Genomic DNA, 48,394 nt, shown 5'->3' on the forward strand with positions numbered 1-48,394 from the left:
CTTCTGTCGTACATGGAGTTTTCAAATGAAGCAAAAACCGTTCAAGCAAAAACTGTTGGCCGTGATGGTCGGTGCAATCAGCAGCCAGGCATTGGCCGTTGAAGTGGATCTGGGTCAAGGCAAAACCTCGTGGAAGGGCGAGACGTTTAACGAGTCACTGACCTTCACCGGGAGGCTGACCCAAGCAACCAATCAAACCCCCACCCCTGAATCTGGCACCACTGCTTTGATGGGGGTCGGTGTTTCCGAAACCCACATTCAAGGTTCGCTGATTAATCGTGCCGATATTGTGATGACGTCGGACGGGCGCTCCATCCGAGCGTTTGCCGTGGACCCATTCGGTTTCAGAGATGGAACTTCAACCCCAAGCACAATTACGGGCGATCTGATTCAGGCCGGTAACATCACCATGAACAATGGGGGTTATGAAGGTTTTGAGATCGGTGAAGCCGTGATTGGTGGCAGCGTAATCAACTCCGGCACCATTAAAACAACTCCCGTTGTATCGGGCACTTCTGCTTTTGGTGGCACGGTTGGCGGCGAGGGTATGTTCCTGCATAACACGCAAGTGGCAGGCGACGTTGCTAACACGGGCGTGATCGAGGTGGTCGGCGATGAAGTAGTGGCGCTGGCAGTGGATGGCCCGAGTGATTTCCCGATCAATATCGGCGGCAAAATCATCAACTCCGGGACTATCACTGCAACGGGCCAGCGCGCCTGGGGCATAGAAGTTGAAACCACCACGAGTCCACTGCGCATCGAAAACAGTGGCCTGCTGTCTGTGAACGGCGCAGATGCTTCCGGTATTGTTTTTTATGCAGGTACCGTCGACTCCATCCTCAACACCGGCACCCTCCAAGCCCAAGGTACAAACGCCAAAGCCTTCGACCTCCTGGGCGCCACCTTCATCCAAAACACCCCCACCGGCTCCCGCGGCATCATCAACCGCGGCACGATCATCGCCGATGGCACGGCCATCTCTGTCGACGCAGCTGAGCAAACCTCCACCTTCGAAATCAACCAACAAGCCGGTGAAATCCGCAGCAATTCCGGAATCGCTATCGACGCAGCCAACCGCGCCACCCTCAACTGGACCGGCGGCAAAATCGTCGGCGATGTGCTCAACGTCAGCGCGGTGAACATCGCCGGCCAGGCTGACTTTTCGGGCAGCCGCATCATCGCGCCAGTGTCGATCAACTCGGGCTCTCTGAACCTGTCGGCCCCGGGCACGGTGCTCACCGGTGACCTCAACATCGCCAGCGGTGCAGGCATTGATATGCGCCTGGCCAATAGCGTAGTGCCAACCACGCCATACCTGACGGTCAACGGTGCGGCGAATTTCGCCCAGGCATCGAAAGTGACCTTGAGCGCCAACCCAGGCGATTTCACCGCCGTGCCAAGTGGCACCGAGTACACCTTGCTGCAAGCCAGCAGTGTGCAGAACAACGGCCTGTCGGTTGCCAGCACTTCGTCGTTGCTGGATGTGCTCAGTTATTCGGCCGACGCGCAAACGGTCAAGGCCGTGGTGGGCTTGAAGAGCAATCAGCAAGTGCAAGAGGAGCTGACCGGCGCGGGCGCCACTGAGCCGGTTGTCACTGTGGTCAACGAAGCAAAAAATGACGTGCTCGGGCAGTTGGCAACGGATGATCCGGTGTTCCAGGCCCTGGCCAACGCGGGCACGGCGCAGCAGTTGGCGCAGGTGGGCGAGCAACTCAAGCCGGACGTCAACCGTGGCGCGCTGGACGTGGCCTTGTCGGGCCAGACGGTGATCAATGGCGCGATCCTCAATCGCCTCTCGGGCCAGCGTGATAATCGCGAAGCCGTGGGTGTGTGGTTGCAAGGCTTGAGCAGCAACATGGATCAGGATGGACGCAGCGGCGACAACGGTTATTCGGCCAACAGCAGCGGCATGGCGGTGGGTGTGGATGGTCGGTTGAACGACAGCACCACGGTGGGTGTGGCTTACAGCTACCTCAACTCCAACATCCATTCGGACCTGGGCACCAAGACCGACGTGCAGGGCCATGCGCTGTCGTTGTACGGCAACTGGTCGCTGCAGAACTGGTTCGTCGACGGCAGCCTGAGCTACGGCCATAACGACAATGACAGCAAGCGTCGTGTAGCGGGCACAACCGCCAAGGGCAGCTACGACAGCAATGTGTTGTCGGCCAGCGTACAGGGCGGCTACAGCTTCAAGCTGTCGGATGCTGCCGTGATTGAACCGCGAGTGGCGGCACGTTATTCCAACGTGCGCATGGACAGCTTCACCGAGAAGGGCTCCTCAGCGGCGCTGAGTACCGGCTCGCAACGCTATGAAGTGGGCGAGTTGGGCGCGGGTGTGCGCTTGGCCGGCAACTTCCCGTTGGCCACTGGCAGCCTGCAACCGGAAGCCACATTGATGGCCTACCACGACCTGATGGGTGACCGCGTGGCGCAAACCTCCAGCTTTGTGCTGGGTGGTTCGGCTTTTACCGTCACGGGCGCTTCGGTCGCACGTGACAGTTACGAAGCCAGCCTGGGCCTGAATTATCAGGTGTCGGCGCTGACCGTGGGCGCCAGCTATACCCGCCAGGCGCGTAGCGGGTTTGATGCTGATGGGGTGATGGTCAAGGCGCGTTACGCGTTTTAGGGTTAAGCCCGAACAGGGGCTCTTTGCGAGCCCCTGTTATCCCCAAAAGCAATAATCTTTTTTTCTTGAAATCTACTCGCCGATATTTTGGTTTTTTTAATTTTTACTCGACGTTTTTTCACAGTCCCCACCCTAATACGCAATTCCCCGCCCCCTTTCTTTGTTTAGTATTGGATCCAGTGGCCACTGAGGCTCAATGGGTCACTCTGTTCAAAAAAGGAGACGCGACATGATGCCCAAGGATCCTTCCAACAGTGGCCGGCCTGACCTGCTCGCGGCTTGCTGAAATGAACGCGCATACCTCTTTGGCAGCCCTCGCCGGTAACTACGTGCACGGCGACATAGTGGCTGCTCATCGACATGACGAGGGCCAACTGGTCTATGCCATCAACGGTGTAATGCTGGTGTCGGTGCAGCAGGCAACCTGGGTGCTGCCTTCCGGGCACGCCCTATGGGTGCCCCCGGTGATGGAGCATCAGATCCGCATGACCGGCGAGGTGCGTATGCGCACTTTGCTGATCTCGCCGGGGGCGCACGGTCGGTTGGCGCAGGAGTGCGAGGTCATCAGGGTTTCACCCTTGCTGCGCGAGCTGATTGTGGCTGCGGGCGATGAGCCTGACAGCCAGCCGGCGTCGTTGCGTCATGTGCAGATTGTCGAGCTGATTTTCTCGGAGCTTGACCGCGCGCAGCGGGTACTGGCGCATGTGCCGATCCCGCATGAGCCGAGGCTCAAATCACTGTGTGCCGACTTTATCGACAACCCTTCCCAGGAATCGAAACTGGAGTGTTGGGCGGTGCAGCTCAATATGAGTTCACGCACCCTCGCTCGGCTGTTCCAGAAAGAACTGGGCATGAGTTACGGCGAATGGCGCAAGCGCACGCGGTTGCTGCTCAGCATGCAGCGGCTGGCCAGTGGCGCCTCCATTTTGGAGGTGGCTTTGGAGCACGGTTACCAAAGCCCTAGTGCATTTACCGCGATGTTCAAGCGCACCCTGGGTTACACCCCGAGTCACTGCCGCCTGGTCTGAATCACAGCGGTAGCCGTGACTGGCACTTTGGCGAGGGGCGACGAAGGTCCAATGTGGGAGCTGGCTTGCCTGCGAAAGCTTTAGTGCAGCAACAGATGCACCGACTGACACACCGCCTTCGCGGGCAAGCCCGCTCCCACATTTCTGAACGAGTTCGACGCGCGATTCAGAAGCGCCGTCCCACCTTGTCCCAATCGAAACGATGGTTGTCCAGAACTCGGGAGATGCGCACCCCGTTGCGCTTTTACCCTGCGTCTCTACTTGGCCTTCTGGATTTCTTTGATGGGTTCGCCTTCTTTTTTCCCACGACATGGCCGTCTCTCGCTGCTCGGTGTGGCAGTGGCGTTGTTGGCGGGTTGTTCATCCTGGGTCGCACATAAGCCGGCACAGCCACATCCTGAACGCATCAATGCCTTGAGCCATCTGCCGCAGGGTGTGTCCGCCCAGGCATTGCCCGAGCGTTGGTGGCAGTTGTACAACGATCCGCAACTCGATGCGCTGGTGCAACAGGCGCTGCTGCACAACCGCGACCTGGCGGCGGCCCAGGCCCATGTGCAGGCGATGCTGGCGGGGATCATGCAGGCCGATGCCGAGCGCTGGCCGTCCACCCAGGCGTCACTGGGTGCCGCTTACGGCAAGACGGCCGATGACCAGACGCTGGCCAAGGCCACCGATAGCCACGCGCCGTCAGAGTGGGCATTCAACCCAGGCTTGGAGCTGGCTTATCAAGTGGATGTGTGGGGCCAGGTTCAGCGCACCATTGAACGGGCTCAGGTGCAAGCCGCGGCGGCGCAGGATGCCGAAGACCTGCTGCGCATCACGGTCGTGGCGCAAACCACTCGCGCTTATGTGAATGCCTGCGCTTTGGGCGCGCGTGCCAAGGTCCAGCGCCATTCGTTGGACGTGGTCGGGCGCAGCCTGGCGTTGATTGATCGCCAGCGCGAGGCCGGTGTGGTGACAGACCTTGAATACAGCCGCATGCAAGCCCTGCAAGGCGAAACCCAGGCGTTGCTGCCGATGCTGCAGGCGCGCCGACAAGCCGCGCTCTACGAATTGGCCATGCTGACCGGCGTCGCTGATCTTGAAGAAGGCTCTGGCGCCGCAACGTGTGAAGTGGTGCCCCGACTCAATGCCGAGTTGCCGGTGGGCGATGGCTGGCAATTATTGGCGCGCCGCCCCGATATCCGGCAGGCCGAGCGCGCGTTGCAGGCGGCCACGCTGCAAGTGGATATCGTCCAGGCCGACCTGTACCCCAAGGTCACCTTCGGCGCTTCAGTGTCTTCCTCAGCCAACAAATTCCATGAGCTGGGCGATAGCAGTGCGGTGATGTTCGGCATCGGCCCACTGATCACCTGGCAGTTCCCTAATTGGCAGGCCAACCGCGCACGGGTCAACCAGGCGCAAGCGCTTGAGCGGGTAGAGGTGGCGCAATTCGAGGCCAGCGTGCTCAAGGCCCTCAAGGAGGTGCGCCAGGCCCTGGCGTTGTACGACGGCGAACGCCAGCGCCACGCGGCCCTGAGCCAGGCGCTGGAGAGCAGCCGCCAGGCCTACACCTTGGCCCAATTCAACTACGACGCAGGTTCTATCGACTTTCTCGACGTGCTGGACAGTGAGCGTGAGCTGATCCGTTTGCAGGCCACGCGGGCCGACGCCGATGGTCAATTGCTGCAACGCCAGATCAGCCTGTTCCGTGCCCTTGGCGGTGGTTGGCAGTCATCAGCGCCCACCCACGCTTACACCACTCTTTCCGGTACCCAGCCATGAATATCGCCGTTGATGAAACAACTGCTGCCCAGGATGAACAGGCGCCTACTCGCAACCCACGCCGCAAAAGGCATCTGCTCCTGCTGGGCGTCGCCGCGTTGTTGATCGCGGCGGTGGTGTTCGGCCTGTACTGGATGACGGTCGGCCACTACCTGGAGCAGACCGATGATGCCTATGTGCGGGCTGACTGGATTCCCATCAGCCCGAAGGTCTCAGGCTATGTGGCCGAGGTCATGGTAGAGGATGATCAGCCGGTCAAGGCAGGGGACGTGCTGGTGCGCATCGAGGCCCGTGACTACCAGGCCCGCTTGGCACAGGCCCGCGCACAACTGGCCGAAAGCCAAGCCTCGGTGGCGGCGCAAGAGGCCAACCTGCACGTCACCGACAGCCTGATCGCCCAGCAAAAGGCCGGCGTTGCCCAGGCCGAGGCTCACGCCCGCAGCGTGGCCGCCGAATTGCGCCGTGCGAGCTTGGACCAGCGCCGCTACGAAGGTTTGGTGCGCGATCACGCCGCCAGCACCCAGCGACTGGAAACGGCCGCCGCCAGTTACACCCAGGCCAATGCTGCGGTGGAGATTGCCAAGGCCATGCAACTTCAGCAGGAAACCCGCTTGACCGTGGCCGTCACCCGCCGTCAATTGGCCCAGGCCTCGCTCCAGCAGCAGATAGCCCGGCGCAGCCAGGCCGAGGCGCGGTTGAACCTGGCGACGCATGCGTTGGAGGACACCTTGATCCGCTCGCCCATCGACGGCGTAGTGGGGCAGCGCAAAGTGCGAACCCACCAATACGTCGCCCCAGGGTTGCCGCTGCTGGCGGTGGTGCCTGTGCAGCAGGCTTACGTCGTGGCCAACTACAAAGAAACCCAATTACGCCATATGCGTGCCGGCCAACCGGTGGATATCAGCGTCGACAGTTATTCGGGGCGCAAGCTCAAAGGCCATGTGGTGAGCTTCTCGCCAGGCTCCGGGGCGGTGTTCGCACTGTTGCCGTCGGATAACGCCACCGGCAATTTCACCAAGATCGTGCAACGCTTTCCCGTGAAGATCGTCATTGATGAGCATGACGAAGGCGGGCCAATCCTGCCGGGCATGTCGGTCATCACCACGGTGGACACCCGCCCAGATAAGCAGGGCGCTGCACATGACTGAATCGGCTGAAAAGAGCGTCTCCTTTCGCGCCTGGGTGGCGGTGATCGGTGGGCTGTTCGGCTGTTTCATGGCCGGCATGAACGTGCACGTGACCAGCGCCGCGCTGCCGGAGATCGAAGGCTCCCTGGGGGCGACGTTCGAAGAAGGCTCGTGGATTTCCACCGCCTACCTGGTCGCGGAAATCGTGATGATCCCGCTGACCGCCTGGTTGGTGCAGGTGTTCTCTCTGCGGCGTGTGATGCTCGTGGGCTCGTTTGTGTTTCTGGTGGCGTCCATAGCCTGCTCATGGGCGCCTAACCTGGAAGTGATGATCATCATTCGGGTGATCCAGGGCGCTGCCGGCGCAGTGCTGATTCCCTTGTCATTCCAACTGATCATCACTGAACTGCCGCCCAGCAAGATCGCGATGGGCATGGCCTTGTTCGCGCTCTCCAACAGCGTCGCCCAGGCCGCCGGGCCGTCCATTGGCGGCTGGCTGACCGATGCCTATTCCTGGCGCTGGATCTTTTACCTGCAACTGGCCCCTGGCATTCTCTTGCTGTTGGCGGTGGCATGGTCGATCGATGCCAAACCCATGCAGTTGAGCCTGCTCAAGCGCGGCGACTGGGGCGGGATCATCGCCATGATCGTCGGCCTGGGTGGCTTGCAGATCGTGCTGGAAGAAGGCGGCCGCAAGGACTGGTTCGGCTCCGTTTTCATTGTGTGGATGTCGCTGATCGCCGGCGTTGCCCTGGTGTACTTCGTGCTGTCGCAGTTGTATGGCAGCCGCGCCTTCATCAACCTGCGCCTGCTCAAGAGCTACAACTTCGGCGTGGCCAGCGCAGCGATGTTCATCTTCGGCGGGGCCACTTTCGGCCTGGTGTTCCTGGTGCCCAATTACTTGTCCCAACTGCAGGGCTACAACGCCCGGGAGATTGGCATCAGCCTGATCGCCTACGGCATGGTGCAGCTGGTACTGGCGCCGTTCATGCCGCGCCTGATGAAGTGGCTCAACCCGAAACTGATGGTTGCCAGTGGCTTTTTCATCATGGCCCTGGGGTGCTACCTCGGTGCGCACCTGGACGTGGACAGCGCCGCCAACGTGATTATTCCGTCCACCGTGGTGCGGGGCATCGGGCAGCCGCTGATCATGGTGGCGCTTTCCGTACTGGCGGTGTCTGGCCTGGCCAAGGATGAAGCCGGCTCGGCCTCGGCCTTGTTCTCCATGCTGCGTAACCTGGGTGGTGCCGTGGGCACGGCGGGCCTGACGCAGATCGTGGCCATGCGCGAGCGCTTTCACTCTGAGCGGGTAGGGGAGTCGATTACGCTGTTTTCCCCGGCCTTTCAGGAGCGCCTGCGCGCCAGCCTGGCTGACAGCGAGGCCTTCATCTTCAACCCGCTGTTACCCACTCAACAGCAGGTGATCGAGGGCTTGATCCACACCGTGCGGCGCGAGGCGTACCTGATGGCCTACAGCGATGCGTTCTACGTGGCCTGTATCGCGTTGATCGTGTGTGGTGTAGCGGCCTTGGCGTTACGGCAGTCAGCCAAAAACGCATAACCACGCCAAGCAGGTGTTGAATGTGTACAGCTCACTGCGTTGGGTAGGAGCCCACTATCGGCCTCCCGGAAAAGAGGAGCTCTCTTATGCAACAACCCGATACCCTGGTCCGTAACCCGGTGGGTAACCCTGTCGTCGCCAGTGTCAGCGTGAACGGCGATGCTCGCAGTGTGTGGAATGTGGTCGGCGATTTCGCCGGTTTCGCGAAGTTTATTCCGGCGTTGTCCCATATCGAAATGACCGGCGAGGGCGTGCGTTCGGTCCGCAAGAAGTTGTTCAAGGACGGCAATGTGGTGATGGAGCAACTCAACAGCCATGACGACCACGCCATGACCATGACCTGGTCACTGATTTACACCTCACTGAACATTGGTAACCTGTGGGCGCTGATGGAAGTTGTGCCACAAGGCCCGACCCAGAGCCTGGCGACCTGGACCATCATTGGCCAGCCGTACACGGGCGGCCAGGAAGACGTACCGGCGTTTGAAGCCTTCCTGCAAGGCTTTGCCGATGACGCGATGAAGAACCTACAGGCACTCTTCAACTGATGTGTAGGAGCGAGCTTGCTCGCGAAAAACCTGAGGACGCCGCGTACTCCAAGCATGCCAGCGTCATCGTTGACGTTCTTCGCGAGCAAGCTCGCTCCTACAGTGGGGTGGGCATTACCCTTTAGTTGGTGGCCTGATCAATCCCCGCCTGCAAGGCCTGGCTTTCACTGTGCCCACCCGCGCGCAGCGGGCCCAGGTTGAAGGCTTGATCCTTGCGCGTGGCGTCGTCGTGTTTCTGGGTCAGTTCGTCCTTGGCACCCAGGGCCAGGTTGACCGGTGACTTCGAAACGTTCAGCCCGACATCGGCACGGTAGTCGCTGCCGGCCAGGGTGGTTGCGGTCACCTTGGAGCCACCCAGCTCGACCTTGCCATTGGGCGCACTGATCCGCGCGCCCGTGAGCTGCGTATCACCCTTCACCTGCAGGTTGACGCCCTGGCTTGCGCGAATGCCTGACGCCTGAGTGACGCTGTCCTTGGCCACATGGCTGACATCCAGATACAGGGTCGGGGTGTAGCTGGTATTGCCGCTCTTGTCACCGAACAACACGCTTTCAGCGGTATTGGCCACCTTGCTGCCGGTGGTGTCTTTGCCACTGACGGTGTAGCTGTCGCTGGTTTTTGGCCAGACCTTATCCTTGAAGCCAGACAGGCGCGTGCCCAGGGCATCGGTCTTGTCTGCCAGGTAAGCCTTGGCCTTGTCCACGCGGGTGCCGAAGGCGCCACGGGGTTGCGGGTTCACGTCATAGCTGCCACTGCGGGTGAGTTTTTCGCCCAGGCGTTCCTTGGCGTTAACCACGCCGTTGACCACGCTGTCCTTGGCCGACGCCAGGTGCCCGGTGCCCTTGTCGACGACGTTCTCCAGCTTGTCGCGATGCTTGTCGAACGCGCCTTCAGCCTTGGCTTGTACCTTGTCCTTCAGTGGGCCGCTGGCTTTGGCCAGCTTATCCACCACCCCCGGCTGGTTTTTTTCGACATCCAGCCTGGCGTCGACATTTACCTGGGTGCTGTTGACGTGGTCCTTGCGGCTTTCGACGACGAGGTTGCCGCCCACCGTGCCGATCACCTTGTCGGCGTCGATACGCGCGCCGGCCAGATGGGTATCACCGGCACTGTTGAGGGTGACGTCACCCGCCGTGATCAGGCTGTTGTGCTGGGTGGTGCCTTGCAGGTGATCCACATCGACCGTGGCCCGCGCATTGATGCCGCGCTGGGTCTTGGGTGTCGCATGTTCACCGGCATTGGCCAAGGTGGTTTTACCAACGCTGCCGCCCGCCCCCAGGGTAACGCCCCAGTTGTTATGGGCCTGGGTCGATTGCGCAGACTCTTGCACGATGCCGCCGTTTTGCGCATCCAGGCTAACGCTGGCTGCGCTGATCTGAGTGCCCTGCAAGTGGATGGCATTGGTTGCCTCAGCGCCACTGGCGAGGCTGACCTTGCCGCTGCTGTGAAACTGCCCGACGACGGCGCTCTGGTCGTTTTCCGCCACTTTGCCGATGTTGAAGTTGGCGCTGAGGCTGCCGGTCTTGCTGCTGCTTTCGGCGCTGCTGGTCTTGCCGGCGCCGAGGGTCAGGCCACCGCCCAGGTTGCTGCCGTTGCTGACGTGGCTGTCGGTGGCGGCTTGCAGGTTTAGCTTGCCGCCGGCATTGAGGCTGATATCGCCAGCCTTCGCGCCCGTGCTGCCGATCTGCGTGCCTTGCAGGGTCATGTCAGCGCCGCTGCTGAGCTGGATGGGGCCGCTGCCTTGAAGGGTCGCGACCTGGGCCTGGCTGTCCTGGGTGTCCAGGCGCTTGTTATCCAACTGCACGCCGGCACCGAGGTTGATGTTGCTGCCATTCGCACCGGGCGCGGTGCCCACCGTCAGTGAGCCGTTGCCGCGCAGCGTGCTGCTGTTTTTGCTCTGGGTGTTGGTGGCCTGGTTGAGCGCCAGCTCACCGCCGGTCTTGAGGTTAACCCCAGCCTGGCCGCCGTCGAACTGGCTGCCTTCATAACGGGCATCGCCCTTGGCCTCGATGCTCACGCCTTGGCTGGCCACATAGCTACCGACCACTGCTGTGCGGGTGGATTCGCGCACATCGCTGCTGCCACCCAGGCCGCTGCCGCGCACATTCACGTCTTCGCCGGTGGTGGTATAGACCCGTACGCCAGCCTTGGCGTCCACGCCTTGCTCGCTGCTGCTGTGGGTGTTGGCCGCTGCCGTGGCAAGGTGCTCGCCCGCCTTGATGTTCAGCCCGCCGTCGGTGGCGCGGTACTGGGTGCCCTCATCCTGCAACGTGCCGGCTGCATTGACCTGCACCGTGGCGCCACTGAACTGGCTGACCGCGGCGGTGCTGTCCTGCGTTGTGCCGGTTTTGTTCGTGTGGCCGACTTCCACATCCAGGCCGACATTGGGTTGCTCGAATGCGTCCAGCAAACCGGGCTGATGGAATTTGGCCTGGGCCACACCCTCGACGGCTTTTTCAATCGGGCGGGTAATGCCTTTGTATTCCACATTGGCGCCGACGTCGGCGGTCCAGCCGTTTTCCTTGTGGGTGCTGGTCTCGGTGGAATGGGCGGCCTGGTTGTTAATCTGGTCAGCGTTGACCTGCAGCTCGGCGCCGGCCTTGGCCTGTGCACCCTCGCTGGTGAAGGTGTTGCCAGCGTTGATGGTCAGCTTGCCGGTCGCGGCCACGGCGCTGGTTTGTGCGGTGGTTTTTTCAGCGGTGTCTTGGCTGCTTTGGTGGCTGAACTGCGCGCCACTGCCTGCCCGATCAATGCCGCCGGTGTAGTAGAAACTGCCGCCGGTGGTGGTTTTGTCGACGGCTTCGGTGTGCTTGTCGTGGGCAGCCAACAGCTCGACGTTCTTGCCGCTGACGGTGGCATCGCCTGCGGTTGCCTTGAGGTCCGAACCCTGGATGCTCACATCGCCACCGGCCTTCACCACGACACTGCCGCCCTTGAGGCTGGAACCTTGCTGTTCGGTGGTGTCGGTCTTGCGGGTTTGCTGCTGGTCTTCATAGCTCAACCCCGCACGGTACTGGCGGCTGACACCCTCGGTTTCCTTGGCGTAGCCATCGAAGCCGCGCGTATGGGTGCCGGTGGTGTCGTGAGTGGTGTTCTCGGCGGCAACGACCTTGATATCGCCTTTGGCATCCGCCTGCAGTTCACCGCCAGCCGACACCTGGGAGCCGCTGACGCGGATGTCCTGGGCGCTTTGCAGCTTGAGGTTGCTGTCCGAGCGCAGGTCGCTGGCAACCACGGTGCTGTCCTTGAGGTTCTTGCGGCTTTCATCCTTGGAGATGCCGAAGAACTTGCTGTCGTTGCTGTAGCGGTTGTCGTGGGAGGTGTCCTGCACGCCGTCGATCACCAGCGAACCTTTGTCGCTGATGACACTGGCCTGCTTGCCACCACGGGCCTGGCTGCCGCTGATGCGCACGTCGTCGGCCTTGACGATCAGCTTGCCGTCGGCGTTGACCTTGCTAGCGGTGTTCGACGTCTTGCCTTGGTTGCCGTCGCCGTTCTTGCCGAAGAAGCTGCCACCGGTGAGGTCGCCGGAGTAGGCGTTGTCGCGGCTGCTCTGGGTGCGGCTGGCGCTGGTGATTTCCACGTGCCGGGCGGCCAGTTGAATATCGCCGGGGGTTTTCAGCTCGGCGCCTTGCAATTGCAGCTTCTGTTGGCTGGTCAGCTCCAGTGTTTTTCCGGCCTTGAGGCTGCTGGTGATGCTGCGTTGTTCGCTGCTGGATTTATCCCAGTTGGCTTTCCACAGGTGCTTGCGATGGTTGCCCTGGTCGCGGGTTTCATGGGTTTCGGTGGCGGCGTTCACCTGAAGGTCTGCGCCGCTGTTGACGCGCAGAGTTTTGCCCGCTTCCACATGGCTGGCTTTGATCTCGGTGTTGGCGCCGGAAGACAGCGCCGCATCCTGTTGCGCCACGACCTTGTTACCGTGCTGGCGCGAGTCTTTGTCGGTGGTGGTGCGGTCGTAGGTTTCGTAGGTGAACAGGAAGTTGCTGTTGTTCCACTGCTCACGCTTTTCCTGGAGCTTGCGGCTTTCCAGGCTGCTGAGGGTCAGGTTGCGGCTGGCGTCAAGTTTGACGTTGCGCCCGCTGACGTCGGTGGCGGCCAGGCTCAGGTCCTTGGCACTGTGCAAGTCGATATCGCCCTGGCGGCTGTGCACGCCAGCGCGAGTGGCGTCGAGGCTGTCGGCACGCACCTGGCCGCTGATGTCGAGGTCGCCGGCCGAACTGATCTTCACCCCGTCAGTGCCTTGCACCTGCACGCCGCCTACACGCACACCGGCGCCTTCGGCGGTGCTGATGATGTTGATGCGCCCGGCCTGCATTGCGCCGAACAGGCGCGCGTCGATGCGTTGGTCCTGGGTCTTGCTGGCCGGGTCCACCTGGCGCACTTGCCCGCTGGCGAAGTCGACCTGGTTACGGCCAACGGTGAGGTTCAATTGATCGCGGGCACTGAGGCGCCCGTCACTGTCGATGCGCGGCGCGATCAGGTTGATGGAGCCTTCACGGTTTTGCAGGCCCTGGCCTTGCACTGTCAGTTGGCCGTTGGCATCGCGGGTGCTCAAGGCTTGCAGCTTGCCGTCGTTGAGTTCGGGGCGACCCACCACCAGGTTGGCGTTGGGCGTATTGATGAAGCTGCCGCCATTCACCGAAATGCCGTTAGGGTTGGCCAGCACGTAATCGGCCGCCTGGCCGAAAATCTCCTGAGCACCGTTGAGGGTCGAGGCGTTGCGGCTGATCACTTCGTTGAGGATCACGCTCGCCGCCTGGCCCTGGAACTGCGGGTTGGCGGCCAGTTGCCCGGCGAGTTGGGACTGGCCGGCCTGCAAGGCGTTGTTCAACACCAGACCCTGGCGGTCGACGTTGTAATCCAGAAACTGGTTATGGGACAGGCCGCCCGCATTCGGCGCGACGATGTTGACGATGGGTACACCGCCCTGGTTTTGCAGTTGCGGCGTGCCGCCAGGCCCTTCGACGACGGTCAAGCCTGCGGCGAGCGCGAGCTGCGGCAGCAGGAACAGGCTGGCAATGGCCCAGCGCAGTTTGCCCTGGGGTGAAAGGTGGAAGCTGTGTGGAGTAGTCGGCATAAATAATCTCGCTCTGTGTTGGCTGATCCACGACGCGCGTTGTGCGTTGCAACGCTGCTGGGGTGGTCAGGTACGGCGGTGACTCAGGCTAAAAACGGGTGTGGGCTCATATCTGCACGCTAAGGCGCGTCAGCCAGACCTCCGGCTCCTGGCGAAAACCTGTGGGGGTGTTGAGGTTGCGTTGGTAATCGACGTCGAGCTGCACGTTCTTCCAGCTCAGGTTGAGCCCCGCGCTGGCGCCGCTCAGGCGTTGGCTCTGGGCACCGTGTTCGTGTTTGACCCAGCCGTTGTCCAGGCCCAGGCGCGGGGTGAGTTTCACCGGCAAGTCAGTGTTGAGTGGCAGGCGCAAGGTGTTGCGCCATACCGCGCCAATAGCACCGGAGCTGCTGTTTTCGCGATAGCCGCGCACGGCCGAGTCATCGGTAATCAGCAGTTGTTCGATGGCGGGCAATGCATCCGGGCTGTACTGCACCGACAACTGGCTTTGCCACTGCCATGGCTGCGCTGACCATTGGCCGTTGCGCCATTGGGTGAGGTTGGCGCGGTACTTGTGGAACTGCGCCTTTGGCCGGTTTTTCTGCACCTGGTCGGCATCCCGATCGGCGCCGAACCAGGTCAGGCCCTGGGCGTAGTTGACGTCCAGGTTCCACACCGCGCTGTTGAGCCAGAACAGGTTCAGGCCCGCTTCGGCCACGGTCAGGGTGGGGCTCTGGATGTCCAGGTGTACCTTCTGCAGGTAGCTGTCGACGTCTTTGTAGGCCAGTTGTAGGTTGGCGCTCAGTTGGTGGCCCTGGTCGCGCCACAGCACACGGTCGCTGCGCAGGCTGACCTGATCGGTGCGGCCACTGTTGTAAAACGTGGTGTGGCTGAGCTTGAACGGCGAGCGGTATTCGGCATGGCTGGCGAACAGGCTGTAGGTCCAGTAGCCGTAGGGGATGGAATAGAACAGGCTGTGGCTGCGGCTGTAGCGCGGCCCATGGTTGAGCGTGTCGCTGAAGCTCAGGTTGAGCGAGTCGTTGATTTGCAGGGGGCTGTCCAGGCTCAAGTTGATGGCATTGCGATCACGCCCGGTGCTGGCGCTGCCGAGGTTATCCACGCCCAGGCCCAAGGCCCAGCGCGAGGCACTGCTGCGTGAGCGCAGGATGATGCGCGACGCGCCCGCTGTGCTGCCTGGGGCGATGTCGGCGGTGAGGTCCACCGAGCGCAGGCGGTTGAGCTGGTCCAGGCCCTGTTCCAGGTCTCGCAGGTTCAGTGGTTTGCCGAGCATTCCGGGGAATGCCCCGCCTAATGAAACCGGCAGGCTCTGGTCGGCCAGTTCGATGGCTTCCAGGTAACCTTCTTCGACGTGAATATCCAGCGGTTTCCCGGCGGCGGGCGCACTGATCAGGTAGGGGCGGCTGGCGATATAACCGGCCTCGACATACAGCCGGGTGATCTCGGCCAGCAGGCGGTTGATCTGCGGGACGCCCATGCAAGGCGCCACGTAGGGCTCGATATGTTTATTCAACTGGGCACGGCTGAACAGCGTGACCCCGGCCAGGCGCGTACCGCTCAAGGGCCAGCAGTGTTCATCCTTGGCGATGTCTGTTGGCAAGGCCGGTGTGACCGCTGGTGTACCGAAGCTGCCACGTTGCATCTGGCGTTGGCGCTGCTCCAGTTGTAATTGCTGCAGGTCGCGTTGCTGTTGCTGCTGCAAGCGCAGGGCTTCCTGGCCTGGCTGCGGCGCCTCGGCGCCAGCCACGGGCAGCGCCCACAAGCAGAGCAGGGCGATGCCCAGGTTCCGGGTACAACACAAGTGTCCGGTTGAGAGCAGGTTTGGCACTCGACATCCTTAACGTAGAAATACACACGATCCATACCGTCTGAGCCAGCGTTGAACTCAGCGGTAATTGCCCTACTTGAGTGAGTGGTCGACGGTTTGTTACATCTCTGTAGGATTTATTACACAAGACGTAAGAAAAATCGCGTAATTCAGTGCATAAATGCACAAATTTAGTGCGCGCCGGGGTAAGGGGACCTGATATTCCTGATTTTTAAGAGGCGGGGGAGGGGAAGGGGCGGTTTTGATTGTTGTGCGGACGCCGCCTAATCGGCGTGTCACGGCCAGGGATTAAGCACTTTGCCTGATCACCAGATTAGGCTTTTGAATCCATTGGATATTCTGTAGCCTTGCGCAGCTTTAGCTTTACCCGTGCTTGATGAACAAAAACACTTCGTCCGGCGGCGCCCGAAGGGCTCCGGAGCCGGTGGTACACTCGACTTTCGCGCTACTGCGCCTGCAGGTCTTGCGAACATGACGCACATTTCCGAACGCCTACTGGTTCAAGCCCACCTCGACGCCAAGCAGCCCAAGGTGCTCAGCGCTGCCGAAGAGGCGAGCCTGCGAACCGCCATTGCCGCCGAGCTCAAGGCTCAGGACGCAGTGCTGGTTGCCCACTTTTATTGCGACCCGGTGATTCAGGCCCTGGCCGAAGAAACCGGTGGCTGTGTTTCCGACTCCCTGGAGATGGCGCGCTTCGGCGCCGCCCACCCAGCCAAGACCGTACTGGTGGCTGGCGTGCGCTTCATGGGCGAGACCGCCAAGATCCTCACGCCGGAAAAACGCATCCTGATGCCGACCCTGGAAGCCACCTGCTCCCTGGACCTGGGTTGCCCGGTGGATGAGTTTTCTGCGTTCTGCGATCAACACCCCGAGCGCACGGTGGTGGTGTATGCCAACACCTCGGCGGCGGTCAAAGCCCGGGCGGATTGGGTGGTGACTTCCAGCTGCGCGCTGGAAATCGTCGAGAGCCTGATGGACAACGGCGAGACCATTATCTGGGGCCCGGACAAACACCTGGGTACCTACATCCAGCGTCAGACCGGTGCCGACATGCTGCTGTGGGACGGTGCCTGCATCGTCCACGAAGAGTTCAAGTCCAAGCAGCTTGAAGACATGAAGGCGCTGTACCCGGATGCGGCGATCCTGGTGCACCCGGAGTCACCGACTTCGGTGATCGAACTGGCGGACGCGGTGGGTTCCACCAGCCAACTGATCGCTGCGGCGCAACGCTTGCCGAACAAGACCTTTATCGTGGCGACTGATCGCGGCATCTTCTACAAGATGCAGCAGTTGTGCCCGGACAAAGTCTTCGTCGAAGCGCCCACTGCCGGTAACGGCGCAGCCTGCCGCAGTTGCGCGCACTGCCCCTGGATGGCAATGAATACGCTGGAGCGTACGCTGCAGTGTTTGCGTGAGGGCAGTAATGAGATCTTCGTGGAACCGGCGGTGATTCCGCAGGCGGTACGGCCGCTCAAGCGTATGTTGGACTTTACCCAGGCTGCACGGTTGAAACTGGCCGGCAACGCCTGATCCTCAGGCTGAGCAAAAATCAAAATGTGGGAGCTGGCTTGCCTGCGATAGCGGTGTAACAGTCACAGGTGTTTTGACTGCAAGACCGCTATCGCAGGCAAGCCAGCTCCCACATCTGAGTTATTTCTTTGGCTTCGGGATCCGCACCAGTTGCGTATCCGAATAGATGTCATGCCAGCTGCGTTTGTGTTTATCGAACAACGACCAGATAAACCCCAGTCCCACACACAGCCATGACGCAATCGACACCACAAAACGCAACAATGCCTGCCACAGGCTGATCCGCGAGCCGTCAGCGTTCTGCACGCGCACGCCCCACACCTGCATGCCCAGGGTTTGCCCCGAATGGGTCCAGAACTTGGCGAAGAACCCGAACAGCACAAACAACAGGATCGTCGACAGCAACGGGTCACCGTCCAGCGCGCCGGACTCGGTGAGTGTGCGCATCTTCGCTTCGCCCACGAAGGCGATCCACACCAGCTTGTAGATAAACGCGGTGACGATCAGCAAGGCGGTGCACAACAGGAAGTCGTAGAACATCGCTGCCAGGCGACGGCCCAGGCCAACGGCGGGGAATTCGCCCTGGGGGCTCAACAGGGGTTTGGACATGGCAGGGCTCTCTGGAGAAAGCACGCAGTTTACGCAATGGCGCCCATAAAAAAGCCCCTGATGTCATATCAGGGGCTTTTTGTCGCAGCAAGGATCAGCCTTCTGCTTGGACTTCGTCAGCCTGCAGGCCTTTCTGGCCTTGAACTGAAACGAAGGTGACCTTCTGGCCTTCCTTCAGGCTTTTGAAGCCGTTGCCCTGAATAGCGCGGAAATGCACGAACAGATCCGGGCCGCTTTCAGGAGTGATAAAACCAAACCCTTTCTCGTCGTTGAACCACTTGACGGTACCGCTCTGACGTTTGCTATCCGACATTTTCTTCTTTCCTTTGACGCTAAAAATTAATGACAGCCCCTTTCACACGAAAGAGTACTGGGCTGGGTTGCAGGAAAGTTAAGAGACGTCGAACGGGTTGTAGCAACTACTTCAGCTACTGCCCAGGTCCAGGTTCCAAGCGACCCATGCAAACACAGTGGGCAAACTCTACGCCAACTAAGATGAAAAAAACAAGCCCTGCGGCAGACCCTGATTTTGCTGGGTCTCATGACACTTTGTTGAATGTTCTGATACCGACTTATTCGATAGAGTTATTCACTTGTTATAGGGCGTTAGCTATAAAAATGCCTATCGTCAATGCACTGTTTTATGGCGGTTGCGTTACAGTTTAGTGCGCGTCAACGCAACCGCGTTACTTATAGAAACAGTCAATCAACCGCGGTAGTAACGTTGCGGGACGAATGGCATTTTACTTACACGTAGTGGCACCTTTTTCCCACGTACCATTGCGCAAACTTCGGTATCCAATGCGACAAATGCGCTGTCCAGGTAACCCATCGCCAGCGGGCCGCCCAAGGTGGGGCCGAAGCCGCCGCTGCAGACGCTGCCGATCACGGTGCCCTGGGCATCGACGATTTCTGCGCCTTCACGCACCGGGGTACGCTCCTGCGGCAGCAGGCCTATTCGTTTGCGGGCCACACCGGTTTGCTGCTGGGTGAAGATGCGGTCGGCGCCGGGGAAGCCGCCAGCCCGCGCGCCATCGGCACGCCGGGCCTTGGAGATCGCCCACAGCAGGCTGGCTTCAATTGGCGTGGTGTCGGTGTTCATGTCGTGGCCGTACAGGCATAGGCCGGCTTCCAGGCGCAGCGAATCGCGGGCGCCCAGGCCGATGGCCTGCACTTCGGTTTCGGCCAGCAGGCTGCGGGCCAGGCTCTCGGCATTGGCCGCCGGCACGGAGATTTCAAAGCCGTCTTCGCCGGTGTAGCCGGAGCGGCTGACGTAGCAGTCCACGCCCAGCAAACGCAGGGTGGCAAATTGCATGAAGGTCATCTGGGTGACTTCAGGGGCCAGGCGCGCCAATACTTTCACTGCCGCCGGGCCTTGCAGGGCCAGCAGGGCGCGTTCTTCGAACAGCGGTTCGATGGTGCATTGGTCGCCGATATGTGTGCGCAGGTGCGCCAGGTCCTGGTCCTTGCAGGCGGCGTTGACCACCAGGAACAACTCGTCGTTGCCCAGGTTGGCGACCATCAGGTCGTCGAGGATGCCGCCTTGCTCGTTGGTGAACATCGCATAGCGCTGCATGCCCACCGGCAGGTCGATGATATCGACGGGCACCAGGGTTTCCAGGGCCTTGGCCGCATTCGCGCCGGTGAGGCGGATCTGGCCCATGTGTGAAACGTCGAACAACCCGGCCTGTTCACGGGTGTGCAGGTGTTCTTTCATCACGCCCAAGGGGTACTGCACCGGCATGTCGTAGCCGGCGAAGGGCACCATGCGTGCGCCCAGTTCCAGGTGCAGGGCGTGCAGAGGAGTTTTCAACAGGGTTTCGGTGGACATATTCAGCTCCTGAAAAACGTGCCGACGCGCTTGTGGGCGTCAGCACTCGATAATGTTGACCGCCAAACCGCCACGGGCGGTTTCCTTGTATTTGCTTTTCATGTCGGCGCCGGTCTGGCGCATGGTGCGGATGACCTTGTCGAGGGACACAAAGTGTTGCCCGTCGCCACGCAGGGCCATGCGCACCGCATTGATCGCCTTCACCGAGCCCATGGCATTGCGCTCGATGCACGGCACCTGCACCAGCCCGCCAATCGGGTCGCAGGTCAGGCCGAGGTTGTGTTCCATGCCGATCTCGGCGGCGTTTTCCACTTGGGACACGCTGCCGCCCAACACTTCGCAGAGTGCGCCTGCGGCCATGGAACAGGCCACGCCGACTTCGCCCTGGCACCCGACTTCGGCGCCTGAGATCGAAGCGTTTTCCTTGTACAAAATGCCGATGGCGGCGGCGGTGAGCAAAAAGCGCACCACGCCGTCTTCGTTCGCGCCGGGGATAAAACGCATGTAGTAATGCAGCACGGCGGGAATGATCCCGGCCGCACCGTTGGTGGGCGCGGTGACCACGCGCCCGCCATTGGCGTTTTCTTCGTTGACCGCCAGCGCATACAGGTTGACCCAGTCCAGCACTGAGAGCGGGTCGCGCAGCGCCGACTCGGGGTTCTTGCACAACTGCCGGTGCAAGGCCGCTGCCCGGCGCTTGACCTTCAAGCCTCCGGGCAAGATGCCTTCGTTGCGGCAGCCGGCATCGACGCAGTCCTGCATCACCTGCCAGATCTTCAACAACCCGCTGCGAGTTTCCGCTTCCGGGCGCCAGGCGCTTTCATTGGTCAGCATCACCTGGCTGATAGACAGGCCATAGGTGGTGCAATGGCCGAGCAAGTCCTTGGCGTGTTTGAACGGGAAGGTCAGGGGTGTGGCGTCTTCGACGATACGGTCGGCGCCCGCCGCGTCTTCATCCACCACGAAACCGCCACCGACCGAGTAGTACTCGCGGCTACGGGTCTGAATGCCGGCGGCGTCAAAGGCACGAAAAATCATGCCATTGGGATGGTAGGCAAGGGGCTTGCGAATCATCGCCAGGTGTTCTTTCTCGTTGAACGCAATGCTGTGTTCGCCGAGCAGGTTGAGGCGCCCGTCACTGCGCATCTGCGCCAGGCGTGCAGCCACGGTTTCGGTGTTCACGGTGTCCGGGTGTTCGCCTTCCAGCCCCAGCAACACGGCCTTGTCGCTGCCGTGGCCTTTGCCGGTGGCGCCCAGCGACCCGTAGAGTTCCACCTTGATGCCGGTGGTAGCCTCCAACAGGTTGTCACGCTTGAGCCCCTCGACGAATCGAGCGGCGGCACGCATCGGGCCGACGGTGTGGGAACTGGAGGGGCCGATGCCAATCTTGAACAGGTCGAACACGCTAAGGGACATGGTTGTTCTCCGGTTTCTTATTATTTTCTGAGGTGGACTCGGCCAATGTGGGAGCCGGGCTTGCCCGCGATAGCGGTGGGTCAGACAACATCACTGTCGGCTGATACACCGCTATCGCAGGCAAGCCAGCTCCCACACTGGCCGCGTATCTCCCGTCAGATCAGGCGTAGCTCTCGATAGAAGGGCACGCACACACCAGGTTGCGATCGCCAAACACGTTGTCGACCCGGCCAACCGGCGGCCAGTACTTGCCTTCGATCAACGACGCCACCGGGTACACCGCTTGTTCACGGCTGTAAGGATGGCTCCATTCGCCCACCAGTTCAGCGGCGGTGTGCGGCGCGTTCTTGAGGGGGTTGTCGTCTTTGTCGAGGGTGCCGTTTTCTACCGCGCGGATTTCTTCGCGGATGGCGATCATGGCGTCGCAGAAGCGGTCCAGTTCTTCCTTGGATTCACTTTCGGTCGGCTCGATCATCAAGGTGCCGGCCACCGGGAACGACATGGTCGGCGCGTGGAAACCAAAATCGATCAGGCGCTTGGCCACGTCGTCCACGCTGATGCCGCTGCTGTCTTTCAACGGGCGCAAATCCAGGATGCATTCGTGGGCTACCAGGCCATTGCTGCCGGTGTACAGCACCGGGTAGTGCTCTTCCAGGCGACGGGAAATGTAGTTGGCATTCAGGATCGCCAACTGCGACGCACGCTTGAGGCCGGCGCCGCCCATCATGCTGATGTACATCCAGGTGATCGGCAAAATGCTCGCGCTGCCGAACGGCGCTGCGCACACCGCGCCCTCTTTGCGCTCCATGGCCGCGTGGCCGGGCAGGAATGGCGTGAGGTGCGACTTGACGCCAATCGGGCCAACGCCTGGGCCGCCACCGCCGTGGGGAATGCAGAAGGTCTTGTGCAGGTTCAGGTGGGACACGTCGCCGCCGAACTTGCCCGGTGCGCACAGGCCGACCATCGCGTTCATGTTGGCGCCGTCGATGTACACCTGGCCGCCGTTGTCATGAATGATCCCGCAGATTTCGCGGATACCTTCCTCAAACACACCGTGGGTGGACGGGTAGGTGATCATCAGCGCGGCAAGGTGTTCGCGGTGCTCGATGGCCTTGGCGCGCAGGTCTTCGATATCGACGTTGCCGCGTGCATCGCAAGCGGTCACCACTACGCGCATGCCGGCCATGTTGGCGGTCGCAGGGTTGGTGCCGTGGGCTGATGACGGGATCAGACAGATGTCGCGACGTGCTTCGCCACGGCTCTGGTGATAGGCGCGGATGGCCAACAGGCCCGCGTACTCACCTTGGGAGCCGGCGTTCGGCTGCAGGGAGATCGCGTCATAACCGGTGGCCGCGCAGAGCATGGCTTCCAGTTCGCTGGTCAGTTGCTGGTAGCCGGCGCTTTGCGCAGCGGGGGCGAATGGGTGCAGGGCACCGAATTCGGCCCAGGTCACCGGGATCATTTCGCTGGCGGCGTTGAGCTTCATGGTGCACGAGCCCAGCGGGATCATGGTGCGGTCCAGGGCCAGGTCTTTGTCGGCCAGCTTGCGCAGGTAGCGCATCAGCTCGGTTTCCGAGTGGTAGCGATTGAAGACCGGGTGGCTGAGGATCGGCGATTGGCGCAGCAATGCGCTCGGCAGGGTGCTGTCGGTGGCGGCAAAGGCTGGCAGGGTTTTGCCGTCGGCGAAGATCGCCCACAAGGCCTCAATATCGGCCTGGGTGGTGGTTTCGTCGACCGACAAGCCAACGCGCTCGCCGTCTACTACACGCAGGTTGATGCGCTGGGCGCGGGCCTTGTCGTGCAGGGCGGCAGTGTGAGCGCCGGTGTGGATTGTCAGGGTGTCGAAGAAGTGTGCCTGCTCGACGTTCTGGCCCAGGGCCGTCAAGCCCTTGGCCAGGATCGCGGTCAGCTGGTGAATGCGCTGGGCGATCTGGGTCAGGCCTTTGGGGCCGTGGTACACGGCGTACATGCTGGCGATGTTGGCCAGCAGCACTTGGGCGGTGCAGATGTTGCTGGTGGCTTTCTCGCGGCGGATATGTTGCTCGCGGGTCTGCATGGCCAGGCGCAGGGCCGGCTTGCCGAAGCGGTCTACCGACACACCGACCAGACGGCCTGGCATGTCGCGCTTGAACGCATCCTTGGTGGAGAAGTACGCGGCGTGTGGGCCACCGAAGCCCAGTGGCACGCCAAAGCGTTGTGCGCTGCCAATGGCCACGTCGGCGCCGAATTCGCCCGGCGGCGTCAGCAGGGTCAGGGCCATCAGGTCGGCGGCCACGGCGACCAGTGCGTTGGCGGCGTGGAAGCGTTCGGTCAGTTCGCGATAGTCGAACACGTCGCCGTTGCTGGCCGGGTATTGCAGCAGCGCGCCGAAGAACGGGCTGACGTCGGTCAGTTCACGCTCATCGCCGACCACCACATCGATGCCCAAAGGTTCAGCACGGGTGCGCAATACGTCGAGGGTTTGCGGGTGGCTGTGCACCGACGCGAAGAACGCGTGGCTGCCTTTGTTCTTGCTCAGGCGCTTGCAGAAGGTCATGGCTTCAGCAGCGGCGGTGGCTTCGTCAAGCAGGGAGGCGTTGGCAATCGGCAGGCCGGTGAGGTCGCTGATCAGGGTCTGGAAGTTCAGCAGGGCTTCCAGGCGGCCTTGGGAAATCTCGGGTTGATACGGCGTGTAGGCGGTGTACCAGGCCGGGTTTTCCAGCAGGTTGCGCAGGATCGGCGACGGCGTGTGGCAGTTGTAATAGCCCTGGCCGATGTAGGTCTTGAACAGTTGGTTCTGGCTGGCGATGGCCTTGATCTTGGCCAGGGCCTGGGCTTCGCTCAGGCCGTCTTCCAGGCCGAGTACGCTGGTGCCCTTGATGCTTTCCGGGATCACGCTGGCGCTTAGCGCTTCGAGGGAATCAAACCCCAGGCTGGCGAGCATCTGCTGCTCATCTTCCTGGCGCGGGCCGATGTGGCGGGCGATGAATTCGTTGGCGGTGGTCAGATTAACGGTCATGGCGCGCTCCTCAGGCTTCAGCGTTGGCTTTGATCAGGCGGTCGTACGCATCCTGATCCAACAGCTTAGCCACTGCATCGGCATCGGCGGGTTTAAAGCGGAAGAACCAGCCTTCGCCCATCGGGTCTTCGTTGACCAGTTCCGGGCTGGCATCGAGCTTGTCGTTGACTTCCAGGACTTCACCGTCCAACGGCATGTACACACCGCTGGCGGCTTTTACCGACTCAACGGTGGAGGCTTCGGCGCCCTTTTCGTAAGCCTGCAACTCCGGCAGTTGCACGAAAACCACATCACCCAGCGCGTTCTGCGCAAACGCGGTGATACCCACGGTGACGCTGCCATCGGCTTCGGCGCGCAGCCATTCGTGATCTTCAGTGAAACGCAACTCGCTCATGGAAACTCCTCAGGGCCAGAATCGTCTGGTGGACGGGATTGGAATAATGAGGAGTTGCTTAGCAATATCGCGGCCAACGTTATTAAATCGTTATAGATCAATGGGTTAATAAATTCGGCGAAAAGGTTGGCTGAGGACGCTGTAGCGATTTCGCTACAGTCCGGTGGGTGAAAAAAAGCCTATGTGGATCAAAGCCTTGCATGGCGCGCAAAAAACAGGGTTGTAGCGATATCGTTACGCTGTAGCGCTTTCAGTACACTGAATGTCGTTCCCAGACCAAATCTGGATTGCGCCTTTGTGGGAGCTGGCTTGCCTGCGATGGCGGTCTACCCGTCACTAAGGAGCTGGATGACCCACCGCTATCGCAGGCAAGCCAGCTCCCACAGTTGAACCGCGTTTATTCCGTCAGGGCTTGTTGGGAATGCCGTACTTGCGCAGGCGGTGGGCGATAGCCGTGTGGGAGGTTTGCAAGCGGCTGGCCAGTTGGCGGGTCGAGGGGTAGCGACTGTAGAGGCTTTCCAGCAGGCTGCGCTCGAAATCTTCCACGGCCTGTTCCAGGCTGTCGACTTCACCATCGCTCTGGCGCGCCACGGAGGTGCCGGCGATGTCCAGGTCGCCGATGTCCACCAGGCTGCTTTCGCAGATGGCGGCAGCGCGGAAGATCACGTTTTGCAACTGCCGCACGTTGCCCGGCCAGTGGTTTCCGAGCAGGGCAGGATAGGTACCCGGCGCCAGGCGGCAGACCGGGCGCTGGATCTGCGCGCAGGCTTGCTGCATGAAGTAGCGCGCCAGCAGCAGGATGTCCTGGCCGCGTTCACGCAAGGGCGGCACGGCGACGTTGAGCACGTTGAGGCGGTAGAACAGGTCTTCGCGAAAGGTGCCTTCGCTGACCATCTTTTCCAGGTCGCGGTGGGTGGCGCTGAGGATGCGCACATTGACCTTCACCTCGCGGTCGCCGCCCACGCGGCGAAAGCTGCCGTCATTGAGAAAGCGCAGCAGTTTGGCTTGCAGGTACGGCGACATTTCACCGATCTCATCGAGGAACACCGTGCCCTGGTTGGCCAGCTCCATCAGCCCCGGTTTGCCACCGCGTTGCGCGCCGGTAAAGGCGCCAGGCGCATAGCCGAACAATTCGCTTTCGGCGAGGTTTTCCGGCAGTGCCGCGCAGTTCAGTGCCAGGAACGGCGCACTGTGACGCGTGCTGATGGCGTGGCAGGCGCGGGCCACCAGCTCTTTGCCGGTGCCGGTTTCGCCCTGGATCAGCAGCGGTGCATCCAGCGCCGCCACCCGTTGCGCCCGTGCCTTGAGCGTGCGGATCGCTGGCGACTCGCCCAGCAGCGCATCAAACCCTTCGGCATGGTCATGGTGCAGCGCAGACAGTTGTTCGCCGATGCGGTTGGGTTGGTAAAGGGTGAGCAGGGCGCCGGCGTCGGTGATCGGCGTGGCGCCCAGTAGCAAGGTCTGGCCGTTCACGCTGATCTCGCGCAGCGGCAATCGAAAGCCCTGCTCCAGCAGGGTCTCCAGCAAGGCCGCGTCATCGAACAGCTCGGTGATGCTTTCGCCGGCTGGTTCACGGCCGTACAAGGCGATCAATGCCGGGTTGGCCAGCAGGATCTTGCCGGCGCTGTCCAGGGCCAGTACCGGGTCGGTCATGGCCGCCAGCAGGGCGTCGAGTTGCAAGTGGCGGCGCTGGCCCGGAAGAATGTCGACGACCTTTACCGCTTGCACGCCGTGCACGCTGAACAACGCGTCGCGCAGCTCTTCGAGCACGTCGGCGCTGAGGGTTGGCGCGTCGATATAGACGTTGGGCGGCACCATCTCCACCGCATCCAGATTGAGATTGCGCCCACCGAGCAAGGCCAGGACTTCCTGGGTGATGCCGACGCGGTCGATGAAGCTGACGTGGATACGCATGGGGCGGATCTTGATTCTGGAGTGCCGAGGGTGGCCAGTATGCCTTGGAGCCGGTGGAGATCAAAATGTGGGAGCTGGCTTGCCTGCGATGGCGGTGGGTCAGTTACCGAGAATATCGTCTGACAGGTCGCTATCGCAGGCAAGCCAGCTCCCACATTCGATTGGGGGCAGGTTATTCCAGATGTTCGGGTTTGACCGGGTCGCCGGATTTCATACCCAACTGCTGGCGCACATCCTCAAACATCAGATCGTAATGCTTGTGTTGTGAACCAACGCTGCTATGGGTCTTGGGAATGCCGTACTTTTCAACAATCTTAGTCACATTGCTGGCGAAGTTGTAGGCCTGGTCCTTGGGCAGGAAAAAGGTCTCTTTCATGGCCTTGCCCTGGATGCTGCCATGCAGGGTGAACTGCATGCCTTTGCCTTCGCGCTCATGCGTGAAGACTTCGTAGTCCAGGCACAGGTCGTAGCTGACATCGTCCTTGTTCAGCGCGTGTCGCTCGATATGCAGGTGGCCGGGTTCAAAGATAGCCATAGGCGTTTCTCCTCAACTTCACAGGTAGGTGATGCCAGGTTTGGCCGTGCTGATGCGCGTGCCGGCGCTGCCCTGGACGATGGCTTCGATGTCCGAGAGTGAACCGATCACCGCGGTTTTGCCAGTCTGGCGGGCGAACTCGCAGGCGGCTTGGACCTTGGGGCCCATGGAGCCGGCGGCGAAGCCGAGTTTTTCCATATCGTCGGGGTGGGCCTGGCTGATGGCCTTCTGGGTTGGCTTGCCGAAGTCGATAAAGGCGGCGTTGACGTCGGTGGCGATGACCAGCAAATCGGCCTCCAGTTGCGTGGCCAGCAAGGAGGAGCACAGGTCTTTGTCGATCACCGCCTCGATGCCCTTGAGCTTGCCGTCTTCGCCATACATCGTTGGGATGCCGCCGCCACCGGCGCAGATCACGATGGCTTTTTTCTCCAGCAGCCATTTGATCGGGCGGATTTCAAAGATGCGTTTGGGGCGCGGGCTGGCGACCACGCGGCGGTATTTGTCGCCGTCGGGCGCGATGGCCCAGCCTTTCTCGGTGGCGAGTTTCTCGGCTTCGGCTTTGGCGTACACCGGGCCGATGGGCTTGGTGGGGTTCTGGAAGGCCGGGTCCTTGGCGTCCACTTCCACTTGGGTGAGCAGGGTGGCGAACGGCACTTCAAAGTCCAGCAGGTTGCCCAGTTCCTGTTCGATGATGTAGCCGATCATGCCTTCGGTCTCGGCGCCCAGCACGTCCAGCGGGTAAGGCGAGACGCTGGTGTAGGCCGCTGCCTGCAATGACAGCAGGCCCACTTGCGGGCCATTGCCGTGGGCGATCACCAGCTCGTTGCCGGGGTGGATCTTGGCGATCTGTTCGGTGGCGATACGGATATTGGCCCGTTGATTGTCTGCGGTCATGGGTTCACCACGACGCAGGAGGGCGTTGCCGCCCAGGGCTACGACGATGCGCATACAGAATGTCCTTCTAGAATGATCGTTCCCACGCTCTGCGTGGGAATGCCTCACCGGACGCTCTGCGTCCGCTCTTGTGGCGCAGAGCGCCACTGGCTGCATTCCCACGCGGAGCGTGGGAACGATCAGAGTGGGGTTAGATGTCTGCCAACGCCGACACCAGAATCGCCTTGATGGTATGCATGCGGTTTTCCGCCTGCTCGAAGGCGATATTGGCCGGCGACTCAAACACCTCTTCGGTCACTTCCACGCCATTGGCCAGGTGCGGATAGCGCGCTGCGATGTCCTTGCCGACCTTGGTTTCACTGTTGTGGAACGCCGGCAGGCAATGCATGAATTTCACCCGAGGGTTGCCCGAGGCTTTCATCATCTTGGCGTTGACCTGGTACGGCAGCAGTTGCTCGATGCGCTCGTCCCACGCTTCCACCGGTTCGCCCATGGACACCCAGATATCGGTGTGGATGAAGTCCACGCCCTTCACGGCCTCTGCAGGGTCTTCGGTGATGGTGATGCGTGCGCCGCTTTCCTCGGCAAAGGCCTGGCACTCTTTGATGAAATCTTCATGGGGCCACAGCGCTTTCGGCGCGCCGATGCGCACGTCCATGCCGAGCTTGGCGCCGATCATCAGCAGCGAGTTGCCCATGTTGTAGCGCGCGTCCCCCAGGTACGCGTAGCTGATGTCATGCAGCGGCTTGTCGCTGTGTTCGCGCATGGTCAGGGTGTCGGCGATCATCTGGGTCGGGTGGAATTCGGCGGTGAGGCCGTTGAACACCGGCACGCCCGCAAACTTGGCCAGCTCTTCGACGATTTCCTGTTCAAAGCCACGGTATTCAATGGCATCGAACATCCGGCCCAATACGCGGGCGGTGTCTTTCATGCTTTCTTTGTGGCCGATCTGCGACGACACCGGGTCGATATAGGTGACGTGGGCGCCTTGGTCATGGGCCGCGACTTCGAAGGCACAGCGAGTGCGGGTCGAGGTTTTTTCGAAGATCAGCGCGATGTTCTTGCCCTGCAAGTGCGGGCGCTCGGTGCCGGTGTATTTGGCACGCTTGAGGTCGCGGGACAGGTCCAGCAGGTAATGCAGCTCGCGGGTGGTGTGGTGCATCAGCGACAGCAGGCTGCGGTTGCGCATATTGAAAGCCATGATGGAATCTCCTTAATAGTCGATAGGGTCGCGGATGATCGGGCAGGTCATGCAGTGGCCGCCGCCACGGCCACGGCCGAGTTCACCGGCGCTGATGGTGATCACTTCCACACCGGCCTTGCGCAGCAAGGTGTTGGTGTAGGTGTTGCGGTCGTAGCCAATCACCACGCCCGGCTCCACGGCCACCACGTTGTTGCCGTCATCCCATTGCTCGCGTTCGGCGGCGAAGCTGTTGCCGCCGGTCTCGACCACGCGCAGGGCCTTGAGGTTGAGGGCTGCGGCCACGGTTTCGAGGAAGTTGGTTTTCTCGCGCTGAATGTCGATGCCGTGGGGCTTGCTCTCGTCAGGGCGCAGGGTGAACGGCACGATCTGGTTGACCACTTCGGGGAAGACGGTGACCAGGTCGCGGTCGCAGAAGCTGAACACGGTGTCCAGGTGCATCGCGGCGCGGGATTTGGGCAGGCCGGCAACGATGACGCGTTCCACGGCTTTGTTCTGGAACAGGTTGCGCGCCAGTTGGCCGATGGCCTGGTGGGACGAGCGCTCGCCCATGCCGATCAACACCACGCCGTTGCCAATCGGCATCACGTCGCCGCCTTCGAGCGTCGCGGCGCCATGTTCCTGGTCGGGGTCGCCGTACCAGATCTGGAAGTCCGCGTTGGTGAACTCAGGGTGGAATTTGTAGATGGCGCTGGTCAGCAGGGTTTCCTGACGTCGCGCCGGCCAGTACATCGGGTTGAGCGTCACGCCGCCGTAGATCCAGCAGGTGGTATCGCGGGTGAACTGGGTGTTGGGCAGCGGCGGCAGGATGAAGCTGGCGTGGCCGAGAAAATCGCGGAACATCTCGATGGTCTTGCCACCGAAGCTGCTCGGCAGGTCGTCGGCCGATACGCCGCCAATCAGGTACTCACTGATTTTGCGCGGCTCCAGGCTGCGCAGCCACGAGCCAACTTCATCGACCAGGCCCAGGCCTACGGTGTTGGCGGTGATCTTGCGCTCCAGGATCCAGTCCAGCGCTTCGGGGTTGGCGACGATGTCGGTGAGCAGGTTGTGCATTTCCAGCACATCAATGTCCCGCTCGCGCATCTTGGTGACGAAGTCGAAGTGGTCGCGCTTGGCCTGGGCCACCCATAGCACGTCATCGAACAGCAGCTCGTCGCAGTTGTTGGGGGTCAGCCGCTGGTGGGCCAAACCTGGGGAGCACACCATGACTTTGCGCAGTTTGCCGGCTTCGGAATGTACGCCGTACTTCACTTTTTCCGTGGTCATTACAGATCCTCCAGTGAACAACAATTACAGGGTCAGGAAGCCGTCGTAGAGCCCATAGGCCGCCACCAGGGCGCCAATGACCACTGCGGCGAAAATCAGCTTCTCGACGGGGGTGAAAATCGGTTTGCCCAGTTCACGCTTGGCCTTGGCGAACAGGATCGCGCCGGGGGCGTAGAGCAGGGCGGAGAGCAGCAGGTATTTGGTGCCGCCGGCATACAGCAGCCAGATCGCATAGATCAGGGCGATGGCGCCGATGAACAGGTCCTTTCTGCGCTCTTTGAGGGCGTTCTCGTAGGTCTCGCCGCGCACCGCCAGCAGCAGGGCGTAGGCCGCCGACCACAGGTAAGGCACCAGGATCATCGAGGTGGCGAGGTAGATCAGTGACAGGTAGGTGCTGGCGGAAAACAGCGTGATCACCAGGAATATCTGCACCATTGCGTTGGTCAGCCACAGCGCGTTGACCGGCACATGGTTGGCGTTTTCCTTGCGCAGGAACTCCGGCATGGTGTGGTCTTTGGCGGCGGCGAACATGATCTCCGCACACAGCAGCACCCAAGACAGCAGCGCGCCGAGCAGCGAGATGATCAAGCCCACACTGATCAGCACCGCACCCCAGTGGCCCACCACATGCTCCAGCACGGCGGCCATCGACGGGTTCTGCAGCTTGGCCAGTTCCGGTTGGGTCATGATCCCCAGGGACAGCACGTTCACCAGCATCAGGAACAGCAGCACGGTGATAAAGCCGATCACGGTGGCCTTGCCCACGTCACTGCGTTTTTCGGCACGGGACGAGAAGATGCTCGCGCCTTCGATGCCGATAAACACCCACACGGTGACCAGCATCATGTTGCGCACCTGGTTCATCACGCTGCCCAGGTCCGGGTTTTTCACGCCCCAGATGTCAGCGGTGAAGATGTCCAGCTTGAACGCGAACAGCGCGATGAGCACGAACAGCAGCAGCGGCACCACCTTGGCGACGGTGGTCACCAGGTTGATGAACGCGGCTTCCTTGATCCCGCGCAGCACCAGGAAATGCACGGCCCACAACAGCACTGACGCAGCGATCACCGCCGTCGGGGTGTTGCCTTCGCCAAAGACCGGGAAGAAGTAGCCCAGGGTGCTGAACAGCAAGACGAAGTAGCCGACGTTGCCCAGCCAGGCGCTGATCCAGTAGCCCCAGGCGGATGAAAAGCCCATGTAGTCGCCGAAACCGGCCTTGGCGTAGGCGTAGACCCCGCCGTCGAGGTCAGGCTTGCGGTTGGCGAGGGTCTGGAACACGAAGGCGAGGGTCAACATGCCGATGGCGGTAATCACCCAGCCGATCAACACCGCACCGACATCGGCGCTGGCGGCCATGTTTTGTGGCAATGAAAAGATACCGCCGCCAATCATCGAGCCTACGACAAGTGCGACCAAGGCGCCTAGTCGAAGTTTTCCGGGAGTTTCAGACATTGCATGACTCCAATGCAGGAGAAGAGAGACCACAGAATAATTCCGTGCGCTAATCAAACAGCTGACTCAGATCACTTCATTGGCACATTCCATTGTGAATTAACGACTTAGGGTGAGGTTTTTGCGGACGAACAAGTCCCGCAAAGGCGCTTGATAGAGCGCTCTTTGCTTTGTGGTTAATCATTTGGTCGAGGGCATGGGTGTTGACGCTAGTTCGTATTTGCGAATGTGCAAATTTTTTGTACGTTGTTTGACTATCGCTTCATAATTGACGTATTTAAATTCTAAATAAGCCTAAACTTCCTACCTTTACATATCCTTATGTTATGACAACGTCATTAATCTGAATTACTTGTGTGCGCAGTTGTCGCCCAACCGTTTATTTCGAGGAAGCTGCATGACCCAACCCGCCCAGAAACTCCGGCTCAGTGCCCTGATCGCCCTGGTGGTGGGCTCGATGATTGGCGGCGGCATCTTTTCATTGCCGCAGAACATGGCCGCCCGTGCCGAAGTGGGCGCCATATTGATCGGCTGGGCGATCACCGCCATCGGCATGCTGACCCTGGCCTTTGTGTTCCAGACGTTGGCGAACCGTAAGCCCGAACTGGACTCCGGGGTGTATGCCTACGCCAAGGCGGGTTTTGGCGACTACATGGGCTTTTCATCCGCCTGGGGTTACTGGATCAGTGCGTGGATGGGCAATGTCGGTTATTTCGTCTTGCTATTCAGCACCCTCGGCTACTTTTTTCCGGCGTTCGGCCAGGGCAATACGCCGCTTGCCATCGGCTGCGCGTCGCTGTTGCTGTGGGCCGTACATTTTCTGGTGATGCGCGGGATCAAAGAGGCAGCGTTCATCAATCAGGTGACGACGGTGGCGAAGATCGTGCCGCTGCTGATGTTTATCGTGATCGCCGCCGTTGCATTCAAGGCGGATATTTTCACCCGCGATATCTGGGGAATGGGTAACCCGCAGATGGGCAGCGTGGTCGAGCAGGTGCGCCACATGATGCTGGTCACGGTGTTTGTATTTATCGGGATCGAAGGCGCCAGTGTGTATTCGGCGCGGGCGCAGAAACGCTCGGACGTGGGGCGCGCCACGGTGATTGGTTTCGTGGGCGTGCTGGCCTTGCTGGTGCTGGTGAATGTGTTGTCCCTGGGCATCATGAGCCAGCCGGAGCTGGCGCAATTGCAGAACCCGTCCCTGGCCGGTGTGTTGGAGCATATCGTCGGGCCTTGGGGCGCGGTATTGATCAGTATCGGCCTGGCGGTTTCGCTGCTCGGCGCGTTGCTCTCCTGGGCGCTGCTGTGCGCGGAAATCCTCTATGCCACCGCCCAGGACAAGACCATGCCGGCGTTCCTGAAGAAGGAAAACGCCAATCAGGTGCCGGTCAATGCCTTATGGCTGACCAACGTGATGATCCAGGCATTCCTGGTGATCACGCTATTTTCAGCCAGCACCTACACCACCCTGATCTACCTGGCGTCGTCGATGATCCTGGTGCCTTACTTGTGGTCGGCGGCCTATGCGGTGCTATTGAGCGCGCGCGGCGAAACCTATGCCGGCTGGCAGCGCCGGCGCATGAAAGATCTGCTGGTGGGGCTGATTGCCCTCGGTTACGCGATTTGGCTGCTGTATGCGGGGGGCTTGAAGTACTTGCTGCTGTCGGCGTTGCTGTACGCACCGGGCGTGATCCTGTTTGCCCTGGCCAAGCGCGAGCAGGGCCAGCCGTTGTTTACCACCGTGGAAAAAGGCATTTTCAGCGGCGTGATCGCGGGCGCCGGGTTGGCCGCGTACGGGCTGTATAGCGGGGTATTGTCACTGTGAGGTTGGCGTATCAACCGCCCTACGACTGGGCGGCGATGCTGGGGTTCTTATCGGTGCGAGCGATTACCGGGTTGGAAACCGTGGTCGCTGGCGTGTACCGACGCAGCATCAGTGTGGCAGGGATACATGGCTGGATCAGCGTCGAACCGGGGGCGGGGGATTGGCTGGAGGTGACGGTCGACTTTCCCGAGCCTGGCGCCATGCCTGAGATCGAGCGGCGCTTGCGCAGGATGTTTGATCTGGATGCCGTGCCTGAGGTAATCAACGCGCAATTGGCGCAGGACCCCCTGATGGCGCAACTGGTTGCGGCCCGTCCTGGCCTGCGGCTGCCTGGCACCTGGGATGGGTTGGAGCTGGCGATTCGTGCGGTGCTGGGTCAGCAGATCACCGTGGTGGCGGCGATTCGCCTGGCGGGCAAGTTGGTGGCGCAGTATGGTCAGGCGCTGTCAACCCCGCACGCCGGTATCACCCACCTGTTTCCGACACCTGAAGTGCTGGCGGCGGCGGACCTGGCCACCCTGGGCATGCCCAAGGCGCGGGGGCGTACCTTGTCTGGTGTGGCCCAGGCGCTGTTGGATGACCCACAGCTTTTCGAACCCAAGGCCAGCCTCCAGGACGGCGTTGCACGGCTGGTTGCGTTGCCGGGGATTGGAGAGTGGACCGCGCAGTACATCGCCATGCGCCAGTTGCGCGAGGTGGATGCATTTGCGTCGGGGGATATCGGGCTGATCAATGCTTTGGCAGCGTTGGAAGGTGGGCCGGTGTCGGCGCGGCAGTTATTGGCGCGGGCCGAGGCGTGGCGGCCGTTGAGGGCGTATGCGGCGCAGCATTTGTGGACGTCGTTGAACCGCGGGGATTGATGGCGACGGTGATGGCCCCATCGCGGGCAAGCTCGGCTCCCACTCTGATCCTGTGGGAGCTGGCTTGCCTGCGATAGCGGCGCCCAGGTCACCACTGAGGCCGGTGTGACCCTAACTCCACCGCCGGTAAATCCCACTGCAACGGCGTGCCACTGATGCTCAGCGGCGCCAGTAGCCGGTGGGCCTGGCCCCAGGCTGTCTGCTCCACGACCAGGCCTTGGTCATTAATGTCTTCCTCGCGCAATGCCGCTTGCTGTGCCACTGGCCCGGCCTCCACCAGTAACTTCGCCGTACGCGCCAACGACAAACGCGCCGACCCGCCGCGTCCGGAGTCCAGGCGCTCGGCCAACGCCCGGATCGCACTGGCGGCCATCAAATAGCCGGTAGCGTGATCCAGCGCCTGCACCGGCAGCGGCAGCGGTTTATCCGTCTGTTTCCAGGCCATGCCGGCCTCGGCAATCCCGCTGCTCATCTGCACCAGGCTGTCAAAACCACGACGATTACGCCAAGGGCCGCTCCAGCCGTAGGCGTTGAGGCTGACATCGATCAGGCCGGGGGCGAGGTGTTGCCGTTCGCCAAGGGTGTAACCCAGTTGTTCCAGGGCATCGGCGCGGTAGCCGTGGAACAGGATGTCGGCGTCCTTGAGCAACGCTTCGAACACCTGTCGGTCGTCGTGGCGCTTTAGATCAAGGCGAGCGCAGCGTTTACCCAGGGTCATTTCCGGGACGACGCCAGGCTCGTTCCAGGTGGGTGAGTCGATGCGCAGTACGTCGGCACCCAAGCCGGCGAGGAACCGACTGGCCACCGGGCCGGCCAGCACCCGGGTCAAATCCAGCACCTTGATGCCAGCCAGTGGGCGAGCGGCTGAGCCGAGCCAGGGTGTGTCGATGCCGGGGTCGAAGAGCTCGCGCTGGATCAACGCGTCGGCATTTACCGCCAAGCCCTGGGGGTGCTGCTGCCAGGCTTGCCAGCTACGCATCTGCGCCGCACAACCGCCCGCATCGACCACCGCCTGTTCCAGTTCGGCGGCTTTCCAGGTTGCAACTTTACTTGCCATTGCTGCGCGATCAGCGGCAGGCCCCAGTACCCGCTCGGCCGCTGCACGATGATGGGGCGCGTTGGTGTGCAAGCGAATCCAGCCATCGGCGCTGGCGTAGTCACCCGCTACCGGGTCCCACAAAGGCGGCACTTGCCAACCCACGGGGCGAATCGACGAGGAGAACCACAACGAGGCCAGGCGCCGATCCACGCTGACGCTGGGCAGGCGCCCGGTTTGTTGCTCAATCAACTGCGCGACGGCCTGGCCGGCGGCGCCGATGCTGGCGGCCGCCAGGTCAGTCACGGCAAAGGTCGAAGGCAGGGCGCCGGCCTGGGGCTGGGGCAATGGGGCGTGCGGTAAAGCGAGTGCGGCTTGGATGGGAGTCAGCAGGTCAGTCATCAAAGGCCCTCCGTAAGAGAAGGGCCACTATAGAAGATCATCCCACTGGTATGGCAACCCCAGGGATCAAGGGCAGTTCGATGCTGGCGATAAAACCGCCCTCGGGATGGTTGGCCAGGATCAGGTTGCCGCCATGGCGCTCGGCGGCGCGACGGGCGATGGCCAGGCCCAGGCCATGGCCTTGGGCGGTCTGGCCCGGCGCACGGTAGAACGGCTCGCCCAATTGGCTCAGGTGCTCGGCTTCAACGCCGGGGCCGTGGTCGCGTACGCTGATCAGAATGCGCCCGCCTTGATGCTGGGCCTGCAATTCAATCGGCTCGCCCACCGGGTTGAAGCGCTGGGCATTGCGCAGCAGGTTGTCCACGGCGCGTTCGATCATGGTCGGCCAGCCTTTAAGCTGTAAATCATTGGCAGTCGTCAGTTGCACCACTTGCTCAGGGGCACTGAGTTGGGCGTCCTTTTGCAGAGCCCTGAGCAACGGGTTTAGATCGATGTCTTCGGCGCTGGCGTTGTCGGCGTCGACCCGTGCCAATACCAGGATCTCGCTGATCAAGGCTTCCAGGCGATCGCATTCGCGGGTCAGGCGTGGCCAGAGTTTTTCCCGTTCTTCGGGGCTGGCGCGTTCGGCCAGGGCCAGGGCGATACGCAAGCGCGCCAGGGGGGAGCGCAGTTCGTGGGAGACGTCGCGCAGCAACTGGCGCTGGCTGCCGATCAGGCTTTGCAGGCGCGCGCCCATGCGGTTGAAGTCGTTGGCCAGCACGCCGAACTCGTCGCGCCGATTGGCCAGTTGCGCCAGGCTGTTCTGTTGATAAGTGGTTTGCCCCAGATCATGCACCGCGCCGCGCAAACGGCTGAGTGGGCGGGTGATGGACAAGGTCACCAGCAGGCTGAACAGGGTCAGCACCACCAGGGTAATCGCCAATGCACTGAGCGGCCACAGCAGGCTGCTGCGGTGCCAGGCGTCCAGCTCCGGGTGAGGAATACGGTAAATCAGCAGATAGGTATCGCCGGTTTTGGCGCTGGTGTACTCGGCGGTCAGGCGCCGCCAGGGCAGGTGGCCGTCCTGGCTGTCGTTCTGGCGGGCTTCGAACGCGGCGGCGCGGCGCGGGAAGGTGCCGCGCACCACCGGGTCGCCGCTTTCGTTAAGCACTTGCACGTCGATGTGGTACTGGCGTTTGCGCTGCTGCAACAAGTCCTGGGCGGCATCTTCGCCCTGGGTTTCGTAGAGCTGCGTCCACTCCTGGGCCAGGTTGTTGAGCCCAGGGTGGCGGCTGAGAATCCAGGCGTCCTGGTTGAGCATGTGCCCAAGCAGGATCGATAACCCGGCAACCAGGGCGATGGCCAGCCAGAAACTCGCCAGGATACGCCAGAACAATGAACGCACAGGAAACCCTCAAACAGGAAAAGCCCAGCGGCGCGAACCACTGGGCTGGGGGTGAAGCTAGGCCATTATTGCGCTTTTTGCGCTTGCTGGGCTTTCCAGGCCTGGAACTCTTTCCATTCGGCGCGGCGCTCGGCTTGCTTCTTGACGATTTCGTCGTACTTCTTCTGCTGGTCGGGCTTGAGCACGGCACGGATATCGGCCTGGGTTTTCTGCTTGCCGGCGGCGATTTCGTCCTGCATGGCCTTCTGGTCAGCGGCCGGGAGTTTGTCCAGGTACTTTTGGGTCAGGTCTTTGCGGGCGTGCCATTGGTCACCCATCAGCTTGCGGATCTGCTCGCGCTGTTCCTTGCTCAAGTCCAGCTGGCTGAACGGGCCGCCTTTGCCACGCGGGCCGTGTTCACCGTGGCCTGGGCCACCCATCATGCGGCTTTCAGGCCCGCCCATCGGGCCTGGGCCTTCCGGCATTGCCATGGCAACGGTGGGCAGGGCGGTGGCGAACATCAAAGCGATAAGGGTCTTGCGCATGGTGTATCTCCTGTCTCTATTCCGGTGAGTCCGGATGTGAGTAGGTTACGCAGAGCAAGGTCAGCGGCGGTCAGGGGAGGGTAAAGCTTCGGTAAAGACGGGTTTGATAGGACCTGACAAAACCCTTGAAGGTGATGAAATCAATGGTGGGAGCTGGCTTGCCTGCGATAGCGGTGGGCCAGTTAGCATAACGGTGGACTGACACACCGCTATCGCAGGCAAGCCAGCTCCCACAGGGTTAAGCGGGATGTTTAGAGGCTGTAGTAGTAGCCACGACTACGCAGCGCCACGATGCGTGGCCGGCCATCCGGGTGTGGGCCGATCTTTTTGCGCAGGTTGCTGACGTGCATGTCCAGGCTGCGATCGTAGAGGGTCAACTTGCGGCCCAGGGCGATCTGCGCCAGTTCCTGTTTGTCCAGGGGCTCGCCGGGTTGGCGCAGCAGCGCTTCAAGCAGGCGGCTTTCGGAGACGGTGAGGGCGAACTCCTGTTCATCGATGCTGACCACGCCGCGCACCGGGCTGAAGCACAGGTCGCCCAGTTCCAGCTGGGTGGACACCGCGGCTGGGTGGCTGCGGCGTAATACGGCGCGCAGGCGCGCCGTCAGCTCACGCGGGTCGCAGGGCTTGGCCAGGTAGTCGTCGGCGCCCAGTTCCAGGCCGAGGATGCGGTCCAGGGGTTCGCCCCGGGCCGAGAGCATCAGCACCGGCAACTCCGGGTGGTCGTTGCGCAATTGCTTGAGCAGCTCCAGGCCGCTGCCATCGGGCAACATCACGTCGAGCACCACGGCCGCAGGCGCACTGTCGGCCAAGGCTTTACGGGCGCTCAAGCCGTCGTGGCAGGCGCGCACCTGGAAACCTTCCTGGCTCAGCCAACTGGTCAGCAGCTCACAGAGCTCCTGGTCATCATCTATCAGTAACAGCTCGCTCATGACTCACTCAATTTAGCCATTGTCGGCGGCGAAGGCCCCACCGGTGACGCCGTGAGCCATTATGAGTACGCCGAAACGATTAGGTTCGACGCAGCCGGGCTCAAGGCAAGACTTGCTTGAACGGCTTGATCACCACATCGGTGTAGACCCCTGCTGCAACGTAAGGGTCAGCCTTGGCCCAGGCCTCGGCGTCGGCCAGGGAAGCGAACTCGGCCACGATCAGGCTTCCGGTGAAACCGGCGTCGCCCGGGTCATTGCTGTCGACGGCCGGGTGCGGGCCGGCCAGTACGATGCGGCCTTCGGCTTGCAGCTGTTTGAGGCGCTCGACATGGGCCGGGCGTACGCTCAGGCGTTTTTCCAGGGAGTTGGCAACGTCGGTGGCAATGATGGCGTAGAGCATGTCAGTCCTCGGTTTTTGGTGTGGTAGCAGCGGTGTCATGCAGGTGGCGCGACAGGTAGATACCCTGGCCGATCAAAAACAATACGGTCATGCCCAGGCTGCCGAACACTTTGAAGTCGACCCAGTAGTCCTGGAAGGTAAAGGCCACGAACAGGTTGGCGGCGCCGCAGAACAGGAAAAACACGATCCAGGCCACGTTCAGGCGTACCCACACTGGCTCCGGCAAGGTCAGCGCATGGCCCATGATCCGCTTGATCAGCAGGCGGTCACCGATGAAGTGGCTGCCGATGAACACCAGGGCGAACAGCCAGTTCACCACCGGGGCTTTCCATTTAAGGAAGGTTTCGCTGTGGAAGGCCAAGGTCAGGCCGCCGAATACCAGGCAGGCGATAAGCGTGAGCCATTGGCTTTTTTCCAGCTTGCGCTGGGAGATGAAGATGGCGCCGTAGACCAGGATTGAGCTGACGATCAGTACGGCCGTGGCGCTGTAGATGCCCCCGAACGATAGCGGGTGGCCGGCGATTTCGATGACCCTGGGGTCGAGTTTGGTAACGATGAAAAACAGCAACAGCGGGATGAAGTCGATGAATTGTTTCACAGTAAGAGCCAGAAGCTGGATGTGGCGGCATAATAACAAACATCCTTGGTTGCGATAGCGCCAGCTGACTTGAGGTTACACACTCCCGTGAATGTTGATTTGCACTGCCACAGCACGGCCTCCGACGGCGCCCTGGCGCCCGCGGTACTGGTTGCGCGTGCGTTTGAAAAAGGCGTGCGAGTTTTGGCATTGACCGACCACGACACCCTCGAAGGCCTCGACGAAGCCCGCCAGGCCGCGCAGTCCCTGGGCATGCAGCTGGTCAATGGCGTGGAATTGTCCTGCACCTGGGGCGGCGCCACCATCCATGTGCTGGGCTACGGTTTTGATCAAAAGGCCCCGCCCTTGGTGGCGGCGATTGCCCAATTGCACGATGGCCGCTGGCTGCGGTCCGAAGAAATAAGCCGCAAGCTCAGCCTTAAAGGCATGCCGGGTGCCCTCGACGGCGCCCGCGCCATCCAGCAGGAGCTGGGCGACAGCGGCAACGCACCGGCCCGTCCGCACTTTGCCGACTGGATGGTGCGTGAAGGGTATGTAAAGGATCGCGCCGAGGCCTTTCGCAAATGGCTGGGCGCCGGCAAGTTGGGCGATGTGAAGCTGCATTGGCCGACCCTGGAAGACACCGTCCAGACCCTGCGGGCCTCCGGGGCCTGGGTCAGCTTGGCGCATCCCTGGCATTACGATTTCACCCGTAGCAAGCGCCGCAAGCTGATCAGCGACTATATTGGAGCGGGAGGCCACGCCATCGAGGTGGTCAACGGGCATCAACCCGCCGAACAGGTCGGCAGCCTGGCGATCCTTGCCCGCGAATTTGGTCTGCTGGTCAGTGCCGGCAGTGATTTTCATGGCCCAGGCGGCTGGTCCGAGATCGGCGAGTATCGCCAGGTCCCGGAAGATCTGCCGCTGTTGTGGGGGCGATTCAAGCATGACCCCATTATTGCCACCGTCTGAACAGGTAGAGCACGTGAGTCAATTCTTCCAGATTCATCCGGAAAACCCTCAAGCGCGCCTGATCAAGCAGGCCGTAGAGATCATCCGTGCCGGTGGCGTGGTGATCTACCCGACGGATTCGTCATACGCCATTGGCTGCCAGATCGGCGACAAGGGCGCGGTCGAGCGGGTAAGGCGCCTACGCCAGCTGGACGACAAGCACAACTTTGCGCTGATCTGCAGCGACTTGTCCCAGCTTGGGCTGTTTGCGAAGGTCGACACCGGCACCTTCCGTCTGCTCAAGGCCCACACGCCGGGGCCCTACACGTTCATTCTCAACGCCACCCGCGAAGTGCCGCGCCTGTTGCTGCACCCCAAGAAGCGCACCATCGGCCTGCGCGTGCCGGAACACCCGATTGCCCTGGCGCTGCTGGCCGAGTTGGGCGAACCGCTGATGAGCGTGTCGTTGATCCTGCCCGGCGAAACCGAGCCGTTGTACGACCCTTACGAAATGCGCCGATTGCTGGAAAAACACGTCGACCTGATCATCGACGGCGGCTACGGCGGCAATAAGGCCTCCACGGTGATCAACCTGGCCGACGGTGAGCCAGAAGTGGTGCGTGTGGGTTGTGGCGACCCGGCTCCGTTCATGGTCGAGGCCTGAATGTCGGCCGTGGAAACCGCTGACCCCCAGGCCGGCGCCCAGCAGGAACTGCCGTTTGCCATGGTGTACGGCCAGGCGGTCATGGAAATGCCCCTGGACCTGTACATCCCGCCGGACGCCCTGGAGGTGTTCCTTGAAGCCTTCGAAGGCCCGCTGGACTTGCTGCTGTACCTGATCCGCAAGCAGAACATCAATATCCTCGACATCCCGGTGGCAGAAATCACCCGCCAGTACATGGGCTATGTCGAGCTGATGCAGTCGGTGCGCCTGGAACTGGCCGCTGAATACCTGGTGATGGCGGCCATGCTCGCCGAGATCAAGTCGCGCATGCTGCTGCCGCGCTCGGAAACGGTGGAAGCCGAAGAGGATGACCCACGCGCCGAGTTGATCCGCCGCCTGCAGGAGTACGAACGCTTCAAGGCCGCCGCCGAAGGCATCGACGGCCTGAGCCGTGTGGGCCGTGATGTGGTGGTGCCCAAGCTCGACGCCCCCGAGGCGCGCGCGCGCAAGTTACTGCCAGACGTGAGCCTGGAAGAATTGCTGATGTCCATGGCCGAGGTGCTACGCCGTGGCGATATGTTTGAGAGCCACCAGGTCAGCCGTGAAGCGCTGTCCACCCGCGAGCGCATGAGCGATGTGCTGGAACGTCTCAAGGGCGGTGGGTTTGTGCCCTTTGTCGAGTTGTTCACCGCCGAAGAAGGGCGCCTGGGTGTGGTGGTGACCTTTATGGCGATCCTAGAGCTGGTCAAGGAGTCCTTGGTCGAGCTGGTGCAGAATGAGCCTTTTGCGGCTATCCACGTGCGGGCGCGAGCCGAATAACGAGCTGAATCGATGAATCTGACTGAACCCCGCGAACTGGCCCCTTTGCTGGAGGCCTTTCTCCTGGCCTCGGGTAAACCGCAATCTTTGGAGCGCCTGTTCGAGCTTTTTGAAGAAGCCGAACGCCCGGAGCCGCCGGTCTTCAAGAAGGCCTTGGAGATCCTGCGCAAGTCCTGCGAGGGCCGTGCCTTTGAACTGCGCGAAGTGGCGTCGGGTTACCGCCTGCAGATCCGTGAGAAGTTTTCGCCGTGGGTCGGGCGGTTGTGGGAAGAGCGCCCGCAGCGATATTCCCGGGCGATGCTGGAGACCATGGCGCTGATCGCCTATCGCCAGCCCATCACCCGCGGCGAGATCGAAGACGTGCGTGGCGTGGCGGTGAACAGCCATATCGTCAAGACCCTGCTGGAGCGCGAGTGGATTCGCATCGTCGGCTACCGTGATGTGCCGGGCAAACCGGCGATGTTCGCCACCACCAAGGTGTTCCTCGATCACTTCAACCTGAAAAACCTCGACGATCTGCCGCCCCTGGCCGAACTGCGGGAAATGGAAGCCGAGCCGGTGCTCGACTTCGACGACGCGCCGGTGCCGCAAAGCCTGCAGGAACTGGCCGACGCCAGCGCCGAGCCGGAGGAGCCCAAGGACGAGACCAGTTTCCATACGCTGTTGCTGGAACTGGACGACATGGAGCAGGGGATCAAGACCGACTTCGACGATTTGCTGCGTGATGGTGCGGCGGAGCCAGAAACCCAGGTGAACGTTGAATCCGAGCCTGAGGTCGAAGCCGAAGACGATGTGCTTGGCGTGGCCCAGGCCCGGGAAAAGCTCCTGGCCGCCGTCGCCGCCCTCGAACAGCCGCCCCTGAGTGACGAAGAAGACGAAGCCCGGGCGCTGGCCGAGGCCATCGAAAACGAGCGCCGCCAGCTCGAAGACTGACCGGCTCTGACGTTCACCGCGCAACCCATGTTGGAGCTGGCTTGCCTGCGATGCAGACGCCTCGGTCTCTCAGATGCAAGGAGGTGATGCCATCGCAGGCAAGCCAGCTCCCACAGAGGATCGACCATGAGTGCCCTGAAAGACCCGTGCATCAGCATCTGTAAATTCAACGACGACATCTGCGTCGGCTGTGGCCGCAGCAAGCGTGAAATCCGTGCCTGGAAGAAACTCGATAAAGCCGACAAGCGCACGGTATTGGCCGAAGCCGAGCTGCGATTGCTGGCCCTGGGGGCCACCGGTCGGCGGAAAAGCAAATGAGCTGGGCGTTATCGGCTAGTCTGTGATGCGGAACACGCGCCATGCGCGTATGATTCGCGACCCCTTGCCGACCTATTCGGCCAAGGCCCCGCTTTCAATACCCCTCAGGCCATGCCTGAATCGACCCACCGGGAGGTGCTTACGATGAATGACCAAGACCAGAAAGACCAGGAAATCGGCCCAGCAGGCGAAAAACTGCAAAAGGTGCTGGCGCGTATCGGCGTGGGCTCGCGCCGCGACGTCGAAGCCTGGATCACCCAGAAGCGCATCAAGGTCAACGGCGTCGAGGCCACCCTCGGCCAGCGCGTCGACCTGCACGATGCAATCACCATTGATGGCAAGGTCATCAAGCGTGAAGAGGCCGCCGAATCGGTGCGCCGCGTGATCATGTACAACAAGCCCGACGGCGAGATCTGCACCCGTGACGACCCGGAAGGCCGTCCGACCGTGTTCGACAAGATGCCCAAGCCTAAAGAAGGTCGCTGGATCAACATCGGCCGCCTGGACATCAACACCACCGGCTTGCTGATGTTCACCACTGACGGTGAGTTGGCCAACCGCCTGATGCACCCGTCCTACGAGATGGACCGTGAATACGCCGTGCGTGTGCGTGGTGAAGTCGATGACGAGATGATCGAACGCCTCAAGGCGGGCGTGGTGCTCGAAGACGGCCCGGCCAAGTTCACCGACATCAAGCAGGCGCCAGGTGGCGAAGGTTTCAACCACTGGTACCACTGCGTGGTGATGGAAGGCCGTAACCGTGAAGTGCGTCGCCTGTGGGAGTCCCAGGGCCTGGTGGTCAGCCGCCTCAAGCGCGTGCGTTTTGGCCCGGTGTTCCTGAACTCCGACCTGCCGATGGGCCGCTGGCGCGAAATGAGCCAGTACGAAGTCGATATCCTCAGCGCCGAAGTGGGCCTGACGCCGGTTGCCATGCCGCAGATGAACGCCAAGAGCAAAGACAAGCTTGAGCGTATGCAGCGTAAATCGTCGCGCCCGGTGCCACGTACCGAACGTGTTGCCCGCACCCTGCGCCCTGCGCTGGATGCACCGGCCACCGGCGGTCGTATCTCGCGTCAGCCGCACATTGAAGGCGAGCGCCGCCCCACCGCGCCATCGCGTCAAGAAGGCGAGCGTGCGCCACGTACGCCGCGTCCTGCGCCGGCGGGTGGTCGCAGCAACCGTGGTGAATCGGATCGCCCGGCCGACAACGCCAGCACCAAGCGTCCAGCCAAGCCAGCGGCGAACAAGCGCCCTGGCCCGAAACTGGTCGCGGACGAGCCATCGGGCAAGCGCCGTGGCGCACCGGCCGGTTCCGGCCAGCGCCCTGGTTTTGGTCGCAAGAAGCCGCAGTGATGCGTTAAGCGCTGCACAAAAACGCCAACCCTAGGGTTGGCGTTTTTTTTGCGATCTACCTTTGAAATGCAATCAACTGTGGGAGCTGGCTTGCCTGCGATAGCGGTGGGTCAATCACCTTTATGCTAACTGACCCACCGCTATCGCGGGCAAGCCCGGCTCCCACAGGGATCTCTATACGTCTGACGGATTTTTAAAAGGCAAAGGCGCCATCAAACACCGGCTTGTCATCCAGCGCCAGCACCCCACTGGCAAAGATCAGGTCCAGGTGATGACTGCCTTTCTGCCCGCCACCCAAGCCCAGGTGCAACCCGCAATGGCGCTCTTCAAACCCGGCATTGCGCGCATACAGGTCCTTGACCCCTTCATTGGTACCAATCCCCAACTCCTCCACACGACGGTTGGACGGGTTGGCATTCAGGTACTTGTTGAAATCATCCGCCAGCCCCGGCACATCACTGGCCACGCTGCAAACGGTGGAGTTTTCGATCCATAACTCCAGCGGTGATTGCAGCACGCCGTATTTGCGTGCAAAGGGGATAGTACTGAGGAAGGTGCCGACAAACCGCACCTGGCCGTTGATGGCTTCGCTGTGGGTGGCGATTTCGCCGGGCGCCAGGTCGTGGTTGCCGACGCCGTTGATATTGGTCCACTTCTTGATGCTGCTCATCGGCGCTTCCAGGCGCGAACCGTGTTTGTCGGTAAAGCTCAGCACGTTGGCCTGGGCCATGCGCCGGATCAACGTGGCGTTGAGGTCGGCGATGCGTTGGGGCTCGACGCTGAAGGTGTCGTAGAAATAGTCGCCGTAATCCTTGAACAGCAGGGATTTCTTCCAGTGCTCGGCCATCACGCCTTGCAGGGCGCGGATAAAGTCAGGGCCTTCGGCGCGTGGGTTGGGCAGCGTGGAGGAATCGTAGAGAAACAGGTACAGGTCGCAGCTTTGAATGGCCTGGGCCAGGGTGTCGCTGGGTGCCAGGTCCAGGCGTTGCAGTTGGAAGTTGAAGCGGGCGGCGCTGCCTTGGGTTATCGCCTGGGCGATGGCGTCATAGCGCGCGGTATGGCCCAGCAATACGGTAGGGCGGTTCAGGCCGTTGAGGGCCGGATGGTGCGCAAGGTAGTAAAGAAAGTGTTCGACGGCGCGGGCCTTGTCCATGACGGGTGTCCTTCTGTGCCTTGGGTAAGGGGGCAGGCGCCGTGCACAGCGCCTGCCGGATGCCTGCCGGGTATTAGAAAGGCCACATCGCAGTGCCAAAAGGCACAACGGCATCGGCTTGCATCATTTCAACGGCGGCCTCATGGGTCGGCGCTTCAAACCAATCGTCGAGTTGCAGTTCGGTTTCCAGGTCGTTTTCCAGTGCTTGCATGGTGTATCTCCTAGAGGACGTTGATTGAGAACGGCTCACCCACGGGCTTCGTGGGCAAGTGCAAAGAACCTAGAAGAGAGTGTTTCGAAATGCAAAAAATTTATTGACACGGTTTCATTTGGATTTTTTCTTCTGTTTTTTGTCGAGTTTTTTTATTCAGGTAAAACAGTGAATTGGCTGAAGCGATTCTTCAGACGTTGCCTACCGACAGAATTCCGTTGAAGGCTGCCAAAGTCTGGCTGTAACGCAGATTTTCCGGGGTGTAACGATAGATTTACGTAACTGCCCTGGCTTTGCTGGGGGGCATGCTGATGTAAGCATTAGCTGACAGATTTGCCTGTGCACTTTCCCGGTGCGTGCCGAAGCTGTCGAGCGGTGTACAATGCGCCGCGTTTTACTGTGACCCCCCCTTGCGTACCCACGCAAAAGGCTAAGACCTCAGGGTTTGATCCCCCTGATCACTCCGCCTGGCCACGAGCCGGACGGGTTCGATTTCGTCACAGATAAAAACAAACAGGTGACGCATGACCATTAGAAAAACGCTGTACTCCTGGTGCCTGCGCTGGGGTTTGAGCGGCGCTGCTTGAGTCGGTAATTCAAGGCAGCAACCTGCATTCAACTCTTCAAACCTTGCGTGAGACCCTTTTCATGAGTGGACCCCATTCTTCTTCAGGCGAGCTGAAACGCGGCCTGAAAAACCGGCATATCCAGTTGATCGCCCTCGGTGGCGCCATCGGCACCGGCCTGTTCCTGGGCTCGGCCGGGGTGCTCAAATCCGCCGGCCCGTCGATGATCCTGGGCTATGCCATCTGCGGCTTTATCGCCTTCATGATCATGCGCCAGCTTGGCGAAATGATTGTCGAGGAGCCGGTCGCCGGCTCCTTCAGCCACTTTGCCCACAAGTACTGGGGCGGTTTCGCCGGCTTCCTGTCGGGCTGGAACTGCTGGATTCTGTACATTCTGGTGGGTATGTCGGAACTGACGGCCGTCGGCAAGTACGTGCACTACTGGTGGCCGGAGATTCCGACCTGGGTCTCGGCGGCGGCGTTCTTCGTGCTGATCAACGCGATCAACCTGGCCAACGTCAAAGTCTTCGGTGAAGCCGAGTTCTGGTTCGCCATCATCAAGGTGGTGGCGATCGTCGGCATGATTGCCCTGGGCAGCTACCTGCTCGTCAGCGGCAGCGGCGGCCCGCAAGCCTCGGTCAGCAACCTGTGGGAGCATGGTGGTTTCTTCCCCCATGGCGTCGGCGGCTTGGTGATGGCCATGGCGATCATCATGTTCTCCTTCGGCGGTCTGGAAATGCTCGGCTTTACCGCTGCCGAAGCCGACCAGCCACGTACCGTGATCCCCAAGGCGATCAATCAGGTGATCTATCGCATCCTGATTTTCTACATCGGTGCCCTGGTGGTACTGCTGTCGCTCACCCCGTGGGACAGCCTGCTGGCGACCCTCAACGCCTCCGGCGATGCCTATAGCGGTAGCCCGTTCGTACAGGTGTTCTCGATGCTGGGCAGTAACACGGCCGCGCATATTCTCAACTTCGTGGTGCTGACGGCCGCGCTGTCGGTGTACAACAGCGGCACCTACTGCAACAGCCGCATGCTCTTGGGCATGGCCGAGCAAGGCGATGCGCCCAAGGCCCTGGCGAAGATCGACAAGCGCGGTGTGCCGGTGCGTTCGATCCTGGCCTCGGCGGCGATCACCCTGGTGGCGGTGCTGATGAACTACCTGATGCCCCATGACGCGCTGGAACTGTTGATGTCGCTGGTGGTGGCCACGTTGGTGATCAACTGGGCGATGATCAGCTTCTCCCACTTCAAGTTCCGCCAGCACATGAACCGCACCGGCCAGGTGCCGCTGTTCAAGGCGCTGTGGTACCCGTATGGCAACATCATCTGTGTAGCGTTTGTGGTGTTTATTTTGGGCACCATGTTGATGATTCCGGGCATTGACCGCTCGGTGTACGCGATCCCGGTGTGGGTGGCGTTCATGGGCGTTTGTTACTGGGTCAAGAACAAGCGGGCGCAGCAGTCCATGGATATGGCGGTCCCCGCGGTGAAGTAAGCGTCAATGTTGTTAAGCAGACCCGGCCTTGTGCCGGGTTTGTCGTTTGAGGGGATGGCCGAGGTGCATTCGCGTATCCTAGGGCTTCTTCCGGAGGACCGTGTTACATGCTGGTGATTTCCAACAACGTACAGCTGCCCGATGCCGAGATCGAGCTGACCGCCATTCGTGCCCAAGGTGCCGGCGGGCAGAACGTCAATAAAGTGTCGAGTGCGGTGCACCTGCGGTTTGATATTCCGGCCTCGTCGTTGCCAGAGTTCTACAAGGAGCGCCTGCTGGCGCTGCGTGACAGCCGCATCACCAGCGAAGGCGTGCTGGTGCTCAAGGCCCAGCAATATCGCACCCAGGAGCAGAACCGCGCCGATGCGCTGGAGCGCCTGGTGGAGTTG

39 protein-coding genes are annotated in these 48,394 nt (G+C 61.4%); 17 read left to right on the forward strand and 22 right to left on the reverse strand.

The genetic code is table 11. The features are described from left to right. Positions 1 to 25: 25 nt before the first annotated feature. From GIW04_RS05805 to GIW04_RS05830, 6 genes are all read left to right on the forward strand, one after another. On the forward strand, positions 26 to 2,629 hold the full coding sequence (locus GIW04_RS05805) for an autotransporter family protein (RefSeq protein WP_120248604.1): 2,604 nt from the start codon (positions 26 to 28) through the stop codon (positions 2,627 to 2,629). 287 nt (positions 2,630 to 2,916) lie between these two features. Further along, a complete protein-coding gene (locus GIW04_RS05810; RefSeq protein WP_120248641.1) occupies positions 2,917 to 3,657 on the forward strand; it encodes an AraC family transcriptional regulator in 741 nt (246 codons plus the stop codon). A gap of 282 nt (positions 3,658 to 3,939) precedes the next feature. After that, on the forward strand, positions 3,940 to 5,421 hold the full coding sequence (locus GIW04_RS05815; protein WP_120248605.1) for an efflux transporter outer membrane subunit: 1,482 nt from the start codon (positions 3,940 to 3,942) through the stop codon (positions 5,419 to 5,421). Beyond that, positions 5,418 to 6,569, forward strand: a complete 1,152-nt coding sequence (locus GIW04_RS05820) for an HlyD family secretion protein (RefSeq protein WP_120248606.1) — start codon at positions 5,418 to 5,420, stop codon at positions 6,567 to 6,569. The genes GIW04_RS05815 and GIW04_RS05820 overlap by 4 nt, the downstream gene beginning before the upstream one ends. Beyond that, positions 6,562 to 8,109: an MDR family MFS transporter gene (locus GIW04_RS05825; RefSeq protein ID WP_120248607.1), complete on the forward strand. Its 1,548-nt coding sequence runs from the start codon at positions 6,562 to 6,564 to the stop codon at positions 8,107 to 8,109. Before GIW04_RS05820 ends, GIW04_RS05825 begins: the two co-directional genes overlap by 8 nt. 86 nt (positions 8,110 to 8,195) lie before the next feature. Then, positions 8,196 to 8,657, forward strand: coding sequence for an SRPBCC family protein (locus GIW04_RS05830; protein WP_003193845.1), 462 nt, complete (start codon positions 8,196 to 8,198; stop codon positions 8,655 to 8,657). Positions 8,658 to 8,778: 121 nt separating this feature from the next. Here the strand turns inward: GIW04_RS05830 and GIW04_RS05840 are convergent, their stop codons facing one another. Beyond that, positions 8,779 to 13,734: a hemagglutinin repeat-containing protein gene (locus tag GIW04_RS05840; RefSeq protein ID WP_120248608.1), complete on the reverse strand. Its 4,956-nt coding sequence runs from the start codon at positions 13,732 to 13,734 to the stop codon at positions 8,779 to 8,781. A 106-nt stretch (positions 13,735 to 13,840) separates the two neighbouring features. Next, a complete protein-coding gene (locus GIW04_RS05845) occupies positions 13,841 to 15,556 on the reverse strand; it encodes a ShlB/FhaC/HecB family hemolysin secretion/activation protein (RefSeq protein WP_120248609.1) in 1,716 nt (571 codons plus the stop codon). Positions 15,557 to 16,027: 471 nt separating this feature from the next. Between GIW04_RS05845 and nadA the strand changes: the two genes are divergently transcribed. Beyond that, complete coding sequence (gene nadA, locus GIW04_RS05850; protein ID WP_003193840.1) at positions 16,028 to 17,086, forward strand: quinolinate synthase NadA; 1,059 nt, start codon at positions 16,028 to 16,030, stop codon at positions 17,084 to 17,086. Positions 17,087 to 17,206: 120 nt separating this feature from the next. On the opposite strand, the gene GIW04_RS05855 is transcribed toward nadA, so the two are convergent. The 12 genes from GIW04_RS05855 to arcD (GIW04_RS05910) all read right to left on the reverse strand — a co-directional run bounded on the left by GIW04_RS05855 (position 17,207) and on the right by arcD (GIW04_RS05910) (position 31,599). After that, positions 17,207 to 17,695, reverse strand: a complete 489-nt coding sequence (locus tag GIW04_RS05855; RefSeq protein ID WP_003193838.1) for an RDD family protein — start codon at positions 17,693 to 17,695, stop codon at positions 17,207 to 17,209. 94 nt (positions 17,696 to 17,789) lie between these two features. Further along, the gene (locus GIW04_RS05860; RefSeq protein WP_003193835.1) at positions 17,790 to 18,008 is read right to left on the reverse strand and encodes a cold-shock protein; all 219 of its coding nucleotides are present in this window, start codon (positions 18,006 to 18,008) and stop codon (positions 17,790 to 17,792) included. Positions 18,009 to 18,401: 393 nt separating this feature from the next. Continuing rightward, on the reverse strand, positions 18,402 to 19,526 hold the full coding sequence (gene gcvT, locus GIW04_RS05865; RefSeq protein ID WP_003193832.1) for a glycine cleavage system aminomethyltransferase GcvT: 1,125 nt from the start codon (positions 19,524 to 19,526) through the stop codon (positions 18,402 to 18,404). 39 nt (positions 19,527 to 19,565) lie between these two features. After that, the gene (locus tag GIW04_RS05870) at positions 19,566 to 20,942 is read right to left on the reverse strand and encodes an L-serine ammonia-lyase (RefSeq protein WP_034128553.1); all 1,377 of its coding nucleotides are present in this window, start codon (positions 20,940 to 20,942) and stop codon (positions 19,566 to 19,568) included. Between the two features lie 160 nt (positions 20,943 to 21,102). Beyond that, positions 21,103 to 23,940 carry an aminomethyl-transferring glycine dehydrogenase gene (gene gcvP, locus GIW04_RS05875; protein ID WP_120248610.1) on the reverse strand — a complete coding sequence of 946 codons (2,838 nt, stop codon included), beginning with the start codon at positions 23,938 to 23,940 and terminating at the stop codon, positions 21,103 to 21,105. 10 nt (positions 23,941 to 23,950) lie between these two features. Further along, complete coding sequence (gene gcvH, locus GIW04_RS05880; RefSeq protein WP_003193826.1) at positions 23,951 to 24,334, reverse strand: glycine cleavage system protein GcvH; 384 nt, start codon at positions 24,332 to 24,334, stop codon at positions 23,951 to 23,953. Between the two features lie 405 nt (positions 24,335 to 24,739). Beyond that, complete coding sequence (locus GIW04_RS05885; RefSeq protein ID WP_120248611.1) at positions 24,740 to 26,248, reverse strand: sigma-54-dependent transcriptional regulator; 1,509 nt, start codon at positions 26,246 to 26,248, stop codon at positions 24,740 to 24,742. Positions 26,249 to 26,420: 172 nt separating this feature from the next. Further along, positions 26,421 to 26,783, reverse strand: a complete 363-nt coding sequence (locus GIW04_RS05890) for a DUF5064 family protein (protein ID WP_003193821.1) — start codon at positions 26,781 to 26,783, stop codon at positions 26,421 to 26,423. A gap of 18 nt (positions 26,784 to 26,801) precedes the next feature. Beyond that, complete coding sequence (gene arcC / locus GIW04_RS05895) at positions 26,802 to 27,731, reverse strand: carbamate kinase (RefSeq protein ID WP_120248612.1); 930 nt, start codon at positions 27,729 to 27,731, stop codon at positions 26,802 to 26,804. A 136-nt stretch (positions 27,732 to 27,867) separates the two neighbouring features. Next, complete coding sequence (locus tag GIW04_RS05900) at positions 27,868 to 28,878, reverse strand: ornithine carbamoyltransferase (protein ID WP_003193818.1); 1,011 nt, start codon at positions 28,876 to 28,878, stop codon at positions 27,868 to 27,870. A gap of 12 nt (positions 28,879 to 28,890) precedes the next feature. Next, positions 28,891 to 30,147: an arginine deiminase gene (arcA, locus tag GIW04_RS05905; protein WP_014719694.1), complete on the reverse strand. Its 1,257-nt coding sequence runs from the start codon at positions 30,145 to 30,147 to the stop codon at positions 28,891 to 28,893. A 24-nt stretch (positions 30,148 to 30,171) separates the two neighbouring features. Continuing rightward, positions 30,172 to 31,599, reverse strand: a complete 1,428-nt coding sequence (gene arcD / locus GIW04_RS05910) for an arginine-ornithine antiporter (RefSeq protein ID WP_014719693.1) — start codon at positions 31,597 to 31,599, stop codon at positions 30,172 to 30,174. Between the two features lie 397 nt (positions 31,600 to 31,996). On the opposite strand from arcD (GIW04_RS05910), the gene arcD (GIW04_RS05915) reads away from it, so the two are divergent. Both arcD (GIW04_RS05915) and GIW04_RS05920 read left to right on the forward strand, forming a co-directional pair. Continuing rightward, positions 31,997 to 33,424, forward strand: coding sequence for an arginine-ornithine antiporter (gene arcD, locus GIW04_RS05915; RefSeq protein ID WP_120248613.1), 1,428 nt, complete (start codon positions 31,997 to 31,999; stop codon positions 33,422 to 33,424). Then, a complete protein-coding gene (locus GIW04_RS05920) occupies positions 33,421 to 34,284 on the forward strand; it encodes a DNA-3-methyladenine glycosylase family protein (RefSeq protein WP_003193810.1) in 864 nt (287 codons plus the stop codon). Before arcD (GIW04_RS05915) ends, GIW04_RS05920 begins: the two co-directional genes overlap by 4 nt. Positions 34,285 to 34,372: 88 nt before the next feature. Here GIW04_RS05920 and GIW04_RS05925 read toward each other — a convergent pair whose 3' ends face one another. The 6 genes from GIW04_RS05925 to GIW04_RS05950 form a co-directional block, all read right to left on the reverse strand. Next, a complete protein-coding gene (locus tag GIW04_RS05925; protein ID WP_120248614.1) occupies positions 34,373 to 35,722 on the reverse strand; it encodes a CoA transferase in 1,350 nt (449 codons plus the stop codon). A 37-nt stretch (positions 35,723 to 35,759) separates the two neighbouring features. Continuing rightward, positions 35,760 to 37,106 (reverse strand): sensor histidine kinase, encoded by a 1,347-nt coding sequence (locus GIW04_RS05930; RefSeq protein WP_034134363.1) that lies wholly within the window; start codon positions 37,104 to 37,106, stop codon positions 35,760 to 35,762. 65 nt (positions 37,107 to 37,171) lie between these two features. After that, positions 37,172 to 37,630 carry an LTXXQ domain protein gene (locus GIW04_RS05935; protein WP_003193804.1) on the reverse strand — a complete coding sequence of 153 codons (459 nt, stop codon included), beginning with the start codon at positions 37,628 to 37,630 and terminating at the stop codon, positions 37,172 to 37,174. Between the two features lie 251 nt (positions 37,631 to 37,881). After that, positions 37,882 to 38,559, reverse strand: a complete 678-nt coding sequence (locus GIW04_RS05940; RefSeq protein ID WP_003193803.1) for a response regulator transcription factor — start codon at positions 38,557 to 38,559, stop codon at positions 37,882 to 37,884. A 100-nt stretch (positions 38,560 to 38,659) separates the two neighbouring features. Continuing rightward, positions 38,660 to 38,959 (reverse strand): YciI family protein, encoded by a 300-nt coding sequence (locus GIW04_RS05945; protein WP_003193801.1) that lies wholly within the window; start codon positions 38,957 to 38,959, stop codon positions 38,660 to 38,662. Position 38,960: 1 nt separating this feature from the next. Then, positions 38,961 to 39,557 carry a septation protein A gene (locus GIW04_RS05950; protein ID WP_120248615.1) on the reverse strand — a complete coding sequence of 199 codons (597 nt, stop codon included), beginning with the start codon at positions 39,555 to 39,557 and terminating at the stop codon, positions 38,961 to 38,963. Between the two features lie 87 nt (positions 39,558 to 39,644). Here GIW04_RS05950 and GIW04_RS05955 point away from each other — a divergent pair, with 87 nt between their 5' ends. The 6 genes from GIW04_RS05955 to rluB all read left to right on the forward strand — a co-directional run bounded on the left by GIW04_RS05955 (position 39,645) and on the right by rluB (position 44,574). Beyond that, positions 39,645 to 40,508 (forward strand): PHP domain-containing protein, encoded by an 864-nt coding sequence (locus GIW04_RS05955; protein ID WP_034134362.1) that lies wholly within the window; start codon positions 39,645 to 39,647, stop codon positions 40,506 to 40,508. A 13-nt stretch (positions 40,509 to 40,521) separates the two neighbouring features. Continuing rightward, on the forward strand, positions 40,522 to 41,151 hold the full coding sequence (locus GIW04_RS05960) for an L-threonylcarbamoyladenylate synthase (protein ID WP_003193796.1): 630 nt from the start codon (positions 40,522 to 40,524) through the stop codon (positions 41,149 to 41,151). Between the two features lie 120 nt (positions 41,152 to 41,271). Continuing rightward, positions 41,272 to 41,970: a segregation and condensation protein A gene (locus GIW04_RS05965; protein WP_164365898.1), complete on the forward strand. Its 699-nt coding sequence runs from the start codon at positions 41,272 to 41,274 to the stop codon at positions 41,968 to 41,970. A gap of 12 nt (positions 41,971 to 41,982) precedes the next feature. Further along, positions 41,983 to 42,903: an SMC-Scp complex subunit ScpB gene (gene scpB / locus GIW04_RS05970; RefSeq protein ID WP_003193794.1), complete on the forward strand. Its 921-nt coding sequence runs from the start codon at positions 41,983 to 41,985 to the stop codon at positions 42,901 to 42,903. A gap of 126 nt (positions 42,904 to 43,029) precedes the next feature. Then, positions 43,030 to 43,221: a DUF1289 domain-containing protein gene (locus GIW04_RS05975; RefSeq protein WP_003193793.1), complete on the forward strand. Its 192-nt coding sequence runs from the start codon at positions 43,030 to 43,032 to the stop codon at positions 43,219 to 43,221. Between the two features lie 144 nt (positions 43,222 to 43,365). Beyond that, positions 43,366 to 44,574, forward strand: coding sequence for a 23S rRNA pseudouridine(2605) synthase RluB (rluB, locus tag GIW04_RS05980; RefSeq protein WP_003193792.1), 1,209 nt, complete (start codon positions 43,366 to 43,368; stop codon positions 44,572 to 44,574). A 193-nt stretch (positions 44,575 to 44,767) separates the two neighbouring features. Here the strand turns inward: rluB and GIW04_RS05985 are convergent, their stop codons facing one another. Further along, complete coding sequence (locus GIW04_RS05985; protein ID WP_057710462.1) at positions 44,768 to 45,727, reverse strand: hypothetical protein; 960 nt, start codon at positions 45,725 to 45,727, stop codon at positions 44,768 to 44,770. Positions 45,728 to 45,800: 73 nt separating this feature from the next. After that, positions 45,801 to 45,938, reverse strand: a complete 138-nt coding sequence (locus GIW04_RS05990; RefSeq protein WP_003175756.1) for a hypothetical protein — start codon at positions 45,936 to 45,938, stop codon at positions 45,801 to 45,803. Positions 45,939 to 46,586: 648 nt separating this feature from the next. On the opposite strand from GIW04_RS05990, the gene GIW04_RS05995 reads away from it, so the two are divergent. Together GIW04_RS05995 and arfB are read left to right on the forward strand one after the other, a co-directional pair. Next, on the forward strand, positions 46,587 to 48,005 hold the full coding sequence (locus GIW04_RS05995; protein ID WP_057710461.1) for an amino acid permease: 1,419 nt from the start codon (positions 46,587 to 46,589) through the stop codon (positions 48,003 to 48,005). Between the two features lie 107 nt (positions 48,006 to 48,112). Then, positions 48,113 to 48,394, forward strand: a 282-nt coding sequence (gene arfB, locus GIW04_RS06000; RefSeq protein WP_236478944.1) for an alternative ribosome rescue aminoacyl-tRNA hydrolase ArfB, incomplete at its 3' end; no start/stop codon positions are given.

This window comes from Pseudomonas sp. PA-4-8C (assembly GCF_021606625.1).
GTDB classification, from domain to species: domain Bacteria; phylum Pseudomonadota; class Gammaproteobacteria; order Pseudomonadales; family Pseudomonadaceae; genus Aquipseudomonas; species Aquipseudomonas lactis.

Bases quoted from the DNA above. Each gene is read 5' to 3' on its own strand.
- GIW04_RS05805 (WP_120248604.1), top strand. From the start codon at position 26: ATGAAGCAAAAACCGTTCAAGCAAAAACTGTTGGCCGTGATGGTCGGT.
- GIW04_RS05810 (WP_120248641.1), top strand. From the start codon at position 2,917: ATGAACGCGCATACCTCTTTGGCAGCCCTCGCCGGTAACTACGTGCAC.
- GIW04_RS05815 (WP_120248605.1), top strand. From the start codon at position 3,940: ATGGGTTCGCCTTCTTTTTTCCCACGACATGGCCGTCTCTCGCTGCTC.
- GIW04_RS05820 (WP_120248606.1), top strand. From the start codon at position 5,418: ATGAATATCGCCGTTGATGAAACAACTGCTGCCCAGGATGAACAGGCG.
- GIW04_RS05825 (WP_120248607.1), top strand. From the start codon at position 6,562: ATGACTGAATCGGCTGAAAAGAGCGTCTCCTTTCGCGCCTGGGTGGCG.
- GIW04_RS05830 (WP_003193845.1), top strand. From the start codon at position 8,196: ATGCAACAACCCGATACCCTGGTCCGTAACCCGGTGGGTAACCCTGTC.
- GIW04_RS05840 (WP_120248608.1), bottom strand. From the start codon at position 13,734: ATGCCGACTACTCCACACAGCTTCCACCTTTCACCCCAGGGCAAACTG.
- nadA (WP_003193840.1), top strand. From the start codon at position 16,028: ATGACGCACATTTCCGAACGCCTACTGGTTCAAGCCCACCTCGACGCC.
- GIW04_RS05855 (WP_003193838.1), bottom strand. From the start codon at position 17,695: ATGTCCAAACCCCTGTTGAGCCCCCAGGGCGAATTCCCCGCCGTTGGC.
- GIW04_RS05860 (WP_003193835.1), bottom strand. From the start codon at position 18,008: ATGTCGGATAGCAAACGTCAGAGCGGTACCGTCAAGTGGTTCAACGAC.
- gcvT (WP_003193832.1), bottom strand. From the start codon at position 19,526: ATGTCCACCGAAACCCTGTTGAAAACTCCTCTGCACGCCCTGCACCTG.
- GIW04_RS05870 (WP_034128553.1), bottom strand. From the start codon at position 20,942: ATGTCCCTTAGCGTGTTCGACCTGTTCAAGATTGGCATCGGCCCCTCC.
- gcvP (WP_120248610.1), bottom strand. From the start codon at position 23,940: ATGACCGTTAATCTGACCACCGCCAACGAATTCATCGCCCGCCACATC.
- gcvH (WP_003193826.1), bottom strand. From the start codon at position 24,334: ATGAGCGAGTTGCGTTTCACTGAAGATCACGAATGGCTGCGCGCCGAA.
- GIW04_RS05885 (WP_120248611.1), bottom strand. From the start codon at position 26,248: ATGCGTATCCACGTCAGCTTCATCGACCGCGTCGGCATCACCCAGGAA.
- GIW04_RS05890 (WP_003193821.1), bottom strand. From the start codon at position 26,783: ATGGCTATCTTTGAACCCGGCCACCTGCATATCGAGCGACACGCGCTG.
- arcC (WP_120248612.1), bottom strand. From the start codon at position 27,731: ATGCGCATCGTCGTAGCCCTGGGCGGCAACGCCCTCCTGCGTCGTGGT.
- GIW04_RS05900 (WP_003193818.1), bottom strand. From the start codon at position 28,878: ATGGCTTTCAATATGCGCAACCGCAGCCTGCTGTCGCTGATGCACCAC.
- arcA (WP_014719694.1), bottom strand. From the start codon at position 30,147: ATGACCACGGAAAAAGTGAAGTACGGCGTACATTCCGAAGCCGGCAAA.
- arcD (WP_014719693.1), bottom strand. From the start codon at position 31,599: ATGTCTGAAACTCCCGGAAAACTTCGACTAGGCGCCTTGGTCGCACTT.
- arcD (WP_120248613.1), top strand. From the start codon at position 31,997: ATGACCCAACCCGCCCAGAAACTCCGGCTCAGTGCCCTGATCGCCCTG.
- GIW04_RS05925 (WP_120248614.1), bottom strand. From the start codon at position 35,722: ATGACTGACCTGCTGACTCCCATCCAAGCCGCACTCGCTTTACCGCAC.
- GIW04_RS05935 (WP_003193804.1), bottom strand. From the start codon at position 37,630: ATGCGCAAGACCCTTATCGCTTTGATGTTCGCCACCGCCCTGCCCACC.
- GIW04_RS05940 (WP_003193803.1), bottom strand. From the start codon at position 38,559: ATGAGCGAGCTGTTACTGATAGATGATGACCAGGAGCTCTGTGAGCTG.
- GIW04_RS05945 (WP_003193801.1), bottom strand. From the start codon at position 38,959: ATGCTCTACGCCATCATTGCCACCGACGTTGCCAACTCCCTGGAAAAA.
- scpB (WP_003193794.1), top strand. From the start codon at position 41,983: ATGAATCTGACTGAACCCCGCGAACTGGCCCCTTTGCTGGAGGCCTTT.
- GIW04_RS05975 (WP_003193793.1), top strand. From the start codon at position 43,030: ATGAGTGCCCTGAAAGACCCGTGCATCAGCATCTGTAAATTCAACGAC.
- rluB (WP_003193792.1), top strand. From the start codon at position 43,366: ATGAATGACCAAGACCAGAAAGACCAGGAAATCGGCCCAGCAGGCGAA.
- GIW04_RS05985 (WP_057710462.1), bottom strand. From the start codon at position 45,727: ATGGACAAGGCCCGCGCCGTCGAACACTTTCTTTACTACCTTGCGCAC.
- GIW04_RS05990 (WP_003175756.1), bottom strand. From the start codon at position 45,938: ATGCAAGCACTGGAAAACGACCTGGAAACCGAACTGCAACTCGACGAT.
- GIW04_RS05995 (WP_057710461.1), top strand. From the start codon at position 46,587: ATGAGTGGACCCCATTCTTCTTCAGGCGAGCTGAAACGCGGCCTGAAA.